This is a genomic window from Rhizobium sp. OAE497 (genome assembly GCF_040546565.1).
GTDB lineage: Bacteria > Pseudomonadota > Alphaproteobacteria > Rhizobiales > Rhizobiaceae > Rhizobium.
The window spans coordinates 1,609,678-1,667,348 of the sequence record NZ_JBEPOA010000001.1 but is presented as its reverse complement, the minus strand read 5'-3'; the positions used below and the strand labels follow the sequence as shown (position 1 = coordinate 1,667,348).

The 57,671-nt window shown below is 61.5% G+C and carries 47 protein-coding genes, 1 tRNA gene and 2 pseudogenes (1 of these 50 running past the window's edge); 19 read left to right on the top strand and 31 right to left on the bottom strand.

What is annotated here, in order from left to right; translation table 11 throughout:
- The 6 genes from phaC to sthA all read left to right on the top strand — a co-directional run.
- Positions 1 to 1,148, top strand: partial view of a class I poly(R)-hydroxyalkanoic acid synthase gene (gene phaC, locus ABIE40_RS08635; protein ID WP_354541070.1) — the 3' portion only. The gene continues 730 nt to the left of window position 1, outside the view; only the last 1,148 of its 1,878 coding nucleotides appear in the window; its start codon lies beyond the left edge, outside the window; its stop codon occupies positions 1,146 to 1,148.
- Between the two features lie 191 nt (positions 1,149 to 1,339).
- Positions 1,340 to 2,602: a tlde1 domain-containing protein gene (locus ABIE40_RS08630; protein ID WP_199629364.1), complete on the top strand. Its 1,263-nt coding sequence runs from the start codon at positions 1,340 to 1,342 to the stop codon at positions 2,600 to 2,602.
- A gap of 158 nt (positions 2,603 to 2,760) precedes the next feature.
- On the top strand, positions 2,761 to 3,597 hold the full coding sequence (map, locus tag ABIE40_RS08625) for a type I methionyl aminopeptidase (RefSeq protein ID WP_112711607.1): 837 nt from the start codon (positions 2,761 to 2,763) through the stop codon (positions 3,595 to 3,597).
- 7 nt (positions 3,598 to 3,604) lie between these two features.
- Positions 3,605 to 4,414 carry a RadC family protein gene (gene radC, locus ABIE40_RS08620; protein ID WP_199629365.1) on the top strand — a complete coding sequence of 270 codons (810 nt, stop codon included), beginning with the start codon at positions 3,605 to 3,607 and terminating at the stop codon, positions 4,412 to 4,414.
- A gap of 82 nt (positions 4,415 to 4,496) precedes the next feature.
- On the top strand, positions 4,497 to 5,087 hold the full coding sequence (locus tag ABIE40_RS08615) for a dual specificity protein phosphatase family protein (protein WP_112711604.1): 591 nt from the start codon (positions 4,497 to 4,499) through the stop codon (positions 5,085 to 5,087).
- Between the two features lie 101 nt (positions 5,088 to 5,188).
- The gene (sthA, locus tag ABIE40_RS08610; protein WP_199629366.1) at positions 5,189 to 6,595 is read left to right on the top strand and encodes a Si-specific NAD(P)(+) transhydrogenase; all 1,407 of its coding nucleotides are present in this window, start codon (positions 5,189 to 5,191) and stop codon (positions 6,593 to 6,595) included.
- 6 nt (positions 6,596 to 6,601) lie between these two features.
- On the opposite strand, the gene ABIE40_RS08605 is transcribed toward sthA, so the two are convergent.
- From ABIE40_RS08605 to ABIE40_RS08585, 5 genes are all read right to left on the bottom strand, one after another.
- Positions 6,602 to 7,129 carry a PAS domain-containing protein gene (locus ABIE40_RS08605; protein ID WP_354540988.1) on the bottom strand — a complete coding sequence of 176 codons (528 nt, stop codon included), beginning with the start codon at positions 7,127 to 7,129 and terminating at the stop codon, positions 6,602 to 6,604.
- Between the two features lie 178 nt (positions 7,130 to 7,307).
- A complete protein-coding gene (gene tig / locus ABIE40_RS08600; protein WP_112711602.1) occupies positions 7,308 to 8,783 on the bottom strand; it encodes a trigger factor in 1,476 nt (491 codons plus the stop codon).
- Positions 8,784 to 8,960: 177 nt separating this feature from the next.
- Positions 8,961 to 9,045: transfer RNA gene (locus ABIE40_RS08595), tRNA-Leu, on the bottom strand.
- Between the two features lie 153 nt (positions 9,046 to 9,198).
- Positions 9,199 to 9,789 (bottom strand): GDYXXLXY domain-containing protein, encoded by a 591-nt coding sequence (locus ABIE40_RS08590; RefSeq protein ID WP_199629367.1) that lies wholly within the window; start codon positions 9,787 to 9,789, stop codon positions 9,199 to 9,201.
- Positions 9,786 to 10,889, bottom strand: a complete 1,104-nt coding sequence (locus ABIE40_RS08585) for a DUF2157 domain-containing protein (protein WP_199629368.1) — start codon at positions 10,887 to 10,889, stop codon at positions 9,786 to 9,788. Before ABIE40_RS08585 ends, ABIE40_RS08590 begins: the two co-directional genes overlap by 4 nt.
- 854 nt (positions 10,890 to 11,743) lie before the next feature.
- Between ABIE40_RS08585 and ABIE40_RS08580 the strand changes: the two genes are divergently transcribed.
- On the top strand, positions 11,744 to 11,890 hold the full coding sequence (locus tag ABIE40_RS08580) for a DUF1127 domain-containing protein (protein ID WP_112711599.1): 147 nt from the start codon (positions 11,744 to 11,746) through the stop codon (positions 11,888 to 11,890).
- A 295-nt stretch (positions 11,891 to 12,185) separates the two neighbouring features.
- Positions 12,186 to 12,329: a DUF1127 domain-containing protein gene (locus ABIE40_RS08575; protein ID WP_112711598.1), complete on the top strand. Its 144-nt coding sequence runs from the start codon at positions 12,186 to 12,188 to the stop codon at positions 12,327 to 12,329.
- Positions 12,330 to 12,584: 255 nt separating this feature from the next.
- Here ABIE40_RS08575 and ABIE40_RS08570 read toward each other — a convergent pair whose 3' ends face one another.
- Complete coding sequence (locus ABIE40_RS08570; protein ID WP_199629369.1) at positions 12,585 to 13,355, bottom strand: response regulator transcription factor; 771 nt, start codon at positions 13,353 to 13,355, stop codon at positions 12,585 to 12,587.
- An 858-nt stretch (positions 13,356 to 14,213) separates the two neighbouring features.
- On the opposite strand from ABIE40_RS08570, the pseudogene ABIE40_RS08565 reads away from it, so the two are divergent.
- From ABIE40_RS08565 to ABIE40_RS08545, 5 genes and pseudogenes are all read left to right on the top strand, one after another.
- Positions 14,214 to 15,258, top strand: a pseudogene (locus ABIE40_RS08565) (fibrinogen-binding protein).
- A gap of 140 nt (positions 15,259 to 15,398) precedes the next feature.
- Positions 15,399 to 17,462, top strand: coding sequence for a hypothetical protein (locus tag ABIE40_RS08560; RefSeq protein WP_199629371.1), 2,064 nt, complete (start codon positions 15,399 to 15,401; stop codon positions 17,460 to 17,462).
- 24 nt (positions 17,463 to 17,486) lie between these two features.
- Complete coding sequence (locus tag ABIE40_RS08555) at positions 17,487 to 20,000, top strand: type I secretion system permease/ATPase (protein WP_502944778.1); 2,514 nt, start codon at positions 17,487 to 17,489, stop codon at positions 19,998 to 20,000.
- A 5-nt stretch (positions 20,001 to 20,005) separates the two neighbouring features.
- Positions 20,006 to 21,352 (top strand): HlyD family type I secretion periplasmic adaptor subunit, encoded by a 1,347-nt coding sequence (locus tag ABIE40_RS08550; protein WP_199629372.1) that lies wholly within the window; start codon positions 20,006 to 20,008, stop codon positions 21,350 to 21,352.
- Positions 21,353 to 21,434: 82 nt separating this feature from the next.
- A complete protein-coding gene (locus ABIE40_RS08545) occupies positions 21,435 to 21,926 on the top strand; it encodes a hypothetical protein (RefSeq protein WP_112711593.1) in 492 nt (163 codons plus the stop codon).
- Here the strand turns inward: ABIE40_RS08545 and ABIE40_RS08540 are convergent.
- The gene (locus ABIE40_RS08540) at positions 21,923 to 23,131 is read right to left on the bottom strand and encodes an MFS transporter (RefSeq protein WP_199629373.1); all 1,209 of its coding nucleotides are present in this window, start codon (positions 23,129 to 23,131) and stop codon (positions 21,923 to 21,925) included. The genes ABIE40_RS08545 and ABIE40_RS08540 overlap by 4 nt on opposite strands.
- A gap of 90 nt (positions 23,132 to 23,221) precedes the next feature.
- Between ABIE40_RS08540 and ABIE40_RS08535 the strand changes: the two genes are divergently transcribed.
- The 3 genes from ABIE40_RS08535 (at position 23,222) to trmFO (ending at position 26,962) form a co-directional block, all read left to right on the top strand.
- Positions 23,222 to 23,668 carry a winged helix-turn-helix transcriptional regulator gene (locus ABIE40_RS08535; protein WP_354541068.1) on the top strand — a complete coding sequence of 149 codons (447 nt, stop codon included), beginning with the start codon at positions 23,222 to 23,224 and terminating at the stop codon, positions 23,666 to 23,668.
- 132 nt (positions 23,669 to 23,800) lie between these two features.
- Positions 23,801 to 25,456 (top strand): GNAT family N-acetyltransferase, encoded by a 1,656-nt coding sequence (locus ABIE40_RS08530; RefSeq protein WP_199629375.1) that lies wholly within the window; start codon positions 23,801 to 23,803, stop codon positions 25,454 to 25,456.
- Positions 25,457 to 25,528: 72 nt separating this feature from the next.
- Positions 25,529 to 26,962, top strand: coding sequence for a methylenetetrahydrofolate--tRNA-(uracil(54)-C(5))-methyltransferase (FADH(2)-oxidizing) TrmFO (gene trmFO, locus ABIE40_RS08525; protein ID WP_199629376.1), 1,434 nt, complete (start codon positions 25,529 to 25,531; stop codon positions 26,960 to 26,962).
- 7 nt (positions 26,963 to 26,969) lie between these two features.
- Here the strand turns inward: trmFO and ABIE40_RS08520 are convergent, their stop codons facing one another.
- The 5 genes from ABIE40_RS08520 to yajC all read right to left on the bottom strand — a co-directional run bounded on the left by ABIE40_RS08520 (position 26,970) and on the right by yajC (position 31,680).
- Positions 26,970 to 27,440, bottom strand: coding sequence for a hypothetical protein (locus tag ABIE40_RS08520; protein ID WP_199629377.1), 471 nt, complete (start codon positions 27,438 to 27,440; stop codon positions 26,970 to 26,972).
- Positions 27,441 to 27,510: 70 nt separating this feature from the next.
- Positions 27,511 to 28,362, bottom strand: a complete 852-nt coding sequence (locus ABIE40_RS08515; protein ID WP_199629378.1) for a phytoene/squalene synthase family protein — start codon at positions 28,360 to 28,362, stop codon at positions 27,511 to 27,513.
- Positions 28,363 to 28,364: 2 nt separating this feature from the next.
- Positions 28,365 to 28,751, bottom strand: coding sequence for an Mth938-like domain-containing protein (locus ABIE40_RS08510; protein ID WP_112711586.1), 387 nt, complete (start codon positions 28,749 to 28,751; stop codon positions 28,365 to 28,367).
- A gap of 4 nt (positions 28,752 to 28,755) precedes the next feature.
- The gene (gene secD, locus ABIE40_RS08505; protein WP_199629379.1) at positions 28,756 to 31,299 is read right to left on the bottom strand and encodes a protein translocase subunit SecD; all 2,544 of its coding nucleotides are present in this window, start codon (positions 31,297 to 31,299) and stop codon (positions 28,756 to 28,758) included.
- Positions 31,300 to 31,332: 33 nt separating this feature from the next.
- Positions 31,333 to 31,680, bottom strand: coding sequence for a preprotein translocase subunit YajC (gene yajC / locus ABIE40_RS08500; protein WP_130278439.1), 348 nt, complete (start codon positions 31,678 to 31,680; stop codon positions 31,333 to 31,335).
- A gap of 209 nt (positions 31,681 to 31,889) precedes the next feature.
- Here yajC and ABIE40_RS08495 point away from each other — a divergent pair, with 209 nt between their 5' ends.
- Complete coding sequence (locus ABIE40_RS08495) at positions 31,890 to 32,762, top strand: ATP-binding protein (RefSeq protein ID WP_199629380.1); 873 nt, start codon at positions 31,890 to 31,892, stop codon at positions 32,760 to 32,762.
- A 76-nt stretch (positions 32,763 to 32,838) separates the two neighbouring features.
- Here ABIE40_RS08495 and ABIE40_RS08490 read toward each other — a convergent pair.
- From ABIE40_RS08490 to ABIE40_RS08430, 13 genes and pseudogenes are all read right to left on the bottom strand, one after another.
- A pseudogene (locus ABIE40_RS08490) lies at positions 32,839 to 34,443 on the bottom strand (LysM peptidoglycan-binding domain-containing protein); the annotation flags it as partial.
- Positions 34,444 to 34,609: 166 nt separating this feature from the next.
- Positions 34,610 to 35,263, bottom strand: coding sequence for a protein-L-isoaspartate(D-aspartate) O-methyltransferase (locus tag ABIE40_RS08485; RefSeq protein WP_199629382.1), 654 nt, complete (start codon positions 35,261 to 35,263; stop codon positions 34,610 to 34,612).
- A gap of 7 nt (positions 35,264 to 35,270) precedes the next feature.
- Positions 35,271 to 36,038 carry a 5'/3'-nucleotidase SurE gene (surE, locus tag ABIE40_RS08480; RefSeq protein WP_199629383.1) on the bottom strand — a complete coding sequence of 256 codons (768 nt, stop codon included), beginning with the start codon at positions 36,036 to 36,038 and terminating at the stop codon, positions 35,271 to 35,273.
- A 4-nt stretch (positions 36,039 to 36,042) separates the two neighbouring features.
- Entirely contained in the window at positions 36,043 to 37,326 is a 1,284-nt protein-coding gene (gene serS, locus ABIE40_RS08475) for a serine--tRNA ligase (RefSeq protein WP_112711579.1), read from the bottom strand.
- A 97-nt stretch (positions 37,327 to 37,423) separates the two neighbouring features.
- Positions 37,424 to 38,251 (bottom strand): twin-arginine translocase subunit TatC, encoded by an 828-nt coding sequence (gene tatC, locus ABIE40_RS08470; protein ID WP_112711578.1) that lies wholly within the window; start codon positions 38,249 to 38,251, stop codon positions 37,424 to 37,426.
- Positions 38,248 to 38,916, bottom strand: a complete 669-nt coding sequence (gene tatB / locus ABIE40_RS08465) for a Sec-independent protein translocase protein TatB (RefSeq protein WP_199629384.1) — start codon at positions 38,914 to 38,916, stop codon at positions 38,248 to 38,250. Before tatB ends, tatC begins: the two co-directional genes overlap by 4 nt.
- Before the next feature lie 49 nt (positions 38,917 to 38,965).
- Entirely contained in the window at positions 38,966 to 39,160 is a 195-nt protein-coding gene (locus ABIE40_RS08460) for a twin-arginine translocase TatA/TatE family subunit (RefSeq protein WP_112711576.1), read from the bottom strand.
- A gap of 187 nt (positions 39,161 to 39,347) precedes the next feature.
- Complete coding sequence (gene scpB, locus ABIE40_RS08455; RefSeq protein WP_199629385.1) at positions 39,348 to 40,064, bottom strand: SMC-Scp complex subunit ScpB; 717 nt, start codon at positions 40,062 to 40,064, stop codon at positions 39,348 to 39,350.
- Positions 40,061 to 40,873: a segregation and condensation protein A gene (locus tag ABIE40_RS08450; protein ID WP_502944803.1), complete on the bottom strand. Its 813-nt coding sequence runs from the start codon at positions 40,871 to 40,873 to the stop codon at positions 40,061 to 40,063. The genes scpB and ABIE40_RS08450 overlap by 4 nt, the downstream gene beginning before the upstream one ends.
- 65 nt (positions 40,874 to 40,938) lie before the next feature.
- Positions 40,939 to 41,952, bottom strand: coding sequence for a beta-N-acetylhexosaminidase (nagZ, locus tag ABIE40_RS08445; protein WP_199629387.1), 1,014 nt, complete (start codon positions 41,950 to 41,952; stop codon positions 40,939 to 40,941).
- Positions 41,953 to 42,076: 124 nt separating this feature from the next.
- Complete coding sequence (locus ABIE40_RS08440; protein WP_199629388.1) at positions 42,077 to 45,046, bottom strand: SPOR domain-containing protein; 2,970 nt, start codon at positions 45,044 to 45,046, stop codon at positions 42,077 to 42,079.
- A 61-nt stretch (positions 45,047 to 45,107) separates the two neighbouring features.
- Positions 45,108 to 46,865: an arginine--tRNA ligase gene (argS, locus tag ABIE40_RS08435; protein ID WP_112711571.1), complete on the bottom strand. Its 1,758-nt coding sequence runs from the start codon at positions 46,863 to 46,865 to the stop codon at positions 45,108 to 45,110.
- A gap of 66 nt (positions 46,866 to 46,931) precedes the next feature.
- On the bottom strand, positions 46,932 to 48,149 hold the full coding sequence (locus tag ABIE40_RS08430) for a deoxyguanosinetriphosphate triphosphohydrolase (RefSeq protein WP_199629389.1): 1,218 nt from the start codon (positions 48,147 to 48,149) through the stop codon (positions 46,932 to 46,934).
- A 223-nt stretch (positions 48,150 to 48,372) separates the two neighbouring features.
- On the opposite strand from ABIE40_RS08430, the gene erpA reads away from it, so the two are divergent.
- Both erpA and xth read left to right on the top strand, forming a co-directional pair.
- Entirely contained in the window at positions 48,373 to 48,705 is a 333-nt protein-coding gene (gene erpA / locus ABIE40_RS08425; protein ID WP_112711569.1) for an iron-sulfur cluster insertion protein ErpA, read from the top strand.
- 115 nt (positions 48,706 to 48,820) lie between these two features.
- Positions 48,821 to 49,612 (top strand): exodeoxyribonuclease III, encoded by a 792-nt coding sequence (gene xth / locus ABIE40_RS08420; RefSeq protein WP_199629390.1) that lies wholly within the window; start codon positions 48,821 to 48,823, stop codon positions 49,610 to 49,612.
- A gap of 7 nt (positions 49,613 to 49,619) precedes the next feature.
- Here the strand turns inward: xth and exoR are convergent, their stop codons facing one another.
- The 6 genes from exoR to ABIE40_RS08390 form a co-directional block, all read right to left on the bottom strand.
- The gene (gene exoR, locus ABIE40_RS08415) at positions 49,620 to 50,420 is read right to left on the bottom strand and encodes an exopolysaccharide production regulator ExoR (RefSeq protein ID WP_112711567.1); all 801 of its coding nucleotides are present in this window, start codon (positions 50,418 to 50,420) and stop codon (positions 49,620 to 49,622) included.
- A 5-nt stretch (positions 50,421 to 50,425) separates the two neighbouring features.
- Entirely contained in the window at positions 50,426 to 51,055 is a 630-nt protein-coding gene (locus ABIE40_RS08410) for a hypothetical protein (protein WP_199629391.1), read from the bottom strand.
- Positions 51,056 to 51,145: 90 nt separating this feature from the next.
- Entirely contained in the window at positions 51,146 to 52,336 is a 1,191-nt protein-coding gene (locus tag ABIE40_RS08405; protein ID WP_199629392.1) for an OmpP1/FadL family transporter, read from the bottom strand.
- Between the two features lie 403 nt (positions 52,337 to 52,739).
- Positions 52,740 to 55,580, bottom strand: a complete 2,841-nt coding sequence (locus ABIE40_RS08400; protein ID WP_199629393.1) for a valine--tRNA ligase — start codon at positions 55,578 to 55,580, stop codon at positions 52,740 to 52,742.
- 119 nt (positions 55,581 to 55,699) lie between these two features.
- A complete protein-coding gene (locus tag ABIE40_RS08395; protein ID WP_199629394.1) occupies positions 55,700 to 56,584 on the bottom strand; it encodes a PopZ family protein in 885 nt (294 codons plus the stop codon).
- 220 nt (positions 56,585 to 56,804) lie between these two features.
- On the bottom strand, positions 56,805 to 57,449 hold the full coding sequence (locus ABIE40_RS08390; RefSeq protein WP_199629454.1) for a protein-L-isoaspartate O-methyltransferase family protein: 645 nt from the start codon (positions 57,447 to 57,449) through the stop codon (positions 56,805 to 56,807).
- Between the last annotated feature and the right edge of the window lie 222 nt (positions 57,450 to 57,671).

The following is a 57,671-nucleotide window of genomic DNA, read 5'->3' as shown; positions in this document are numbered from 1 at the left end:
CGAAATTCGCCGTCGGCCGCGACATGGCGCTGACGCCGGGCAAAGTGATCGCCCAGAACGACATCTGCCAGATCATCCAGTATGAGGCGACGACAGAGACGGTGCTGAAGCGCCCTCTCCTGATCTGCCCGCCGTGGATCAACAAGTTCTACATCCTCGACCTCAACCCGCAGAAATCCTTCATCAAGTGGTGCGTCGACCATGGCCATACGGTTTTCGTGATCTCCTGGGTCAACCCCGATTCGCGCCATGCGCAGAAGGACTGGACCGCCTATGCCCGCGAAGGCGTGGATTTCGCGCTGGAGACCATCGAGAAGGCGACCGGCGAGACCGATGTGAACGCCATCGGCTATTGTGTCGGCGGCACCCTGCTTGCGGCGACGCTTGCCCTGCATGCCAAGGAAAAGAACAAGCGCATCCGCTCGGCGACACTGTTCACGACCCAGGTGGATTTCACCCATGCAGGAGACCTGAAGGTCTTCGTCGACGAAGAGCAGTTGCAGGCGCTTGAAGCGCATATGCAGGCGGTTGGTTATCTCGACGGCTCGAAGATGGCGACGGCCTTCAACATGCTGCGCGCTTCCGAGCTGATCTGGCCCTATTTCGTCAACAACTACCTGAAGGGCGAAATGCCGATGCCCTTCGACCTGTTGTTCTGGAATGCCGATTCGACCCGCATGGCCGCGGCCAATCACGCCTTCTATCTGCGCAACTGCTATCTCCGCAATGCGCTGACGGCAGACGAGATGGTGCTCGACGGCAAGACCCTGTCGCTGAAGGACGTGAAGATCCCGATCTACAATCTGGCGACCCGCGAGGACCATATCGCTCCGGCAAAGTCGGTTTTCCTCGGCAGCCAGTTCTTCGGGGGCAAGGTCGATTTCGTGCTTGCCGGCTCCGGCCATATCGCCGGCGTCGTCAATCCGCCCGACAAGAAGAAATACCAGTACTGGACCGGCGGCCCGGCCAAGGGCGATTACGATGTCTGGCTGACCAAGGCCGAGGAAGCACCGGGCTCCTGGTGGCCGCATTGGCATGCCTGGATCGAGGCCAAGGACGGCAAGCGTGTTCCCGCCCGCAAGCCCGGCGGCGCATCGCTCAATGCCATCGAGGAAGCACCGGGCAGCTACGTGATGGAACGGGCCTAGGCTTTTTTTGAAACGGCGCCGTCCATTTCCTTTGCCGCATAAAGGAATTGGAAACCATAATCGCCCATAGTTACTAACAGCGGATTAGTTGCGCTGTGCCTCATTTAGGCCCTGTTGCTTCATTATCGGCTCCGGCTAAAGCGTCCTGCGTAAGCTGCCGGTATTAGTGACGCGTTGGGAAACCGAGTAATATGGCGTTTGCTGTCGAGGCGCGTGAAAGCGCTAACCCTTTCGGCTGGGCAATTTTCGGCTCTGCCAAGCTTTTCCGGGCTCTTCCGGTTATTGCTGCCATCGGCCTGGGGGCCGCTGTATCGACCTGGACACTGGCATCGGTTGCCACGATGCATTCGTCGGCAATGCCTACCAACGAAGACAAGAGCCTGTTTGCCGATATCGCCATCGCGCCGAAGGCGCATGCGCATCACAATGCCGGCGCCGCGCAGGCCCTCGTTCACGTCAGCAAGTTTTCCCGGCTTCCCGGCCAAACGACCGTTTCCGACCGCATGACGGCGGATGTTCCCGCGAAATCCTCCAAGGACATGGTAGCGCTGATGCAGCGCCGCGGACTTTCGCTGCTTGCCATGCGCAACAATGGCAGCGAGATCGCTTTGGCGCTGAGGCAGCAGGCAGAGACACTCGCCAGCGCCGCGCCGATCCCGGCCGTGACGACGCCGTCCGCCCTGCCCGCTCCGGTTCAGGTTCAGGTCGCAGCCGTCAAGGCGCCTGAGCCCGCAACGACCATGGCCGCAGCCGAAGCAATGCCGCAGCCGCGCCCGACGCCCGCCGCTTCCCCGATCGAGACCGCGCTCGCCGATGGTGTCGCCGCCTCCGACGAACCTTTCGGCCTCGTTCTCTCCGACGGCGGCGAAGTACCGCTGCCGATGGCCCGCCCGAACCGTCCAAAGACGGCAGCCAATGCACCGGAGACGGCGCTTGCCTATGCCAAGGTCGACGACGAAGATATCGAAGACGACATGCCGAAGGTCGGCAAGCCGACGCTGACGCCGATCGCCCGCGCCGGTGTTGCCGTCTACGACATTTCGGCCGGTACCGTTTACATGCCGAACGGCGATCGCCTTGAGGCGCATTCGGGCCTCGGCAACATGCGCGACAACCCGCGCTTCGTCGATCAGAAGATGCGCGGCCCGACGCCGCCGCATACCTATAACCTTCAGATGCGCGAAGCGCTGTTCCATGGTGTCGAGGCGATCCGCCTGCATCCGGTCGGCGGCGCCGGCGCCATCCACAATCGCGTCGGCCTGCTTGCCCACACCTACATGCTCGGCAAGCGCGGCGACTCCAACGGTTGCGTTTCCTTCAAGGATTACAAGCGCTTCCTGGCTGCCTTCAAGCGCGGTGAGATCAAGCAGCTGGTCGTCGTTCCGAAATATAGCGGCACCTCTGCCGGTTCGCCGAAGTCGACGCTGGCGTCGCTCTTCTCGCGCCGCTCCTGATCGAAATTTCGATGCAAGACAGAAGAGGCGGCCGCGCCACCGGCCGCCTCTTCTGCGTTGAGATGACACAAATCGCCGACGCGCCCATTGATCGCGATGGACGAACCCGGCATAGCTGCATTATGTACGACAAGGACAATTTCCGCTAAGGCCCTGCAATGGTGAATTATATCGAAGCCGCCACGGCGCCGCCGAAAAATACCGGCGCAATCAGGCTCTATGGCCCCGACGCTTTCGAAGGCATGCGCAAGGCCTGTCAGCTGACGGCACGCTGCCTCGACGAGCTGGCATCCATCGTCAAGCCCGGCCTGCCGACGGATGCGATCGACCGTTTCGTGTTCGAATACGGCATGGACAACGGCGCCCATCCGGCGACGCTGAATTATCGCGGCTATACGAAATCGACCTGCACCTCGATCAACCATGTCGTCTGTCATGGTATTCCCGATGCCAAGCCGTTGCGTGAGGGCGATATCGTCAATATCGACGTCACCTTCGTCGTCGATGGCTGGCACGGCGATTCAAGCCGCATGTATCCGGTCGGGCAGATCAAGCGCGCCGCGGAGCGCCTTCTCGAAGTGACGCATGAATCGCTGATGCGCGGTATCGCTGCCGTACGCCCGGGTGCGCGCACCGGCGCGATCGGCGAGGCGATCCAGACCTATGCGGAAGCCGAGCGCTGCTCCGTCGTGCGCGACTTTTGCGGACATGGCGTCGGCCGCCTGTTCCACGATTCGCCGAATATCCTGCATTACGGCCGGGCCAACGAAGGCCCTGAGCTGCGCGAAGGCATGATCTTCACCATCGAGCCGATGATCAATCTCGGACGGCCGCATGTGAAGGTGCTGGCCGACGGCTGGACGGCGGTGACGCGCGACCGGTCGCTCTCGGCGCAGTACGAGCATACGGTCGGCGTAACGGCCACCGGCTGCGAGATCTTCACGCTGTCGCCCGGCGGTCTCGACCGCCCCGGCCTGGCGCCGCTCAACGGGTGAGACAAAGATGGCGAAAGGCCCCGTTCTGAATTCCGATGATGAACTGCCTTTCGACGATCTTCCCGTCGACGAACGCCTCTTCTTCGCAGAACAGCCTGCCAAGCCGGCGCCGGTCGCAAAGACCGCGCCGCCATCGATCGGTGGCGAGCAGCATTACCACGGTCATCGCGAGAGATTACGCAACCGCTTCCGCGAGAATGGCGACGGCGCGCTGGCCGATTATGAAATCCTCGAGCTGCTGCTCTTCCGGCTGATCCCGCGCCGCGACACCAAGCCGATCGCCAAAGCGCTTCTCGACCGGTTCGGAACACTCGCTGCCGTCTTCGGCGCGCCCACGGCGCTCCTGCAGGAGGTAAAGGGTGTCGGCGAAGCGGTGGCGCTCGATCTGAAGCTCGTCTCGGCGGTAGCGCAGCGCACGCTGAAGAGCGAGCTGCGCAACAAGCAGGTGCTCGGCTCCTGGTCTTCGGTGATCCAATATTGCCATGCGGCGATGGCCCATGAAGCACGCGAGCAGTTCCGCATTCTCTTTCTCGACAAGCGCAACGCGCTGATCGCCGACGAGGTGCAGGGGCGCGGCACGGTGGATCACACGCCGGTCTATCCGCGCGAGGTGGTGAAGCGGGCCCTGGAGCTCTCCGCCACAGCGCTGATCCTCGTCCACAACCACCCTTCCGGCGATCCGACGCCCTCGCGCGCCGATATCGACATGACGAAGATGATCATCGATACGGCGAAGCCGCTCGGCATCACCGTTCACGACCACATCATTATCGGCAAGGACGGGCATGCCAGCCTCAAGGGCTTGCGCCTGATCTGATCCCTTTCAGGTAAGTGTCAGTTTCGGCTCGCAGAGAGTGCGTGCTGCATATTCCGCAGCGCGATTCGAGCTAGAGATTTCGATGGCACTGGCATTTCCGCGTCTGACCGTTTCTCCGATTACCAAACGCATCCTCAACGTCTTCGGCCTGCTCGCCGTCCTGATCGGCGGCTACTATCTCTATCTGCTGGCGACCGACAATTTCCATGCCGTCGTTGCCGGTGAGGTCTACCGCTCCTCGCAGCCGTCAGCCTCAGCGATCGCTCGCTTCGAAGGCAAGTACGGAATCAAGACGATCCTCAATCTGCGCGGCGAGAACGAGAAGCACGGCTGGTATGACAGCGAGGTCGCCCAGTCGAACGCGCTCGGCATCAAGCATATCGATTTCCGGATGAACTCGTCGACGGAGCTGACGCCCGACCAGGCAATGCAGCTGATCGCCATCATGCGCGATGCGCCGAAGCCGCTGCTGATCCATTGCCAGGCTGGTGCCGACCGGACGGGCCTTGCCTCGGCGCTCTATCTCGCCGCCATCGCCCGCAAGAGCGAGAAGGTTGCCGAGGGTCAGCTGTCGCTGCGCTACGGCCACATCCCCTACTCTTTCTCGCATGCTTTTCCGATGGACATAACATTCGAGAAAATGGAACCCCTGCTTGGCTTCGGTGATTCCTGATACCTGCCCCTTAAAGCATCTGTAACATTGACCAGATACCGGTGAATGCGCGACATTTTGCGGCGCAATATCTGATTCCTCTTCCAAGCCGGGGCTGAGCCATGTTCCAGTACGATCTCGTTGTTGTGGGCAGCGGCCCCGCAGGCCGCCGTGGCGCCATTCAGGCTGCCAAACTCGGCAAGAAGGTTCTGGTCATCGAACAGGGCAAACGCGTCGGCGGCGTCTCAGTCCACACCGGTACCATCCCCTCGAAGACGCTGCGCGAGACGGCGCTCAATCTCTCCGGCTGGCGCGAACGCGGCTTCTACGGCCGCGCCTACCGCGTCAAGGACGAGATCAGCGCCGAGGACCTGCGCCGCCGCCTGCTGATCACCCTCGACCACGAAGTCGAAGTTCTCGAACACCAGTTCGCCCGCAACCGCGTGCAGCACATGCGCGGCAAGGCAAGCTTCGTCGATGCCTCGACGCTGCAGGTCGTCAAGGACGACGGCGAGACCATTCAGGTGGCAGCCAACAGCGTTCTGCTCGCCGTCGGCACCAAGCCATTCCGCCCTGATTATATGCCCTTCGACGGCAAGACCATCATCGACAGCGACGAGCTTCTCGACATCGAGGAACTGCCGCGCTCGATGGTCGTCATCGGCGCCGGCGTTATCGGCATCGAATATGCGACGATCTTCAGCGCGCTCGACACTGCAGTGACGGTAATCGATCCGAAGTCCACGATGCTCGATTTCATCGACAAGGAGATCGTCGAGGACTTCACCTACCAGCTGCGCGACCGCAACATGAAGCTGCTGCTCGGCCAGAAGGCCGACAAGGTGGAGAAGCTCGATAACGGTAAGGTGCAGCTGACGCTCGACAACGGCCGCCACCTGACGACCGACATGGTGCTTTTCGCTGCCGGCCGCATGGGCGCCACCGACACGCTGAACCTGCCGGCGATCGGCCTGGAAGCCGACAATCGCGGCCGCCTGAAGGTCAATCCGGAAACCTTCGAGACCTCCGTTCCCGGCATCTATGCGGCCGGTGACGTCGTCGGCTTCCCGAGCCTGGCCTCCACCTCGATGGAACAGGGCCGCATTGCAGCGCGCGTTGCTGTCGGCGCCGTCGCCAAGGAGCCGCCCAAATACTTCCCCTACGGCATCTATGCCGTTCCGGAAATCTCCACCTGCGGCCTGACCGAGGAGGAAATGAAGGAGCGCGGCATTCCCTATGAATGCGGTATTGCCCGTTTCCGCGAGACATCGCGCGGCCACATCATGGGTCTCGATACCGGCCTTCTGAAGCTGATCTTCTCGCTGAAGACGCGCCGTCTGCTCGGCGTTCACATCGTCGGCGAAGGCGCGACCGAGCTCGTGCATATCGGCCAGGCCGTCTTGAACCTGAAGGGCACCGTCGAATATTTCGTCGAGAACACCTTCAACTATCCGACGCTCGCCGAAGCCTACAAAATTGCTGGCCTCGACGCCTGGAATCGCATGGGCGACATCAAGTCGGAACTCTGAGCCGGCTCAGTTCGCCAGCATATTGTCGGGTTTCATCCAGTCGAGCTCGCCCAGAGCCGCCAAGAGATGCTGCGCGACGGCCTTATTGCCCTCGCGCACCGCGATGTCGTAGGCGGTCAGGCAATATTTCACCAAGGGCCTTGTCAGCATCGGCTCTTCCGACACCGGACAGACGATCCCGGCATAGAGATGCGGAACGCCGCTGCGGTCGCGGAAGCAGCGGCCGAACACCATGACATAGGAATAGGTGCCGTCGACCTGGCGTGTCCGGTAGCTCTGCTGCTCGGGCTCGCCGGTGGTGATCGTCTGGTGGATCGTGGCGGCGACGCCCGGGCGGTCTTCCGGGTGAATGCGCTCGATATAATTCTCGAGCGGCAGCCCACGCTCGGCGGTGTGATAGTCGAGCCCGAAGAGATCGGCCACCGCGCCATCTGCATAAAGCAGGTTGGAGGCTATATCCCAGGTGAAGAAACCGGATTCTGCAGCCAGGCCGCTATCGGCCTCGCCTTCGATGGCGCTGTTCTGGAAGGCCACGATTTTCCCCTCTGCATATCGACGCAATCCTGAAGTGTAGAGGATAGGCCTCACACCGCAAGACACTGATTAGCAAATATGAAACTTCTTCACAGCCTGTAAGTCAGTACGCTTGCCGACAAAGAAAAAGGCCCCGCCGCGAGGCGAGGCCTTTCGAAATCCTGATCGGATCAGCCGATTATTCGGCGTCGCCTTCGGAAGCCTTCTTCTTCGGAGCAGCCTTCTTCTTCGGAGCTGCTTCTTCGCCTTCGGAAGCTTCAGCCTTGGCAGCTGCCTTCTTCTTCGGGGCCTTCTTGGCGTCCTTGTCCGAGCCTTCGCCTTCTTCGTCGGCGAGCAGCTCTTCCTTGGTGACCTTCTTGTCGGTGACGTCGATCTCGGTCAGCAGATGGTCGATGACCTTCTCTTCGAAGATCGGAGCGCGGATCGAAGCGGCTGCACCCGGCTGGCTGCGGAAGAAGTCGAGAATCTGCTTCTCCTGGCCCGGGTACTGGCGCAGCTGCTCATAGATAGCGCGCTGCATTTCGTCTTCGGACACTTCGACGCCGGCCTTTTCGCCGATTTCGGAGAGAACGAGGCCGAGGCGGACGCGGCGTTCAGCGAGCGTCTTGTACTCTTCCTGTGCCTTGTCTTCGGTCGTGCCTTCGTCTTCGAAGGTGCGGCCCGACTGGGCCAGATCATTGTTCACCTGGCTCCAGATGCCGTTGTACTCGGCGTCAACCAGCGACTTCGGGGTCTCGAACTTGTACATCTCGTCGAGCTGGTCGAGGATCTGACGCTTCACCTTCTGGCGGGTCAGCGAGCCGTACTGCGATTCGATCTGGCCGCGGACGATTTCGCGCAGGCGGTCAGCCGATTCCAGGCCGAGCTTCTTTGCGAGTTCGTCGTTGATCTCGGTTTCGCCCGGAGCAGCAACGTCCTTGACGGTGACGTCGAAGGTGGCTTCAGCGCCAGCGAGGTTCTTGGCCGGGTAATCGGCCGGGAACGTCACAGTGATGGTCTTTTCGTCGCCAGCCTTGACGCCGACCAGCTGGTCTTCGAAGCCCGGGATGAAACGGCCGGAGCCGAGAACGAGTTCAGCGCCCTGATCGGTGCCGCCGTCGAAGGCAACGCCGTCGACCTTACCGACGTAATCCATCGTGACGCGGTCGCCGTCGGCAGCCTTGCCCTTCTTGGTTTCGTAGGAACGGGCGCTTTCAGCGACCTTGAGGACCTGCTCGTTGACTTCGTCATCGGAGATGTCGACGACTTCGCGGGTGATCTTGATGCCCTTGGTGGACTTCAGTTCGATCGGCGGCAGAACTTCGTAGGACAGCGTGAATTCGAAGTCCTTCTCAGCGGAAAGGATCTGTTCGGCCTCGTCCTTGTCCTCGGTCATGGCGACTTCCGGCTGGGTGGCGGACTTTTCGCCACGGCTGGAGAGGATCTGGGTCGGCTGTTCGCGAACGATCTCGTTGACGAGGTCGGCCATGATGGACTTGCCGTAGACCTTCTTCAGGTGAGCCGGCGGTACCTTGCCCGGACGGAAGCCGTTGATGCGGACCTTGTCCTTAACGTCGGCAAGACGCTCGTTCAGCTTGCTTTCCATGTCCTTGGCCGGGATAACGACCTTGATTTCGCGCTTCAGCCCTTCAGCGAGCGTTTCGATAACCTGCATGTCTTCCTACCTTCATTTCGTTGGCGGCCGTGCCCAGACGCCTTCGTTTCGATGAGCACGACGCCGGACAAACTTGGCCGCGCGTGGCTTGTTGTTCAAATTCCAATGCATCCCGCCGTTAAGGGGGACGGCGCCATCCTGCCGGGTAATCGGGATCTCCCGCCTGCAAGCCAGCTTTGGTGCGGGTAGAGAGACTTGAACTCCCACGCCTTGCGGCACCAGAACCTAAATCTGGCGTGTCTACCAATTTCACCATACCCGCGTTCGCAAAACCGCATGCATATGCCTGCGCATGAGGCCTTCCGGAGCGCGGCGTCTCTATATCACCCGATTTGGTAGAGGCAAAGGAAAAATGAAGACCGGATGACAGGGAGTTTCCACCCGGCGGGCGGCAATCCACAGGGCAATCGGCGCCTCAGTAAACCGGCTCTTCATAGGCGGGCTTTCCATCGACCAGCAGGCTGCGGATCTGTGCCGTTCCATCGGCCGAAACACGCACGGCGATGGAGACGTTTCCATCCTGGCGGGCCTCCTCCAGCGGCTTGCCCTCGCCTTCCGGAACATAATAGCGCTCGATGCCATATTCGACGCGGATCATGTCACCGCTCGACGCGCCGTAGCTATAGAACGGCTGGCTTTTGATGACGACGCTGCCGGTCTCGGGCATCAGCGCGGTGAAGGACGATTCGGCGATCGCCCAGAAGCCGTCCGGCTGCGGCCTGAGCCGCACCCACAGCACCTGCTCGCCCGCATCCTTGGGAAGGCCGCCCTTGACGGTGCTGACCGGCACCGAGGAGATGTCGTAATTCAGGATGACATAGTCGCCGCGCAGGAAATCGCGCGGATCGACCGGCGCGGTCTTCAAGACGACGTCGGCGCCGCTGCGCAGGATCGCAGCGCGGCTCTCTATTATATAGCCGAGGATCGCCGTCTGCAGCACGGCTGCGATGATGCCGGCAACCAGATAGCCGCGGCCCGAACGCGGGCTCGAGAGGACGGCGCTCATCGGGCGACCTCCTGGCGCTTGCCGCCGAAGCGTCTCTCCAGGCGGATCACCAGCCAGGCGACGACAGCGACGAAGAGACCCGACAGCAGGAAGAGACCTGACGTGCCCAAGATCGAGCCGACGGTCTCGGACGCCAGATAAAGGATCTCTCCGGCAAACATCAGATAGGCGAGATAGCGCACCGCGCCGTTGTCCCTGCCCTGCAGCGCGATCGCCAGCACGGAGACGCCGAGCGTCGCCAGGCTGAGCAGGATCAGCGCTCCGCCCTGCTCCAATTGTATATTGAGAAGCAGCAGGCCAACGGCGGCGACCAGGAAGGCGTAGAAGGCGGGAGCGGCTCCGGCCGTCAGGATGAACTCGGTGACGCGCAGCGGCGGCAGGCTGACGGCAAGGAAGACGGCCATGCCACAGACGACATAGACCATGGCGAGCCACAGATCCTCGTTCAGCGTATAGATCCAGGCAAGCCAGGCGACGGCGAGCAGATAGGCGAGATGACGCACCCTGCCCGCATCGGTGTAGCGCACCAGAGCCACCGTCACCGCGCTCATGACGATCGGCAGCCAGGCGCCGATGCCGATCCAGCGGCCGTCATTATTGTTGAGATAGACTGCAAACGATGCCCAGGAGAGGAAGCCGCCGATCGCGACGGCCGGCGCGGAACGAAAGAGCGCGGCCGAAATGACGGCGATCGCGAACCACAGATACATCACCACCTGCTCGTCGCCAGAGAGATGATACATCTGGCCGATCAGCGAGATGGCGCCGCCGAAGCCAAGAACGGCGATCACCAGAAGCGCGTTGCCGGCCGCCTGCGCGCCGCGGGCGAACAGCGCCGCGGCGCCGAGATAGGCCGCCCAGATGACGATCAGGATGGCGCCGACACGCACGAGCCTCGGAATGGCCTCCCAGTTGGAGGCGATCAGCAGCAGGACCGCGGCGCCGAGCAGGACGGCGGCGAGTACCATCAGCACCCGGCCAAGGCTGAAGCTTGCGGGACGGGCGTCGTATTCGCCGAGCATCTGCTCGGCAGCGACCTCCGTGATCAGCCCCTTGTCGACCCAGATAGAAAGGTCGCGCTCCAACCTGCCTCGATACATTCCAGCCTCCGCCCCGGTGATGGCATTGCCTAGCGTTATAGGCGGCCAAGCCGTTAGGCAATCCCGGGCTGCAATGCAGGAATCTCACTGTGCGAAGTTGGGGCACTTATTAACCGCCGATTAACGAGGCATTGCTAATATGTGGATATTGCAGCAAGGCATGCATGAGCCGCATAGCCACCATGAAAATATTGCACTGCAAAATAATCAAAAGTCATACTATTTAAATGATCAAGAAGCACGGGCATGGCAGCCCGGCCCGGTTTACCGGACGCCTGCGGACATGATGTTCGTAAAAAGAATTCGGAGCAGCGCACTCCTCCTCCCAGCGCCCTCCGATAGACTGACAACACTCCTCCTCCCAGGTGTCAGTCACCTACATGACGCCCGCCGGATCCTCCCCCGGTGGGCGTTTTGTTTAACGGCAGGTTAAACGATTAAACATCAGCAAATCCGGATAAAGCCGCAAAGCGTCCGCAGGCGCCCGCGCCCATGCAGAATGCATGCCGGAGCGCCAAGTCGAGCGCCGCGAGCAGACGGCCCTACCCTTCACCTGAATCGCGCCTGGAAAGCCTCTCTCCGCCATCCCTCGACTGGCTTTTCACCTTCTGGCCGCAAATGGCGACATCTTGGCGGGCAAAGTGACCAAGAGAAAATCATTCTGCCTATTCGTTGACCACAAAGCGGCGAAAACTTGTAATTCACCGCCCGAGATCTGCATTTCATGCATGGGTGGCTTGAATTCTTGTCTCTGTTAGTTCTTCGCGGCGCAACATATATTCAGCTCATCAAATAGAGGCCAGCGCGGAAAGGCTGCAGCTGGCAGATCGCAAGCCCTAGGAAAGGGGACCAACATGAACTTCAGCCGCTCTTTCAACAACTGGCGCAAGTACCGTCAGACGGTTTCTGAACTTGGCCGGATGACCAACCGCGAATTGCATGACCTCGGCATCGACCGTTCGGACATCCATCGCGTCGCTCGCGAGGCAGCTGCCCGCTAATCCAGGCGATCAGCGTCCTCCCAAGCTGATCTCCTCCCCAAAACGCCCGGTGCTCACGCAACGGGCGTTTTCTTTTGTCTGGAATTTACACTTTCGTAAGAGTTGCAGGCAAAAAGAGCTCACTTTTACCGCTCAAAAATTCACACCTGCGTATTTAGCGGGCAAATCATTGCACAAACGCATAGCAGATGCCTTTTCTTTGCACTGCACAATATGACAGCGATCCACTATATGAATGTGCAAGCGCAGAGACGGCGATGACGCCGACCGCGAGACACCTTCAAGGATGATAGAAATGAACCCGATCCGCATTGCAAAGAGCTGGATTAGCTACCGCCGCACTCTCAACGAACTCGGCAACCTGTCCAACCAGACCCTCTCCGATATCGGTATCAACCGTTACGAGATCCGCAACATTGCATCCCGTTCGTTCCGCTAATCAGCGGCGAATGCGATACACCCAAAACGGCGCCGTTAGGCGCCGTTTTCGTTTTTGGGCATCCGTCAGCGCCGCCAGGGCGCGTTCCATCGATAGGCGGCACGGCATGATGCCAGGCGATGCCCGTGACTGATTTCCGATTGTCCTGAGAGATATGGCGTTTGACTGCGCTCGCCATGCGCCGTTGGCTCTACGCCAGAAAGGCAGAAGCCGCGCTCCAGGCGCGGCCTGCTGTTTCAGGTGGTCGGGAAACGATCAGTTCCGCCATCTTCCGGAAGAATTCGCTTCGCTGCTGAAGAAGCGGGATGCGGCCTCGGTGCGATTGCGGACATTCATCTTCTTGTAGATGTTGCGAACGTGAACCTTCACCGTGTTCTCCGAGAGATGGAGCTCATCGGCGATGATCTTGTTCTGCGTGCCCTTGCAGATGAGATCGAGGATCTGGACTTCGCGGGTGGTCAGGGCGGACATGTCCCCCTGGCGCAGACGCAGCGCCCCTGCCCCGGCAGCTGCGACCGAACGGGTCTCGTAGAGCGACCGTTCAGGCTGCACCGCCTGGTTCGTCAGCCGGTTCAGCAATGCGGACGGGAAGTGTTCGCCGCCCTTCATCAAGAGATCGACCGCCGCCATGAACACGTCGAGCCGCAGATTGAGCGGCAGGACGCCGTCGATCACCCGTGCCTCGACCAGACGGTTGACATAGGGCTCCATCATATCGATGGCTTCGACCACGAGCGCAATCGACGTCGCGGGATGGTTTTCCCTGACGGCCGCCAGCGCCTCGCTGAGCTCGGCTCCGGTTATGTGGTAGAAGAGAACGAGCGTGGCATCATTCGCATCGTTTTCCAGCATGGCCTTGGAGTAGCCCTTGCTGATGACCTCACAGGTAGGAAACTTTTTCGCGAGAGCCTCGACGAGGCATTCGGAAAACAAGTCTGCATTGGCAATTACAAGTATCGTGTCCCCGGCCGGACCGAACTTTCGGCCCTGCTCGGCATCACCAGTCTTCGACGCAGTCATGAACATTTACGCCTCCCCATAGCGTTACACGTTACAAATGCTTTGAGTGATACTTCGGGCCGCCCGGACGGGCGCCCCTGATAATTCCCGTCTTCATTAGTTAGCCATTTCTTAATTATGGTAATACGAAGTTGCATTGAAGGAAATGGCCCAAACGGGTTAGTTTTTGTAAATATACAATGACATTTCCTATTGCAGCGGTTGTATTGCACCCTTCCTAGATAACTTATGGGGTATATTGCCGATTATTTTTTGGGTTCGATGGTATTTTCGCATCAATAATAGACAGGCGGTCTTTTTCACTCTTTCGGCCAGCGCCAATTAACCGGAATGTTACTTGTGCAAGTCTTTTGACGTAGACTTGAGCCAAAGCGAAGCAGCTTGATCGCCCGCAAATGGGGGCGACCTCCGGCGCGTTCCGGTTTAACCTTGGGGATGATCGGAGAGCGCGCTTGATCAGTCCGGGCGAAGAGCACAAGGCTCCGAAGCGCTAGCCCGAATTGGTATCTAGGAAGTTCAGTATTTCTCCCCCAAAGTTCTAGGGTCGCTGACTGGCGGCACCCGAAACGCGGAATATCCCCTCACGACTGCGATATCTCTGCTTTTCTATTGGGGCAACTCAAACAACTGAAAGCATGAAGTCTTCAATCACATGATTGCGGAACTAGATCTGTGCGTCCTTGTACTGAGTTACGCGCAATCCAATACGTCAGGTTTGGCCAACAAACCGAAAATTGAACCGCAGATGATCAGGTAATGCATACATCTGCATACCAGTAACAGTATCGGAGTAAGCGCGAGTAAATCCCATTTGAGATGAGAGGGATTTCGCACACTGCTCCGAATTCCTTTGGAGGAAGCGAAATGTCTAATTATCAGCCCGGTGGCGACACCGAAACCAACAACATCGGTGCGCTTGCCGACGGTTTCCTGGGCAATACCGCAATCAATGATCCGGACACCTCGAACGGCTCGACCGCCTATATCGGCGGCCTTGCCAATGGCGACAACCGCGACAACACCACGAATACCGACAACAGTGATAACAGCGACAATAGCAACAACAGCGATAACAGCGACAACAGTTCGGATATCACTGTCGACGCTACGCTCGATCTGCTGAACGGCAACAATCGCGACAACAGCTACGATTGGGACTACGACAGCAAGACGACCAACACCAATATCAATGATGCGGACACCAAGACGACCACCATCACCGATACGGATGTGAAGTCGGACTATGACTGGAGCTACGACAGCAAGTCGTACAGCGACAACGATATCAACACGAAGACCGACACCGACATCAAGACGGTCACCGATACCGACGTCAAGACGACCACGACGAGCGACAGCTTCAATACGGCTGACAGCTTCAACAAGACCGACAACGACACCACGAATACGGCGGACAGCTTCAACAAGTCGGACGACGACTTCGCGACGGTTCATGACGTCAAGGACTTCGACAACCTCGGCATCGCCGGCGGGTGACGTGAACTTCAACCTCGGTGACAACTTCTCCTTCACCCTGGATGTCGACAACATCCTGAACGGCAGCCTCGGTGGCGGCAATGCCTTCAATGCCATCCAGGCGAACCATCTTGCGGACCAGGATTCGGTCTGGAGCATGAAGATGGATGCCGCCCACGCCAGCAACTCCGTCTCCACCGCGGGCAACACCGCGACCGGTGCGGAAGGTATCGATCTCGGCCACCATGGCGGCTGGACCGGCGGTGCCGGTGACGACGTCAACGGCTCGAGCGTTGCGGATGCGTCCTCGATCCTTGCAAATTCGGGTATCCACATGGAACTCGTGCAAGGCGCGAACATGCTCAGCAATACGTTCGACGCGATCGGCCACGACTCCAATACCGTGGGCCAGGACTCGCACGACGGCGCATAACCTCCAGGACTGTCCAAGACATCCTGCACCGGCGGTCCCGCCGGTGCAGTTTGGCGGCTTGATGCAGCACACGAGAGTATCCGTGACGGGCGGGTATGCTGTTGAGAGGCCGGGCACCGTGGCAAACGGGAGGGGCCACCATGCATACAGAGAAGCTTTCAGAAATCATTGCGCACTTCATCGGCCTATTCGATACGGCGACCGAAGAAGCGAAAATGCGCAATGCCTATGCCGAGGGTTCTCGGCCGACCGAAGACAGCGCGCTGCCGCATGACGAAGAAGCGGCCGCGCAGAAATTTGCCTCGGATCTCGAACTGAAAGACTACGATCCGAGCGCGCCTTACCGGTCACTCGCCTATGACATCAATTTCGCGCATCCGCGCTTCCTCGGCCATGCCTTCGAGGAAAGTATCGCCAAGCTGAACGAGCTGGCGCATCGCGACCTGACGGGGCTGCATTTCACCCCGCAGATCACCGTTCCGGGCGAAGATCCGCTGCTGCCGATCTATGCCGGTCCGGGCTCGATGATCGCGCATGTCTCGCAGATCAACATCCTCTATGACGACGACTTCCTGAACCTGTCGGATCAGCAGGTCGATCCTCGCGACACCAGTTTCGTGACGATGAAGCTGATCGAGTATGAGGAAAAGGCCGAGGCGCTGTCGCCGTTGCAGGAGATCCACCGGACCGACAATGCCGAGGCACTGACCAAAATCGCCGACAGCATGCACGACTATATCCGCTCGATGCCGGAGGCGTCCGACCAGACGCCTGACGGTCAACCGCAGCCGACCTTCGTGAGCGACGGCGATGCCGACAGCCCGACCTATCTCTATAAGAGTGCCGGCGACGATCTGAGCAGTCCGTCCTATATCGTCAACGGCGTCGCCACCACGACGGCACCGGTGCTCGACGACATGATGCCGGACCGCGGCATCGCCAAGCCGCCGGCCGACCTTGAAGACAGCAAGAGCGACACGCCGCAGGAAGAGCATGGCGGCCCGGGCAATACGCTGGACATCGCCGCCGGCGCCAATGTGCTCGCCAATATCGTGCAGATTACCGATACCTCGGTGATCTCGTCCGTGACCGCCGTGATGGGCAACTACCATCAGATCGACGCGATCACCCAGAGCTATATCTATAGCGACCACGACGATTTCGGCGGCGTCTTCAACAAGTCACAGAGTGCTGCGACCGTCGCCAACAATATCGCCAGCTTCCAGCGCAGCGTCTATGACGACGGTGGCTCGCAGCATTCTGCCTCCACCGACGACGGACACGATCCGACCTTCCCGACCGCCTGGCGCGTCAGCGTCGTCAATGGCGACGTGTCCTTCGTCAACTGGATCGAGCAGTATCACTTCATCAACGACAACGACACGATGACGATCACCGCCACCGGCACGGATGCGACCGTGCTGACGGGTGGCAACTCGGCCGTCAATTTCGCGTCGATGTTCGGCATCGGCATGCAGTACGATCTGGTGATCGTCGGCGGCAACGTTCTCGACATGAACGTCATCTCGCAGATCTCGGTGCTCTACGACAATGATTGGGCCCGCGGCCAGGACGGTGCCCCCGGCGCCACGATCCAGGGCGGCAACAACCTGATCTGGAACCTTGCCGAAATCCACAATGTCGGCGCCAACGACCGCTTCCAGGCGATGCCCGACTACATGGCGGCCACCCAGAAGGCGATCGAGGAGCGCGATCCCTCGATGCCGGAAGGGCTTGCCCATGACGCCAACTTTGCCGGCTATGCGGGGCTGAACGTCCTCTACATCACCGGCAACCTCTATGACGTCAACGTCATCAAGCAGGTGAGCATTCTCGGCGATTCCGACGACGTCACCCATGTCATCTCGTCGATCGCCCAGAACAATCAGAACGCCACGATCCATGTCGATACCGGCAGCAATGCCGTCGTCAACATCGCCCAGATCATGGATTACGATACGATTGGCCATACGACCTACCTGAATGGCCAGCTCTATTCCGATGCGATTCTGATCCAGAGTGGCCTTGTCGAACACGACACGACGCAGCCGCAGCAGGCGCCGCTTGCCAATGAAGCCATCGCCTTCCTCGGCAACGACAGCGACCAGCACGCCAGCGGCTCCGACGACGTGACGATCAATGGCGGCCACGACTACGCATGGCACCTGACCCACCCGGATGTGATGCAAGGCGTCACCGCATAGTTTTGAGTAGAGGGAAGCGCTCCCATGAATCACATTCCAAAGAACACCTTCACCGGAAGCCGCACTTTGGGACTCGGCCGGCGCGGCAGCGCGTTCGACGAGGATATGACCGATGCCTGCATGTCGGCGATCGACGACGCTGTCGCCAATCTTCGCCTGCTGACCGAGAAGCGCGCCGCAGCGCGCGCCGCCGAAGCTGCTGCCTTCCGGGCCGCTGCCGCCGAGGATCTTGCACGGACGGCTGAGGTGCCGGAAGCCGTCGAGGCTGAGGAAGAGGTTGCTGCAGTCGAGATTGCCGCTGTGCCCGAAGCTGCGGCTCTGGTTGAACCGGAGATCCAGGCCGAAGAGCCGGCACCGGTTGAGCATGAAGAAACAGAGACGCAGGCGGAAGTGGAGGTCGCGGCTCCGACAGTAATCGAAGCAACGGCGGAAATCGCAACCGTTCAGCAGGCCGAGGTTCTGGAAGAGCCCAAGGCCGTAGAGGTAGAAACGCCTCCCGCACCGGTCGAAATCGCGACAGCGGTGGTCGAGCCTCCGGCCGTGCAGGCAGAACCCGTAAGCGCTCCGGCAGCGGCCGAAGCCGAAGAGACAGTCGCTCGCCGCACACCGCAAACGCCGGAGATGCCGGAAGCCATTCCGCAGGAGCCTTCGGAGCTGAAGCAGAGCCCGACGATCCCGTTCGGCAAGACGATCGAGGGCAATACCGGCCCGCTGCAGGAAAACGACCGGCGGCTGAAGACCGGCGGGGGCGGCAATGGCAAGGATCCGGATTCCGGTGGTGGCGGAGGCGGTGGCGGCGGCAACGGCGCGAACTTCCACAAGCGCAGCGAGCCGGTGAATTTCGCGGCCAGCCTCGCCAAGGGCATTGCTGCAGTCCGCCGCAACATGGTGATCGTCATGGCCTTCACCATCGCCATCAACATTCTGCTGCTGGCGATTCCGCTCTACCTCTTCCAGATCTCCGACCGCGTGCTGACCAGCCGCTCGATTGATACGCTGGTCATGCTGACGATCGCGGTGCTGGGTGCGGTGCTGATCCAGGCCTTCCTCGATTCGATCCGCCGCTTCATCCTGATGCGCACCGCCGTCGAGCTCGAAGTGCAGCTGGGGGCGCCGATCCTCAGCGCCGCCGCCCGCGCCTCGCTTCATGGCACCGGCAAGGACTACCAGATCCTCCAGGACCTGCAGCAGCTGCGCGGCTTCCTGACGTCAGGGACGCTGATCGCCTTCCTCGACGCGCCGCTGATGCCGCTGTTCATCGTCGTGGTCTATCTCGTGCATCCGCATCTCGGCCTGATCATCATGGCCTGCTGCGCGGTGCTGTTCTTCATCGCCTACCTGAACCAGAAATTCACGGCGCGGCAGTTCGCCGACGCAAACACCTATCTCAGCCGCGCCAACTTCCACCTCGATTCCATGGCGCGCAACTCGCAGATCATCAATGCGCTCGCCATGATCCCGGAAGCGGTGAAGATGTGGGGCCGGGAGACGGCCGGATCGTTGAAGAGCCATGTGGCCGCCCAGGACCGCAACATCATCTTCTCCGGCATCTCCAAGGCCTGCCGAATGATCACGCAGGTCGCACTGCTCGGCTGGGGCGCGCATTTGTCACTCTCCGGTGAATTGACCGGCGGCATGGTCATCGCCGCCTCCATCGTTTCGGGACGCGCGCTGGCGCCGATCGAGGGCGCGATTGAAGGCTGGCATCAGTTCAACCGCTCGGCTGCCGCCTATGGCCGCATCAAGCAGCTGCTGATCAACTCGCCGCTCAACTTCCCGCGGCTGCGCCTGCCCAATCCGGAAGGCCGTCTCGATGTCGAGCGCATCCTGTTCGTGCCGCCGCCGCAGAAGAAGGTCATCCTCAACGGCATTTCCTTCTCGTTGAGGAAGGGCGAATCCCTTGCCGTAATCGGCAATTCCGGTTCCGGCAAGACGACGCTCGGCAAGATGCTGGTCGGTTCGATCCTGCCGACATCGGGCAATGTGCGTCTCGACCTGATGGACCTGCGCAACTGGGATCAGCGGCAGTTCGGCGAAAGCATCGGCTATCTGCCGCAGGACGTGCAGCTCTTCCCCGGGACGATCAAGGCGAATATCTCCCGCATGCGCGACGATATCGACGATCACCAGATCTACGAGGCTGCTGTTCTGGCCGACGTGCACGAGCTGATCGCCAGCTTCCCGCAGGGCTACGAGACGATCGTCGCGGCCGATGGCGCACCGCTTTCCGGCGGCCAGAAGCAGCGAATCGCGCTTGCCCGCGCCTTCTTCGGCAATCCGAAGTTCGTCGTTCTCGACGAGCCGAATTCCAACCTCGACACGCAGGGCGAGGCTGCGCTTGCCCGCGCGCTGATCCATGCCAAGAAGCAGGGCATCACCACGGTGACCATCACCCAGCGCCCTGCCCTTCTCCAATGCGTCGACAAGATCCTACTGCTTAAGGACGGCTCGGTCGGCATGTTCGGCGAGCGCATGGAAGTTCTGCAGGCGCTGCAGGGCAACGGCAACAATCGTCCTCAGCCGCGTATCGAAGGGTAATCGAAATGGCTCAGACCAGTCTGCAGACGGTCAACAATCCGGTCGAATGGTATAGCGAGGTTCCGCGCTCGATCCGCTATCACACGATGATCGGCCTTGCCGTGCTGATCATATCCTTCGGCAGCTTCGGCTTTTGGGCCGGCACCGCGCCGCTTGCCTCGGCGATCATCGCCCAGGGGAGCTTCGTCGCAACCGGCAACAACAAGATCGTCCAGCATCTCGAAGGCGGCATCATCAAGGACATGCGGGTCAGCGAAGGCGACGTCGTCAAGGAAGGCGACGTGCTGCTGACGCTCGATCCGACTGCAGCGCTCTCCAACGACCGCATGCTGAAACTGCGGCGTCTGCGTCTGGAAGCCGTCGTTGCCCGCCTGCATGCCGAGGCCGCCGGCGACCGGGATTTCAAGATCCCCGACATCGTCATGGCCGAAGCCAGCGACCCCGACATCGGCTCGATCATCCAGAGCCAGAACATCGTCTTTCACAGCAAGCAGGTGAAGCTCGAGGAACAGCTGAACCTGATAGAGAAGAACATCGCTTCGCTCGAATACCGCTACAAGGGCTATAGCGGCCAGAAGGACTCCTTCGACCGGCAGCTGGCGCTTTTGACCGAGGAGCGCGATTCCAAGGCCCGCCTCGTCAAGGTCGGCTATATGCGCAGGACCGACCTCCTGGCGATCGAGCGCGCCATGGCGGATGCGATGGGCGATATCTCGCGCCTGCAGGGCGAGCTCAACGAGAGCGAGGCTGAGATCGCCAAGTTCCGCCAGGAAGCGATCATTGCCGTCAACTCCAACAAGCAGGCGGCGCTCGATGCGCTGGAAACCGCTGAATCGGATCTCGACAGCGTGCGCGAGCAGGTGCGCGAGGCACAGGGCGTGCTTGAGCGCACCGTCATCCGCTCGCCGGTCAACGGCACGGTCGTGCGCGCCTATTATCATACCGCCGGCGGCGTCATCACCACCGGCAAGCCGATCATGGAAATCCTGCCGGCCCATGTACCGCTGATCATCGAAGCGCAGGTGCTGCGCACCTCTATCGACCAGCTGCATGAAGGTCAGACGGCGGCGATCCGGCTTTCGGCGCTGAACCGGCGCACGACGCCGGTACTCAATGGCAAGGTCTTCTATGTCTCGGCGGACTCGATCGAAGAGAATGCCGGGTTGCAGACCAAGGACGTCTATATCGTCCGCGTCGAAATCCCGGATTCGGAGATCGCCAAAGTGCATAATTTCCACCCGGTTCCCGGCATGCCGGCCGACGTGTTGATCCAGACCTCGGAGCGCACCTTCTTCGAATATATCACCAAGCCGATCACCGACAGCATGTCGCGTGCCTTCAAGGAGCGCTGAGATTTATAATACAAAGAGACTAGGAGCTTCCGCCGCCGATCTGCAGTATTCTCGCTTGCAGGATCGGTTGGTGGAGGCTTCTATGGCGGCCATGTCTGACGTGCTCTTGCGGGTTGGGCGGCTGAACTATGTCTGGACCAATACCGAGAGCCTGCTGATCTATGTCATCGCCCATCTTCTCAGGGTGGAGAAGGATGCGGCGATCGTGGTTTTCCTGACGCTGAACACCACACGGGCGCGCATCGACCTTGTCGAGCGTCTCGCCAAGCTGCACTCGACCCCTGCTTCCGACCGCAAGACCATCCTTCACATGATGATGCGGCTGAAGAAGGAATCGAAGATGCGCAACAAATACAATCACTGCATCTATTCCTTCGACGACAAGGGGCAGATCTCCTCCACGCAGCTGATGCGGCTCGTCGAGGACGACAAGGAAATCCGCTACGGCAAGGTGGAGCAGCTCGACCAGCGGGAGCTCGATGCGCTTGAGCGCTCGATCGGCGAGATCGTGGCGATCAGCAATTCGCTCTGGGAGTTCATCCATGCCAGCGAGCATGCCTCGGCGCATATCTAGGCCCTCGGCATCGGCCGCGTGATCCACCAGAAAACCAGCGCTATCACGCTGAATGAACAGCCGAGCGCACAGACGCCCGGCCAACCGGCATGTGCGTAGATCATCGTCGAGGTGATGGCGCCCAGCGCGCTGTCCGCGGAATAGAAGACCATATAGCCGCCGACCAGGCGGCTTCGTGCTTCCGGGCGGGCGGCGAAGATCAGCGTCTGGTTGGTGACATGCACGGCCTGAACCGCGAAATCGAGCGCGACGACGCCAAGCAGGAAGACCGGCAGGGAAGCCGGCAGGCAGAGGATTGCCGCCCAGGAGATTGCCAGCAGTGCCAGCGAGGCGCCGGTGGCGGGTTGCGCTAGGCCTCGATCCGCAAGCCGACCGGCGCCGCTTGCCGCCAGGGCACCGGCAACGCCCGCCAAGCCAAACAGGCCGATAGCCGTATGCGACATGAGATAGGGCGAAGCGCTCAACGGCAGGACCATTGCCGTCCAGAGCGTGCTGAAGCTTGCGAAGATCAGGAAAGCCAGCACGGCCCTTGCGCGTAACAGAGGATCGCGCAGGAAGAGCTGCGGGACGGACCGGAGGATCGCGCCATAGCCTTCCTTCGAACCGGATGGCATTTCATGCGGCAAGGTCTTGGCTAGGAGCGCGCCAATGATCAGCATCAGCATTGCCGATGCCAGATAGACGGTCCGCCATCCACCGAGATCGGCGAGCAGCCCGGCCCAGAGGCGTGCGGCGAGGATGCCGATAACGACACCACTCGTCACCAGCCCCACGGCCCGGCCCCGCTCCTCGGGTCCTGTCAGCGACGCGGTCAGTGCGACCACCACCTGAACGACGACGGACAGCAGCCCGAGAGCAATCATCGCGACTAACAGCATGAATGTTGATGGCGCCAGGCCGACGGCAGCGGCGGCGGCCGAAAGCAGCATCGTCTGTGTAATCACCAGCCGGCGTCGGTTGGCGATATCGGCGAGCGGCACGATCAGCAGCAGACCCGCGGCATAGCCAATCTGCGTCAGCGTCACGACGATACCGATATCGGCAGTCTCGAGGCCGAAATCCGAGGCAATCGAGCCGAGCAGCGGTTGGGCATAATAGACATTGGCGACGCTTGCGCCGCAGGTCACCGCGAAGAGAAGCAGCGTCCAGGAGCCGAGTTTCGATTTTACCCCGGCAGACGATGGGGTGTCCTTGAGGAAGTCCATAAGCGTGATCCCGATTGAATCCAGTTCAATGATGAGACCACTTGAGGTGCGAACGTTCTAGTTCTATTTTAGAACCAGAATGGAGGACCGATAATGAAGCGGAAGAGCTTTCGCGAGGCCGAGTGCCCGGTTGCACGTAGCCTCGATGCGATTGGCGACTGGTGGTCGCTGCTGATCATTCGCGACGCTTTCGACGGCATCACCCGCTTCACCGCCTTCCAGCAGAATCTCGGGATTGCCAAGGGCATGCTGGCAACCCGGCTTCGCGACCTGGTGGAAGCCGGCGTTCTCGACCTCGTGCCTGCCTCCGATGGCAGCGCCTATCAGGAATATGTGCTGAGCGCAGCAGGGCGCGACCTCTTCCATGTCATCGTCGCCCTGCGCCAATGGGGCGAGGCGCATCGCTACAGACCGCAGGAGCGCCGCTCGGTTCTCGTCGATACCGAGAGCGGCGCGCCGGTTTCCCGGCTGGAACTCCGCGCCGCCGATGGCCGGCGGATTGCCTGGCCGGATACCCAGGTGATTGCGCCTAGCTGAGCAGCCATTCCCTAACCCGCAAGGCTAGCCCGATTTGATGCCGGTTTTTATCCGAACGGCATATTTGATGCCTGCCGTTTCCCCATAGAATGCAGGTTCCCGAACTGTGTAAGGGGTGTTGGGAGGGGGATGATGCGCATTGACGTGATCGACACGGAGGCCGGTTTCGACGGGCTCCGCGAACAGTGGGAGCGGGTCTATGGAAACGATCCCTACGCCCAGCACTTCCTCTCCTGGATCTGGCTGAAGCCCTATCTCGCGCGGCGAAACCGCTGGTTCGTGCTGGCGCTACGCGAAAAGCCGGAAGGTTCACCCTACGTCGCCTTCTTCCCGTTACGGGTGGTCACACAGCACGACGAGAAGACCGGCCAGTTCATCGACGAGATCATCATGGCCGGCAACTGCTCGGCCGATTATACCGGCTTCCTCGCCGAACCTGCCTATGAGCAGAACGCCATCGAAGGCTTCTCTCAATATCTCAAGCAGCAGAACTGGACGCATCTGAAGGTCGAGTTCTTCTACGGGCCGCAGGAGCGCCGCGACGCATTCCTGCGGGCGCTGGAGGGGCCTGACGTGATGTTTCGCGACAGCTCGCCGAAGAATGCCGAGAATATCGACAATTGCATCTGCCCGGTCGTCCATCTGCCCGACAGTTTCGACTCCTATCTCGACACCAGCATGAGCAGCCAGACGCGGCAGAAGCTGCGCCGCTTCATGCGCAAGGTCGAGGCCGACGAGAACTACCGGATCACCATGGCAACGCCGCAGACGATCGAGCGCGATCTCGACATTCTCTTCAGGTTCTGGCGGATCAAGTGGCTTGCCAAGAAGGGCGAGGAACGGACCGACCGGCTGATCGCCGGGACGCGGACCCTGCTGATGGACAGCTTTGCGACGGGCAATCTCGATGTTCCCGTCCTCTGGTATGGCGACCGGCCGCTCGGCGTGCTGGCCAACATGATCGACCGGCAGAAGAAGTCGGTCCTATTCTATATCACGGGCCGAGACGAGGAGTGGAAGACGCCCTCTCCCGGTCTCATCCTGCATGCCCACTGCATCCGCAAGGCGATCGCCGAGGGTTTCAAGACCTACGACTTCCTGCGCGGCACCGAGCCCTATAAGTACATGTTCGGGCCACAGGAGCGGCAGCTCTCCTGCACCATCTTCCGCAGCCGCACCGGCCGCAATCTCGGCGAGGTCATCAATCGGCGCAGCGTCGATTTCATCTATGAGCGGGCGCTCGACATGTACCGGCGCGGCGACAAGGCCTATGCGGAGGCCGCCTTCAAGCAGCTGCTCGCCACCGTGCCCGGCCATATCGGCGCCGAATTCGGGCTCGCGAGCCTGACCTTCGACCGCGGCATGCTACCGGAGGCCGAAGCCGCTTTCACAGCGCTGATCGGCCGCGTCAAGGATCCCGCCCCCGTCTATCTGAAGCTCGGCGAGACACAGCTGGCGCTCGGCACCTATGACCAGGCGGCCAAGACCTTCGGCAAGATCATCCAGATCGCGCCCTATGATGCACAGGCCTATTACAAGCAGGGCGTGGCGCTGGCCGGCGCCGGGCGGAAGGACGAGGCCGCCCGCTCCTTCTCGATGATCGAGCAATTCAACTACGACGACCCAAAGCAGCAGGCCTATGCCGAGAAGGCGCGCGATGCCCTGCGCCGGATCGTCACCGAGCAGGGGCCGGAGCCGAAGGTACGGGCGAAGAAAGCCAAGCAGGCGAAGCGGGTGCTGCCGCTACCGTCACGGCCGAAATTCGAGCGGGAGCCGGCCTTCTCCTGATCGTGGTGCGAAGCCCTGCCTTTTTGAACGCGGGAGTTTCCTGCGCTGACGAGGCGTGATAATCAGCCGCCCATGACCAAGACCTCTTCCCACTCCCCCATCCATGTCATCGGCGGCGGCCTCGCAGGCTCCGAAGCCGCCTGGCAGATCGCCAATGCCGGCGTCCCCGTCATCCTGCACGAGATGCGCGGCGTTCGCGGCACCGATGCGCACAAGACGGATAGCCTTGCCGAGCTCGTCTGCTCCAACTCCTTCCGCTCCGATGATGCGACCAGCAATGCGGTCGGCGTCATCCATGCGGAGATGCGCATGGCCGGATCGCTGATCATGGCCTGCGCCGACAAGCATCAGGTGCCCGCGGGCGGCGCGCTTGCCGTCGACCGCGACGGCTTCGCGGAAGCCGTGACCAGGGCGATCGAGGAGCATCCGCTCGTCACCGTCGTGCGCGAAGAAGTCGCCGGCCTGCCGCCGAAGGAATGGGATCAGGCGATCATCGCCACCGGCCCGCTGACGGCACCGTCGCTTGCCGAAGCCATCCAGGCCGAGACCGGCGCCGATGCGCTCGCCTTCTTCGATGCCATCGCGCCGATCGTCTATCGTGAGAGCATCGACATGGATATCTGCTGGTATCAGTCGCGCTACGACAAGGTCGGCCCCGGCGGCACCGGCAAGGACTACATCAACTGCCCGATGACCGAAGAGCAGTACAATGCCTTCGTCGATGCGCTGATCGCCGGCGACACCGTCGGCTTCAAGGAATGGGAAGGCACGCCCTATTTCGACGGCTGCCTGCCGATCGAGATCATGGCCGAGCGCGGCCGCGAAACGCTGCGCCACGGGCCGATGAAGCCGATGGGTCTCACCAACTCCCATAATCCAACGGTGAAGGCCTATGCCGTCGTGCAGCTGCGACAGGACAATGCGCTGGGCACGCTCTACAATATGGTCGGCTTCCAGACGAAGCTGAAATACGGCGCGCAGGCGGATATCTTCCGGATGATCCCCGGTCTCGAAAATGCGGAATTTGCCCGCCTCGGCGGCCTGCACCGCAACACCTACATCAACTCGCCGACGCTGCTCGATCATTCGCTGACGCTGAAGTCGCGCCCCGGTCTGCGCTTTGCCGGTCAGATCACCGGCTGCGAGGGCTATGTCGAAAGCGCCAGCGTCGGTCTTCTGGCCGGACGCTTCGCGGCTGCTGAGCGCAAGGGCGAAGCGGTATCGCTACCGCCTGTCACGACGGCGCTTGGCTCTCTGCTTGGCCATATCACCGGCGGCCATCTGGTGACTGACGAGGAACCGGGCAAGCGCTCCTTCCAGCCGATGAACATCAATTTCGGACTGTTCCCAGAGCTGCAGCCAGGTTCGATCGTCAAGCCGGAGGGCGTCAAGCGCTTCCGCGGCAAGGACAAGACGATCATGAAGCGTCAGCTGATCGCCAAGCGGGCGCTTGCCGATTGCGCCGCGTGGCTCGGCCAGAGCGTACCGCTCGCCGAAAGCGCCTGATCAGAGATCAATGATTGTTGGCTGCCGGCTTTTCGGCCGGCCGCAGCACCAGATCGGCATCGGCGACATAATTGCCGAGCAGCCAGAGCGAGACTTCGGACGCCTCCTTGGCCGAGACGAATTCGAAGGTGCCGTTCTGATGCGGATGGTCGAGAAAATCGATCACCAGTCCCTTGCCCGTTTCCGAGCTTGCGACCCGCACCCTGCCCGGCTGAAGCACGTGGCAGGAGAAGTGGCGGTGCATGCTGCGCATGAAACCAGCCTTGTTGTCATGCAGGCGCACGAAGACCACCTGGCCATCGGCCGTTGCCTGGAGCTGGCGGATCGCCTCATGCGGGAAGGCGCGATTGAACTCGAGGATCGCCAGACCCATGTCGCGCAAACCCTCTTCATCGCGGTTCTGCGATGCCATCCGCGTTGCCACGAAGGCGAGCAGGAACAGGGCTGCGAAAATGACGATCCAGACGATAATGCTCAACGCCGTTCTCCAAAAGGACTTGCGGTTGCCGCCTTATAATGCCTGAGCCTTGCGCGAGTTTGAACTCGGCTCAGATTTTCTTGCGCATCATCGCCATGGTCATGGCGAATTGACGGCGCCACTGGGCGGATTGAAGCGGCTGGTCGAAGAGCCCTGCCCCTGCCTTCTGCGCCTTCTTCAGCACCGGCTCGGCGATCGTCGCCGGCAGGAAGGCCGGGAAGACGCTTGCCGGAAGCATTGCCGCCCGTGCCTTAGCCAGATGATCGCGGCCGAGACCGGCGAAGGCCTCGATGGCCGCCGAAATCCTCACCTTGTCCTCGCCCGCCAGGAAGCTGTCGCGGTCGAGGCCGGTGGCGCTCAGGATTTCAAGCGGGATATAGACCTGCCCGCGGTGGCGGTGCAGCGGCATCAACAGCAGCATGCCGGCGATCGCCTGCGCGACACCTGCATGGCCCGCCGCATCGGCAGACTTCGCGGCATCCTCGGGCGACAGGACGAGGCTTGCGAGCTGGATCAGCGCCGAGGCGGTTTCGCCTGCATAGCCTTCCAGCGCACTGCGGCTTTCCATCGGATCGTCATAGAGATCGAAGATGCGCGCCTCGATCATGTTGACCAGCGTCTGGCGCGGCAGGCGGTGCGCCTCGATGGCGGTCAGCAATTCGGCTGCAACCGGATTGGCTTCGGTCGAGCCATGGGCGCTGCCTTCCAGGAGGTCGCGCCAATATTGCATGCGCACTTCGCCTGGCAGCGGCTCATGGACGAGATCGCGGACCTTGGCGAGTTCGGCATTGAAGGCATAGAGGGCAACGAGTGCGGCGCGCTTGTCGTCCGGCGACAGCAGGCTCGCGAGATAGCGGTCGCGATCATTGTCGCGCAGCATCGCCAGGCAGATCTCCTGGTTTCCAGGCTTCGTCTCGGACATGGTCAGACCGCGATCAATGCCGCTGCGACTGCGCGGGATTCGGCAAGCATGATGTTGTAGGTGCGAACCGCAGCGCCGGTGCTCATCGGATCCGACGAGATGCCTCGCGCCTTCAGCGCCTGCTTCAATTCCGGCGGCAGGCGCCGGAGCTCCGTACCGGTGCCGACCAGCAGCACTTCGATATCGCCGGCTTCATCGAGAACCTTCGTGAAATTCTCCACCGACAGCGGCTTGGTCATATCCATATCCCAGCCGTGGATGCCCGAGGGCAGGCACAGGATGGAGCCGCGATGCGACATGTCGGCGAAGCGGAAGCCGCCATTGCCATAGGTGTCGATGGGCGCGCGGCCCGGGAAATGGGCCTCGCGGATTTCGATGCCTTTTGCCATGATTTTAGACTGTGGCCTTTCCAGGTGTGCCGCCTGCCGTCTCGTTCTCATCCTCGTCGTCGTAGGATTTCGGGCGAAGCCTGAAGAGAATCAGGACCGGCGCAGCAATATAGATGGAGGAGAAGGTGCCGACGGCAACGCCAAAGAGCATCACCAGCGCGAAGGGCCGGATCACCTCGCCGCCGAACAGCGTCAGCGCCAGCAGCGCGAGCAGCGTCGTTGCGGCCGTCAGGATGGTGCGCGACAGCGTCTGGTTGATCGAGGCGTCGATCAGGATCGGCAACGGCATGCGCGTATAGCGTTTCAGGTTTTCGCGCATGCGGTCATACACGACGACGGTATCATTCAGCGAATAGCCGACGATGACGAGCAGCGCCGCGATACTCGTCAGGTTGAACTCGATGCCCGTGACCACGAAGAAGCCGAGCGTCAGGATGACATCGTGCAGCGTGGCGATGATCGCGCCGATCGCGAACTGCCACTCGAAGCGGATCCAGATATAGATCAGGATTGCCAACAGCGACGCGAGAACGCCGAGCGTCGCAGTGCGGGCAAGCTCGCCCGACACGGCCGGGCCGACCACTTCCAAACGGCGAAAATCGTATTCGTCCTGCAATTCGCTGCGCACCAGCGAGATCGCCGACTGTTCGGCGTTGTCGCCGCCGCCCTGCGACTGCAGGCGGATCATGGCACTGGCCGGATCGCGCAGCCGCTTGACCTCGACATCGCCGAGATTGAGCTCGCTGAGGCGCGAACGGATATCGTCTGCGTCGGCAGTACCGTCCTTCGAGCGGGCCTCGATCAGCGAGCCGCCGGTGAAATCGACGCCGAGATGCATGCCTGCGGTCGCGACACCCAGCATGCAGACGAGCGAAAGGGCTGCGAGCGCCGTGAAAGTGTAGCGGCGGATGCCGATGAACCGGACTGCGGTACCGTCGAAGACGTCGGTATGGACGCTCTTCGGCAGGTGCCTCAAGCGGCGGCGGCGCACCCATGCCTCGACCAGTGGACGGGTGAAAAGGAAGGCGGTGAAGGCCGTGGTGATGATCCCGGCCGCCAGCGTCACGGCAAAGCCGCGGATCGCGTCGCTGCCGAGGTAGAAGAGGATGGCGGCGGCCACCAGCATGGTGATGCTGGCATCGACCACGGTCATGAAGGCGCGCGAATAGCCGGCGGAAATCGCCTGATCCAGATGCAGGCCGGCCTTCAGCTCCTCGCGGATACGCTCATAGATCAGCACGCAGGCATCGACGGCGATGCCAATCATCAGGACCATGCCGGCAAGGCCGGGCAGCGTCAGCGGCGCCCCGAAGACGGTCAGCACGGCGACGATCATCAAAAGGTTGACCAGCAGGGCAACGCTGGCGATGACGCCGAGCATGCCGTAGAGGCCGATCATCAGCCCGGCCACCAGCACGGCGCCGATGATGCCGGCAATCAGGCCGGCATAGATCGCATCACCGCTGAGGCCCGGATCGATCGTCCGCTCCTCGACGATGGTCAGCGCCGCCGGCAGCGGGCCGGAGCGCAGCATGGCGGCGAGGTCTTCGCTTTCGTCGGGCGAATAGTTCAGCGGAATGCGGCTGCTGTCACCGACCGGCAGCTTGCTGAGCTCGGGTGCGGTCAGCACCTGATCGTCAAGCAGGATCGCCAGCGTGCGCCCGGCATTCTTCTCGACCAGATCGGTAAAGCGGCGCGAGCCGTCGAGATTGAAATTGAAGGTCAAGAAGGACGTATCCGGCGTCGGGCCTGGTTCGATGGCGAAATCGCCGAGATCGGACGCATGCAGCACTTCGGCCCGCTCAACGAGATAGGCGATCGGCGGGTCATCCTGCGAATAGACGATCTCGGATCCGGGCGGCACGCTGCCGGCCATCGCATCCTGTGCGCTGACGCTCGAATCGACGAGGCGGAACGTCAGCTTGCCCGGCTGGCTCAGCAGGTCCTTGAAACGCTGCGGATCGCCGAGACCCGGGATCTGGACGACCAGCCGGTCGCGGCCCGTGGGCGTTATGATGGGATCGATGCCGCCGGCTTCGATGGCGCGGTGGGCAACGATCGCGACCGAGCGCTCTAGCGCCGAGGCGAGCGTACGATCGATCGCCTTGTCGCTGATCTGCAGGTTGATCTGGCCGTCATTCGCCTTGGTGATCGCGATATCGGCATCGGGAACGCCGCCGGCCGGTACGGCGAGCGGTGCAAGCAGAGACAGCGCGCGATCGATCTGGGCGGCGTCGGTAATGCGGACCTCGACCGTCTGGGCGTTTCCGGCAAGTCCGGTATAGCGGATATTGGCATCGCGCAGCCGCGTGCGGACGCTGGCAACGGTGCTCTCAAGCCGGCTCTGGACGATATCGGCACGGTCGATCTTGACGACGAGATAGGCGCCGCCCCTGAGATCGAGGCCTGGCGTCAGTGCCTTGTGCGGCAGCCATTGCGGCAGGGAAGCAAGTGTATTGGGGGAGAAAAGATTTGGCGCGGCGGCCAGTGCCGCCGCGACGATGGCAAACCAGATCAGAAGAGTTTTCCAAAGGGAAAATTGACGCATTCTGCCTTTCCGATCTGGCTGCCGAAAGCAATGTTATGCAGCGTCGGCCTTGACCGGCTCGCCCTTGACGCGAACATCGGCAATACCGCTGCGGACGACGCGAACGCGTACGCCTTCAGCAATTTCCACTTCAACTTCCTTGTCGTCAACGACCTTCGTGACCTTGCCGACGAGACCACCGGCGGTAACGACCTGGTCGCCGCGGCGGATTGCGGAAAGCGTGTCGGCGCGCTTCTTGGCCTGGGCGCGCTGCGGACGGATCAGCAGGAAATACCAGACGACCATCAGCGGCACGAACAGGATGATCATTTCGAAGCCGGAGCCGAATGGCGACGCGGCAGTATCCGTTGCGGCCTGGGCAAATGCCGGGGTGATGAACATTGATAAACTCCTCAGCTGCGGGCGGCGAAATTCCGCCTCTCTTTTCAGTGGCCGGACTATAGTTGCGGTAAGAACGAATGCAACAAAAACAGCCGTGAGGCGTACCGAATCCGCTGCCTGATAACCTTTCGGCTGTGGAAAGGCCATGCTACCCCGCCACGAAAGACGGCAGGCGGCGTCCTGCCGCACGAAATTCAGGAGGACATCGCATGACTGACGAGATCAACAGCGTCATTCTGCAGGAGCTCAAGAGGCTGACGGCGGCCGTCGAACGGCTGGCCGGTCCGCCACCGGCGGTCAATGACTGGACGGCGGCAGACTGTTTCGTCTGGTCCCCTGCCCGCCAGCATCTGCAGCCGGTGGCGCGGCCGAACCGGGTGGCGCTGAAGCTGATCCGCGGCGTCGATCATGTCCGCGATATTCTCCACGAGAACACCGTGCGCTTCGCCGAAGGGTTTGCCGCCAACAACGTCCTGCTCTGGGGGGCGCGCGGCATGGGCAAGTCGTCGCTGGTCAAGGCCGTGCATGAGGATGTGCGGCGTGAGAGCGGCGTATCGCTGAAGCTCGTCGAGGTTCACCGCGAAGATATTGCCAGCCTGCCCGCCCTGCTCGACCTGATGAAGGATGTGCCGCACCGGATCATCGTGTTCTGCGACGACCTCTCCTTCGATCATGACGACACCGCCTACAAGTCGCTGAAGGCAGCGCTCGACGGCGGCGTCGAGGGACGCCCGGACAACGTGCTGTTCTACGCAACGTCGAACCGCCGCCACCTTCTGCCGCGCCATATGATGGAGAACGAGCAGTCGACGGCGATCAACCCGTCAGAGGCTGTCGAGGAGAAGGTGTCGCTGTCCGATCGCTTCGGCCTCTGGCTCGGCTTCCACAAGTGCAGCCAGGAAGATTACCTGACGATGATCGACGGCTATGCCGATCACTTCAAGCTGCCGCTCGAGCGCGAGAAGCTGCATGCCGAGGCGCTGGAATGGGCGACGACCCGCGGCGCGCGCTCCGGCCGCGTTGCCTGGCAATACGTGCAGGACCTCGCCGGACGCATGCGCATCGCGCTCGCCCGCGACTGAGATAAGACAAATCGCCAGAACGCAAAAAGCCCGGCTCGAAGCCGGGCTTTCGCATTTCCTCGTACGCGCTAACTATTCGAGGGAACGTGATCGGATTGACCGGCGAAGCATCCTTGCGGACTTCGAAATGGACCTGCGGCTGCTTGACGTTGCCGCTCATGCCGGAGACGGCGACGGTCTGGCCGCGCTGGATCTTCTGGCCACGGGTGACGCTCAGCGTATCGGCATTGCCGTAGACGGTGACGGTGCCGTCGTCGTGGCGGACGAGAACCGTGTTGCCCAGTTCCTTCAGGCCGTTGCCGGCATAGATGACGACGCCGTTTTCGGCGGCCTTGATCGGCGTGCCCTGCGGAACCGAGATGTCGATACCGTCGTTGCGGCTGCCGTTGACGTTGGCGCCGTAGGCGGCGATGACCGCACCGCGAACCGGCCAGCGATACTTGCCGATACCCGTTGCTTCCGGAGCCGCGGAGGCGACATCGGACTTCTTCTCGACTTCGTCGACGGTCTGCGTCGCAGCCGGTGCCTTGTAGGCGGCAGGCTGGTTCGATGCGGTTTCGGTTGCGGCCGGAGCAGCAGCCTTCGGCTCGGCGGCCTTAGCCGGGATCGAAGCCGTCTTCATCTGGTCGGTACCGGCAGAGCCGCCCGGAATGGTCAGCGTCTGACCGATGCGGATCGAGCTTGCCTGCAGGTTGTTTGCAGACTTGATGGCGTCGACGCTGGCACCGGTCGACTTGGCGATCTTGGCAAGCGAGTCACCCTGCTTGACCGTGTAGCTGCCGCTGCCGGCTGGAGCCTTGCCACCAGCTGCCGCGACCTTGCCCATGGAACCGTCGGCGGTGACCTGCGACTTGTCGCGGACCGTGTTCGCGCCCGGCAGAACGGCAACGTTCTGTTCCGGTGCCTTGTAGGGCTCGGGAGCCTTGCCCTGCTTGGAAAGGTCTGCCGTCTGCGCCGCCGACTTCGCAGCATTGCTGCCGCCGTTGAAGGTCGGGATCAGGATCGTCTGACCGGGCTGGATGGCCGAGGCAGACTTCATGTTGTTGACGCGGAGGATTTCCTTTTCCGGAACGCCGTAGCGGCGGGCGAGAACGGCGAGGCTTTCGCCCGGACGAACCGTGACCGACGGAGCGTTGGACGAGGACCAGCCGCTTGCCTTTGGCGTGGAGCCGGTCGTCAGATTGTCCGGAGCCGCGAGCTTCGGTGCAGCCTGCATCTTGCGCGGAGCGGAAGCCGAGGGTGATGCCGGGAACGGCTGAGCAAGCGCTTCCTGACGTTCGCGGGAAGCGGACGGTGCAGCGCCCGTCGGAGCCGAGAGCTCGGAACGCTGAACGGTGACCGGAGCCGATGCCATGCGGGCATTGGAGCGGATCGCACCGGTCGAAGCCGGGTAAGGCTGATTGTAGGATTGGTTGTTATAGGCCTGATTGTTGTTGCCGTAGGATGGCTGCATCGCGCCGCCGCCCTGCATATCAGCCTGCGGAACCGGATCGCCCTGCAGACCGCTCATGCTGCGGCGCGGGACCGAACCCGTCGTCATCTGATCCTGACCGGAACTGAAAAGACCGCCGCTGAAGCGCGACACATCGGAACTGCAGCCTGTCGCCGCACTCGCCAGCAAGGCGACGGCCAGAAGATTGAAGGCCGACCTTCCGAACTTTGGCGAAACACAAAAACTCATGACACGACCCACTCACAACGCAACCATTTGTGGGAGTATTAAAGCGCGTTAGTATTACCACGCGGTTAAAGCGCTGGAATTGGAGCGTTTTTTTAGAGGAATTGATAACCATAGTTTTGCGGGTGAGAAATCGCAGCCCGCAGGCACCGGCGCGTGGCGCCTGAGATCAGAGCTGCGAAGCGAGCCGCGGAACGATGGGCAGGTAGGGAACGGTGAAGAGCTCTTCGCGCTCGAAGCGGCTGCCGGTCTTCGTCAGACGCACCATCCGGCACTCGTCATCCGAGATCATCAGCGGCGCGATCATGGAGCCGCCGGAGACCAGCTGGTCGGTATAGAATCGCGGCATGGAGGCGAAAGCGGCGGTGACGAGAATACGGTCGAAGGTGCCCTCGCCCTGCAGGCCGTTGCTGCCATCGGCTTGGCGCACAATGATGTTGCGCAGGCTGAGCTGGTCCATGCGCTTCTGCGCGTTGACAACCAGCGTCTTGTAGCGGTCGATCGTCAGAACGCGCTCGGCCATGCGGCCCATGACGGCGGCCATGAAGCCGCTGCCCGTGCCAACTTCGAGCACGCGCTGGCCCGGCTTGACCTTCAGGTGATGCAGGATGCGGACGGCTGTATCGACACCTTCAACGAACGAACCGCATTCGATCGGGATCGTCCGCGTCGAATAGGCATCCTCGGCAAATTGAGGCGGTACGAAGAGCGAGCGCGGCGTCTGCTCGACTGCGGTCAGCAGCTCGATGTCGGAAATACCTTCGGCGCGCAGCCGCAATACGAGGGCCGCAAAACCTTCCTTCTCGACCAGCCGTGCTGACAATGCCTGATTACTCCGTACCTGAAAGCGCCCGCTCCACGCGGTCCTTCACGGAATAATCGGTCAAATCCAGTTTCAAAGGCGTTACCGAAATCTTATTATGCTTCAAAGCGTGGATATCGGTGCCTGCGGCAAAGGCGCCGGCGCGCTCGCCGAACTTCAGCCAGTAATAGGGAAAACCGCGGCCATCCGAGCGCGCATCGACCTGCAGGTTGAAGGCGAGCTTGCCCTGAGCGGTGACCTCGACGCCATCGACTTCATCCGGACGGCAGTTCGGGAAGTTGAGGTTCAGGAACGTGCCTTCGGGCAGATCGACCTTCATCAGCTTTTCGAGAAGTGCCGGCGCATGCGCCTCGCAGACTTCCCAAGGGACGATCCGCGCGCCATCGGCATAGACATAGGCCTGGCTCAACGCGAAGGAGCGCACGCCCTGCATCGTGCCTTCGATGGCGCCGGCGATGGTGCCGGAATAAGTCACATCGTCGGCGACATTCGAGCCGGAATTGACGCCTGACAGGATCAGATCAGGCTTGATGTCCATGACCTGCTTGACGCCCATGATGACGCAATCGGTCGGGGTGCCGCGCAGGGCGAAATGTTTGTCGGAGACCTTGCGCAGCCGCAGCGGCTCGGAGAGGCTCAGCGAATGCGCCAGGCCGCTCTGGTCCGTTTCGGGTGCAACGATCCAGACGTCGTCGGACAGAGTGCGCGCAATCCGCTCAAGCGCTGCGAGGCCTTCGGCATGAATGCCATCGTCATTGGTGAGCAGAATGCGCATCTCTTCAAGCCGCCCGTTCGATCTTCTTCAAACCGCCCATATAGGGCAGCAGCACGTCCGGAATAGTCACCGAGCCGTCTTCGTTCAGGTAGTTCTCCAGAACGGCGATCAGGCAACGGCCGACGGCGGTGCCAGAGCCGTTCAGCGTGTGAACGAACTTCGTGCCCTTCTCGCCCTTGGCGCGGTAGCGGGCATCCATACGGCGGCCCTGGAAATCGCCACAGACCGAGCAGGACGAGATTTCGCGGAAGGTGTTCTGGCCAGGGAGCCAGACTTCCAGATCGTAGGTCTTGCGGGCGCCGAAGCCCATATCGCCAGTGCAGAGCGTCATGGTGCGGAAATGCAGGCCGAGGCGCTTCAGCACCTCTTCCGCACAGGCCGTCATCCGCTCATGCTCGGCGACCGCGCTTTCGGCATCGGTGATCGAGACGAGCTCGCACTTCCAGAACTGGTGCTGGCGCAGCATGCCGCGGGTATCGCGACCAGCAGAACCGGCTTCCGAGCGGAAGGACGGGGTCAGCGCGGTGAAGCGTAGCGGCAGCTTTTCCTGCTCGAGGATTTCGGCCGAAACCAGATTGGTCAGCGTCACTTCGGCGGTCGGGATCAGCCAGCGGCCATCCGTGGTCTTGAAGAGGTCGTCGGCGAATTTCGGCAGCTGGCCGGTGCCGAACATCGCTTCGTCGCGCACCATCAGCGGCGACGAGACTTCGGTGTAGCCGTGCTCGCCGGTGTGCAAGTCGATCATGAACTGGCCGAGCGCACGTTCGAGACGGGCGAGCGGACCGGTCAGGACAGTGAAGCGCGAACCCGACAGCTTGGTGGCGCGATCGAAATCCATGTAGCCGAGGGATTCGCCGATTTCGAAATGCTCTTTCGGCGCATGGTTCCAGCGCGGCTTTTCGCCGATCGTGCGGGTGACGACATTGCCGCTCTCGTCGGCGCCGACAGGAACGTCGTCGAACGGCACGTTCGGCACGCGCGACAGCACGTCGTTGAGTTCGGCGCTAAGCTGGCGCTCCTCCTCTTCGGCGGCGGGCAGCGTCACCTTGATGTCGGCGACTTCGGCCTTCAGCTTCTCAGCGAGCTCGCTGTTCTTCTGCGCCATCGCCGCGCCAATTTCCTTGGAGGCAGCGTTCCGGCGCGACAGCAGGTCCTGCGCCTTCTGCACGGCGGAGCGGCGCTTTTCATCGAGGGCGACGAGGGACTGGGCCAAAGCCTCCGCACCACGCTTTGCAAGCGCGGCGTCGAGCGCCTCGGGGTTCTCACGGATCCATTTGATATCAAGCATTGTCGTTCCGGGTCGTTGCAAAACAGGAACCGGCCGAAGCCTGACCTGGCTGCGGCCGGAAGATACGGAAGCGTATGGGAAGAGATTGCGAAGCCGCTCAGACGCTGTCCGTGTTGGCAACGTCCGCGGATCGTTCCGCCTCTTCGACCGCCTGCCGCGCACGCTGGCGCTCGACGAGTCGAGCCGCGTGGATGGCAATCTCGTAGAGAAGGATCGTCGGCAGTGCAAGACCGATCTGGGACATCGGATCGGGCGGCGTCAGCACCGCGGCGACGATGAAGGCCATGACAATGGCGAACTTGCGCTTCTCGGCAAGCCATGCGGACGTCAGCAGGCCGACACGGGCGAGCAGCGTGGTGATGACGGGAAGCTGGAAGACCAGGCCAAAGGACAGCACCAGCGTCATGATCAGGCTCAGATATTCCGAGACCTTCGGCAGCAGCGAGATGGCGACATCGCCATGACCCGGCGTCTGCTGCATGGCCAGGAAGAACCACATGACCATCGGCGTGAAGAAGAAATAGACGAGAGCCGCGCCAAGCAGGAACAGGATCGGCGATGCGATCAGGAACGGCAGGAAGGCAGCGCGCTCGTTCTTGTAGAGGCCGGGGGCCACGAACTTGTAGATCTGTGCCGCGATGATCGGGAAAGCGATCACCACGCCGCCGAACATCGCCACCTTCACCTGCGTGAAGAAGAACTCCTGCGGGGCGGTGTAGATCAGCTGCGCCTTGTCGACATCCATGCCCGCCCAGGTGACGGCGAGCTTGTAGGGGTAGACGAGGTAGTTGAAGAGATGCTTGGCGAAAAAGAAGCAGACGATGAAGGCGATGAAGAACGCGCCGATCGACCACATCAGCCGCCTGCGCAGCTCCATCAGGTGCTCGATCAACGGCTGCGGCTTGTCTTCAATATCACCGCTCATGCCTCATCCTTTTTCTTTGCTGCTGCCTTCTTCGGGGCAGCTGCGACCTTCTTTGCAGGCGCAGCCGTCTTGGCTGCTGCCGTCTTAGCCGGTGCCTTAGCCGGGGCAGCCTTGGCTGCAGGCGCAGCCGCTACGGCCTTTGCTGCGGGCGCACGCTTTGCCTTGGCCGCGGGAGCGGCAGCCACAGGCTCGGCCTTTGCCTCAGCGGCGGCGCGCGGCTTGCGCACGGCCTTCGGCTTTTCAGCAACGACAGGCGCAGCAACCGGTTCGGCTGCGGGTGCCGGCGTAACCACCGGAGGCGTCTCCGGCAGGCTCATCGAGGGAGCCGGCACGCTTACCGGCACCTCGGTCTTGTTGTCGACCTTGGTTGCATTCTGAAGGTCGGCCTTGATGTCGTTGCCCATCTGGCGCAGCGGGTTCATCGCGTCGCGCAGCGTATTGGCGGGGTTGAGACGCTGGGCGTCGGCGAGCGTCTGGCGCACCTCGTCGAGATCGGCCTCACGCAGCGCCTCGTCGAATTGCGCACGGAATTCACCGGCAACCTTCTTGGCGCGCTGCGTCATCTTACCGAACGCACGCAACATCGGCGGCAGATCCTTCGGACCTACCACCACAATCAACACGACCGCGATGACAAGCAGCTCGGTCCAGCCAATATCGAACATTCAAGGCTCCTGGAGGGGAAGCGGGGCAAGCCACCCGTCCCCGGACTAATTACTTCGTTTCGTCGGCCTTGTGATCGACGGTCTTCGACGCCGTTTCCGGCGCGTCTTCGTCGTTCATGCCCTTCTTGAAGCTCTTGATGCCCTTGGCAACGTCGCCCATCAGCTCCGGAATCTTTCCGCGGCCGAACAACAACAGCACGATGACCAGGACGATCAGCCAGTGCCACATGCTAAAAGAACCCATTACGCATACTCCCTGTTGCGATGTCTCTTCGATGTAAGAGTTTCCGACATCGTTTCCAACATCAAAATTCCCCTTATATTGACGCTTAATGTCACGGCTTTGACCTTTGTGACAAGCCACTGCGCCATCGAATTGTGGTGATGAGTATTGTTTTCGCCCTCAGTGGCAAAACAAAGACAAGCCGGTGCTAATCTTCCGATGCGCCACCCGGCGCAAGAAGCCCCAATTCCTCAAGATCCATATGGGTGATCGGATCTTCGTCCTCGGTCAGCTCATCGTTCATCGAGGGCGACGGGATATTGAAATTGGCCGGGATGCGGCCGGAGAGCAGCCCTGCTCCCTTGAGCTCTTCAATACCAGGCAGATCGCGCAGTTCCTCAAGGCCGAAATGGTCGAGGAAATCACGGGTGGTGCCGAGTGTTACGGGGCGGCCGGGCGTGCGGCGGCGGCCGCGGAAACGCACCCATCCGGCCTCCATGAGAACGTCGAGCGTGCCGCGCGAGGTCTGCACGCCTCTGATGTCTTCGATCTCGGCGCGCGTCACCGGCTGGTGATAAGCGATGATCGCCAGCACTTCGAGAGCAGCGCGCGAAAGCTTCTTCGTTTCGTTCTCATCACGGCGGATCACAAATGAGAGATCGGCGGCCGTGCGGAAGGCCCAGGCGTCGTCCACCTGCACCAGATTGACGCCGCGGGGCGCATATTGCTCCTTCAACCGGAGCATGATGGCGCGGACATTGAAATGCTTGGCGATGCGATCGGCAATGAAGGCTTCGGAGACCGGCTGCGCCGAGGCGAAGACCAGTGCCTCGGCGATGCGTTCGGCCTCAAGCTCGGCCTGAAAGTCCTGACTCTCGGCGCCCTCGCCTTGCTCCGCGCCGATATCGTCCTCAGGATCGATCACAGCGGCGTCTCCTGCTCGATGACCTGCAGCGTGGCATGCTTCGGCCCGCGGCGCATGTAGAGCGGCTCGAAGGCGCCGTCCTGGCGGATTTCGAGCTTGCCCTCGCGCACCAGCTCAAGCGAGGCGGCAAAGGCGCTGGCGATCGCCGTGACGCACTCTTCCGGCGAAGTCATGTAGCGCAGCAGATAGTGCTCCAACGCCGTCCAGTCGGAGACATCGCCGATCATCCGGGTCAGCAGCTCGCGCGCCTCGGTGAGCGACCAGACGGTGCGCCGGGCGATCGTCACCTGGGTCACGGCCTGGCGCTGGCGCAGCGTCGCATAGGCGGTCAGCAGATCGTAGAGGCTGGCTTCATAGGCGGACTGGTGGCGATCGGGGATATGTTCCGGTGCGCCACGCGCGAAGATATCCCGGCCGAGACGGTTGCGGTTGACGAGCCCGCTCGCGGCCTCGCGCATCGCTTCCAGGCGCTTCAGGCGGAAGGCGAGCGTTGCCGCCATCTCCTCGCCGGAGGGGCCGTCATCCTTGATCTGCTGCGGGATCAGCAGGCGCGATTTCAGGTAGGCAAGCCAGGCCGCCATGACGAGGTAGTCGGCGGCAAGCTCGATGCGGATACGGCGGGCGCTCTCGACGAACTGCAGGTATTGCTCGGCAAGCGCCAGGACCGAAATACGCGACAGGTCGACCTTCTGATTGCGGGCGAGATAGAGCAACAGGTCAAGCGGGCCTTCGAAGCCGGCGACATCGATGACCAGCGCCGGTTCATGCGAACCGCGCTCGGTGCCGCTGTCCTGCCAAAGCTTGTCCATCGGCGTTGCCGACTGCGACCGCTCCGGAGTCTTGACTATGTTCAACTCTGCCTCTCTTCCGTTTCTCAGACGGCTGCAAACATCGCGTCGAATTCGCTGCGGATCGCGGCCTCGTCCGACTGATCGGCCTTTGGCATGCCGGCCAGAACCGCGTTGGCGCGCTCGAGGGACGCGCCCGCGAGCGCCGGCACATTGGCGACCACCTGCTGCATCTCGTCCATGTGGCCATTGCAATGCAGCACGATATCGCATCCGCCTGCAATGATATTCGCGGCGCGCTCGCCGATCGTCCCGGCCAGCGCGTTCATCGATGTATCATCGGAAAGCAACAGGCCGTTGAAGCCGATATGCTGGCGGATGACGCCGTCGATCACCTTGCGGGACGTCGTGGCCGGATTGCTGTCGTCGATCGCCGTGAAGACGACATGGCAGGTCATGGCGGCCAGTTCGTCCTTCATGGCGATGAAGGGCGGGAAGTCATGCGCTTCGAGCTCGGCGCGCGAAACGGTGACGACAGGCAGCTCGTGATGGGAATCGGCAAAGCCGCGGCCGTGCCCCGGCATATGCTTCATCACCGGCAGAACGCCGCCGGCCTTCAAGCCCTCGCTCGCCGCACGGCCCATCTCGGTCACCGTCTTCGGATCGCCGCCATAGGCGCGGTTGCCGATGACATTGCTGCTGCCTTCGACCGGCACGTCGAGAACCGGGAGGCAATCGACATTGATGCCGAATTTCAGGAGGTCGAAGGCGTGCAGGCGCGACATCAGCCAGGCGGCGCGAAGCCCCTGCTCGCGGTCCTGGCGATAGATATCGCCGAGCGCCTGACCGGATGGATAGTGCTGCAGGATCGGTGGGCGGATGCGCTGGACGCGTCCGCCTTCCTGATCGATCAGGACCGGCGCATGCCAGCCGACGCTCTCGCGCATTTCGGCGACGAGATCGGCGATCTGCTGCGGCTCGGAAATGTTGCGTCCGAAAAGAATGAAGCCCCAGGGGCGTTCCGCCTTGTAGAAGGCCTTTTCTTCCGGGGTCAGGGACAGGCCGCTACAGCCCAGGATCATCGCTTTTGATTCGGTCATACCCGAATCATAGAGGTGTGCGCCCGAATTGCGATAGGCCGGTCAAGCGGCATTCACAGGAAAGGCAGTGCAAAAACGAAAACGGCGGGCCTGAGCCCGCCGTTTCGATGCAGTGTGAAGCCGATTACTTCGAGATCAGGCAGCTACCACCAGCGGCGCGATACTTCTCGCAGATCGCAGCGGCTTCATCCTTCGAGGATGCCGGGATGCGGACGCGGTAGAAGGTGCCCTTGCCGGCGATGTCGGCCTTGCGGATCTCGTAGCTGCGGCCGGAAAGAACGCTGGCAAACTTCTTGGAGAGGCTTGCGTAGGACTTGTTGGCTTCAGCTTCCGATGGCAGCGATGCGATCTGGACGCCATAGGCACCCGACGGTGCAGCGGCCTGCGGCTGGGTGGCAGCCGGGGCGACGGAGGCGACCTCGGTCGGCTTCGGCTGTTCTGGTGCAGCGGCTGCGGCAGCAGGCTTTGCGGCCGGGCGGGCAGCCGGGACCGGCGCCGTGTCGGCCGGCTTTGCGGCGGCCTGCGGCTGAACCGGCGTCGACTGGACCTGACGGACCGGAGGCTCGACATTGGCCGGGTTGCTTGCGGCAACCTTGGCAAGGACCGATTCCGAAGCGGCAGGCTGAGCCGGCGTATTCTCGACCGGGGTCGAGCGGATATCGGCAGAGGCCACTTCCGTGCTTGCCGGGAAGTTCGCAGCAGAGCCGTTCGGCTTGATGGTCGTGGTCTTGACCTGATTGACGGCGGGCGCGTCAACGGGTGCCTCATCTTCACGGGCAACCAGCGTGCCATCAGGCTTGACGATCATCGTGCGGACCTTGCGCGGCGAAACGGCCGGAACGCGGTCTGCATCGTTGTTGGCAGCGGCTTCCTGCTGCTCCTGGCCTGGCAGCAGGCGCGGATCCTCGGTATCGCTGACCGGCGTGCTGACGGCCTGGTCGGTGATGTCGCCGTCGTTATCCTCAGGTGCGACCTCAGGCGTCAGCGTGCGCTGAACGACGTCGACAGGCTGTTCGTCGGACGACACCAGTGCAGTCTGCTTCGGCGTCTCGGTGGCGCCGGCAACGCGGTCGTAGACGGCCTTGTCCTGGTTCGGAACGGTCTTGCCGCCCGGATTATCCGGAACGACCTTCACCGGCTCCTTGTCGGCAGCGATGATGCGCGGCTCGCCGGAACCGCCGGCAATGCCGGTAGCGGCAACGACGGTGTAGAGGCCATAGGCGCCGCCTGCGAAGACGACGACCATGGCAGCGGCAGCCAGCATCCGCTTCATCGAGCGGGCGCGATGCATGTCTTCGGCAGCACCGGCAGACTGGATGTGAACCTCGGCAAGCTGCTCGGTCCGCTGGACCGGTTCGCGCATGCTGCGGCGCAGATCTTCTTCCAGAGCGCGCTCGAGATCATCGAGACCGGCAACAGCGGGTGCTGCAGGCTTCTGAGCCGCGGGAGCGGAGGCCTGCGATGCCCAGGCGGGCGCAGCAGCCGGAACGGCTTCCTTGGACTTGATCGGGTCGAACAGGCTGGCGATCTCGGCATCGACGTCGAAATCGAAATCGTTGACCGGAGCGGCAGGCTTGTGCTGCTCGACAGGCGGCAGCGCCGGAACGTGCATTTCGCCAACTGCTTCCGGATGACCGTCGGCGTCGGTGATCATCGACGGATCGAAGGGAAGTTCTTCGACGGGCTCGACAACAGTTGCACGGACAGGAGCCGCAGGCTGCGGCGCAGGCGTGAAGACGGCTGCCGGCGAATAGGAAACCGGTGCAGGCGTATAGGCCGGCTGAACCGGACGCGGCGCTTCTGCAACGACAGGCGCAGGCGCGATCGGGCGCGGAGCGACAACCGGTGCCGGAGCGACGGCAACAGGTGCGGGCTGAGCGCGAACAGGAGCCGGAGCCACTGCGACCGGCTCTTCCTTGACGGGCTCTGCGAAATCGAGATCGGCGAGTTCCAGTTCGATGCCTTCGAGATCGAGTTCGAAGTCATGACCTGCGAAGGGATCTTCCTCTTCGGCCGGAGCAGGCTTTGCCGCCACGACAGGTGCCACCGGCTTTACCGGTTCCGGCTGGTGAAACTGCACTGGCTCTTCGCGAACCGGCTCCGGAGCGCGCTGCGGCACCGGGTAACGGGAAACATCAGCCAGAAGGTTGTCGATATCGAAGGCGGTTGCTTCATCCTGGGGCAGCGCCTCGGTCAGCGCTGCGTCGGAAGCAACGATGCCATCCTTGGCGGCAGCGGCGAGATCGAAGGCCTCGTGCGATACCGGCTCAGCGTAGACAGCTTCGGCAACCGGCGCCTGCTCGACGACTTCGGGCTCTTCGTGGCGATCGATTTCGGCCGGGAAGCCGGAAGCGACGGGAGCGAATTCCTCGGCAACGTCGAGTGCAGCAAGTTCCTGCAGGGTTTCTGCGGATGCCACTTCGGCAACCGGCTGCGGCGCAGGCGCAGCGGCAACGACAGGCACGGGCTCGACCGCAACCGGACGGGCCGGCTCTTCGCGGCGGGCCGTATGGAAATTGGCGAGCGGCAGCTTGATGCTGGCGGCAGACCACTGCGGCGCCTTGGCAACCGGAGCAACCGGCTGGGCAACCGATGCGGCACCGATCGACATTTCGAGTTCTTCGATCAGATCGCGGGCGCCGCCGTTGGAGACTGGTTCGGAGGGCTGGACCGCCCATTCGGCGGCAGCAACCTGACCACCGGTCCAGGCCTGCGTTTCCTCGGGCTCATAGGCCGCTGCGACCGGCTCAGCCTCGTAGGCTTCCGGCTCGACGTAGACAGGAGCCTCTACGGGCTCCTGCGGAGCGGCAGCGTGCTCGTAGGCAACGGGCTCATAGCTTGCGGCTTCCTCAACGGGCTGCTCGGCCGGATGGTCGAGTGCACCCAGCGGGCGCGGCGCGTCGTAGCGCTCGAATTCCCGCAGCAATTCGTCTTCGAGATCGAAGGCCGGCTCCTGCCGGACTGGCTCTGAGACAGTATTGGCCGCTACCCGCGGCTCGAAGCCAACGATGCGCGCGAGTTCCGCGAGCGGATCGTTTTCATCGAACAGCTCCGTCTTCTGTCGCGCGTCATACGCAAGTTGTTTGTCTGCCATACCCATCCCACTCAAAAGCCAACGCGGTCAATGCCAGCGCAATGTGGGGATTTGGTGACGTTTATCGCATTTCATCCGGTGCGGCGGTACCAGTAATGGCAAGACCCGACTTCAAAACCGAAGCGACAGCGTACACCAGCCCTAGTCTGGCAATACTCGATTCTCGGCTCTTATCGTTAACAAATCGTAATTCAGTCTGGTCTTTACCTTTGTTCCAGTGTGCATGGAACGAACTGGCGAGGTCGTAGAGGTAGAAAGCGACCCTGTGAGGCTCCTGCGCCTGGGCTGCAGATTCGACGACGCGCGGGAACTCCGCGGCCTTCGCAATCAGCTGCAATTCCGCGGGATCCGAGATTCCGGACACCGCTTTTGCGAGGTCTGCAGGGCTGACATTGAGGTCCGGAAAAGCCTCCTTCGCCTGCCGGAAAACCGACATGCAACGGGCATGCGCATATTGCACGTAAAAGACCGGATTATCTTTCGATTGTTCCGTTACTTTGGCGAAATCGAAGTCCAGCGGCTCGGAGCTCTTCCGGTAGAGCATCATGAAACGCACCGAATCGCGGCCGACTTCCTCTACCACGTCGCGCAGCGTCACGAAGTCGCCGGAGCGCTTCGACATCTTCACCGGCTCACCGTTGCGGAACAGCTTTACCAGCTGGCAGAGCAGGACCGTCAGCTTCGAGTTGCCCTCAGAGACCGCACGGGCGACCGCTTCCAGGCGCTTGACGTAGCCGCCATGGTCGGCGCCGAGCACGTAGATCATCTCGTTGAAGCCGCGATCGAACTTGTTCTTGAAGTAAGCAACGTCGGCAGCGAAGTAAGTATAGGACCCGTCGGACTTGATCAGCGGGCGATCGACATCGTCTCCGACTTCGGTCGAGCGGAACAGCGTCTGCTCGCGATCTTCCCAATCCTCCGGCAGCTGGCCCTTCGGCGGCGGCAGCGCGCCCTTGTAGACATAGCCCTTGAAGGTCAGGTCGTTGATGGCGGTGCGGATACCGGCGGCGCCGCCGTCATGCAGCGTGCGCTCGGAGAAGAAGACATCGTGATGGACGTTCAGGACCTCGAGATCTTCGCGGATCATCGCCATCATCGCGGTGATCGCCTTGTCCTTGACGATCGGCATCCACTGCTCTTCCGGCATGTTGTGCAGCCGCACGCCGTATTCACCGGCCAGTGACTGACCGACAGGAACGAGGTAATCGCCCGGATAAAGGCCGGCTGGGATCTCGCCAATATTCTCGCCGAGGGCTTCGCGGTAGCGCAGGAAGACCGAGCGCGCCAGCACATCGATCTGCGAGCCGGCATCGTTGATGTAATATTCCTTGGTGACGGCATAGCCGGCAAAGGCCAGGAGGTTCGACAGCGCGTCGCCGACAACGGCGCCGCGGCAATGGCCGACATGCATCGGGCCGGTCGGGTTTGCCGAGACATATTCGACATTCACCTTACGGCCGCCGCCAAGCGTCGAGCGGCCGTAATCGGTGCCGGCTTCGATCATCGAGCCGAGCAGCCGCTGCCAGTATCCGACGGACAGCTTGATATTGATGAAGCCCGGACCGGCCACCGAAACCTCGGCGACATCAGGATCTTCCTTCAGCTTGCCAAGGATGATTTCGGCGAAGGCGCGCGGGTTGGTGCCGAGCGGCTTGGCCAGCACCATCGCGGCGTTGGTCGCGACGTCGCCATGCGTCACATCGCGCGGCGGCTCGACGGCGATGCGGCCGAAATCGAGCTCGGATCGCTTTTCCTTGACCAGATCGATCTGTTCAAGGGCGGTTTTAATCCTGGCTTCGAAATCGGTAAAAAGGTTCATCGCACTCTTCCATGCATAGGCTGTGCCACAAGGCATCGACCGGCGCTCTCGCCGGGCGCGTGCTGCCTATCGCAAATCGGGAGTGTGGTCAAACAATCGCCTGTGGGCGCTGATGGCATAGGTGTCCGTCATCCCCGCCAGATAGTCGCCGACATGGCGGGCTTTCGGGGCATCGGCAAGGCCGGCGATGTGATCCACCCAGTAGTGGCTCTGCATCTCCTTGGGGTTCGCCATATAGGCGCCGAAGAGGTCGGTGACGATCTGTGCGGCACCGGCGCGGATGCGCATGATCTCCGGGTGGCGGTAGATGCGCTTGAAGAGCATCTGCTTGATCAGCCTGTCGGTTTCGGCCATCGCCGGCGAAAAGGTGGCTATGACGCGATCGGCATGGCGGATATCGTCAGCGCTCTTCGGATTGACCTGTGCAAGGCGTTCCTGCGAGACCGAAATCACATCCTCGACCATGCGGGTGATCTGCCGGCGCATGATTTCATGGGTGAAGCGGCTGGCTTCGAGGTTCGGATAGCGATCGCGAACTTCCGCCATCAGCCCGGCGAGGAACGGAATTTCCTCCAGCATGTCGAAGGTCAGGTAGCCGGAGCGCAGGCCATCATCGATGTCGTGGGTGTTGTAGGCGATATCGTCGGCGATCGCCGCCACCTGGGCCTCCAGGCTGGCATAGGTCGCGAGCTGCAGGTCGTGGAGCTCGCAATAGTCGAGGATGGGCTGGGGAACCGGGCCGCGCGTGCCCTGCCCGTCCGGCGTCAGCAGCGGGCCATTGTGCTTGACGAGGCCTTCGAGGCTCTCCCAGGTCAGGTTGATGCCGTCGAATTCGGCATAGCGGCGCTCCAGTTTGGTGACGATGCGCAGCGACTGGGCGTTGTGATCGAAGCCGCCATAGGGCAGCAGAACCTCGTGCAGCGCATCCTCGCCGGTATGGCCGAAAGGTGTGTGGCCGAAATCGTGGACGAGCGCCACGCCCTCTGCGAGATCCTCGTCGAGCTTCAGGGCACGCGCCAGAGCACGGGCGATCTGCGCCACCTCGATCGTGTGGGTCAGGCGCGTGCGGTAGTGATCGCCATCCTGGGCGATAAAGACCTGCGTCTTGTGCTTCAGGCGGCGGAAGGCGGTGGTGTGGACGATGCGGTCGCGGTCGCGCTGGAAGTCGGATCGCGTCGGGCTGGAGCTCTCCTGATAGAGCCGCCCGCGGGTCGTCCAGGGATCAGCCGCATAGACTGCCCGTTCGCTGTTGCCGAAACCCAATGCACGCCTGTCAATCGTCATTCTTCACCGTCATTCGAACCGCGCGGCCGGATCGCCCCATTGACGCCGCTTCACGCTCTTCATACCTATAGTCAGTATATCAGGCAAAGCGGCGCTTTCTTAACCGCTTTCCGCAATAATGCGCTCCGTGAGCGCCCGTGATAAATTCTTTTGATATCAGCCGCTTGAACGCTCAGCGGCTTTTATCAATTCTCTCCGGATCTTGACCCCGGCAGGAGGAAACATGACAGAGACTTCAGTAACCCTCTCAGATGCGGCCGCAAAGCGAATCGCCGCGATCGTCGGTGCCGAGGCCGGAAAGAGCGCGCTGCGCGTTTCCGTCGAAGGCGGCGGCTGTTCGGGTTTTTCCTACAAGTTCGACCTTGCCGACGGCGTTCAGGACGATGACGTGATCGTCGAGAAGAACGACGCCAAGGTGCTGATCGACAGCCTCTCGCTGGTCTATATGGCCGGTTCCGAGATCGACTTCGTCGACAACCTGCTCGGCCAATCCTTCCAGATCAAGAATCCGAACGCTGTTGCCAGCTGTGGCTGCGGAACGAGCTTCTCGGTCTAAGCTTTCCACCGATCTCAGACCCGACCGGCCGAAGAAATCTCTTCCGGCCGGTTTATCGTCTTGTCCGGTTGCTACCCATCACGATACAAGATCGGCACGAAGCAAGAGGTGATGGATGAAGATCGCGACCTGGAACATCAACGGCGTCAAGGCGCGTATCGACAACCTGACGCAGTGGCTCAAGGATTCCAATCCCGACATCGTCTGCCTGCAGGAAATCAAGACCGTCGACGAAGGCTTTCCGCGCCTCGAGATCGAGGCCATGGGCTATCATGTCGAGACGCACGGCCAGAAGGGTTTCAACGGCGTCGCGATCCTCTCCAAGAGCAAGCCGGACGAAGTGAGCCGCGGGCTGCCCGGCGATCCGCTGGACGAGCAGGCGCGCTTCATCGAGGCGGTGTTCTCGCTGCCCGGCAACAAGGCGCTGCGCGTCTGCTGCCTCTATCTGCCGAACGGCAATCCCGTCGAAACCGAGAAATACACCTACAAGCTCGCCTGGATGGAGCGCCTGCAGCAGTTTGCGGCGCAGCGGCTGAGCTATGAGGAGCCGCTCATTCTGGCTGGCGACTATAACGTCATTCCCGAGCCGCATGATTGCTTCGACCCGAAGGTCTGGGCGAATGACGCGCTCTTCCTGCCGCAGACCCGTGAAGCCTTCCGCAGGCTCGAAAGCCTCGGCTTCACCGATGCTGTGCGCGCCACGACGGATGCGGTTCAGCTCTATTCATTCTGGGATTATCAGGCCGGCGCCTGGCCGAAGAACAACGGCATCCGCATCGACCATCTGATGCTGTCGCCTGAAGCGGCAGACCGGATGACCTCGACGGCCATCGAGAAACACGTCCGCGCCTGGGAAAAACCGTCCGACCACGTTCCCGTCGTCGCCTATTTCGACTTCGCGGCTTAAGCGGAGATCAGTCGCCGCTGGTGGCGATATTGTGGGAGAGCGAGACCGCTGCACGGCGGTCTCCTTCGGTCGCGACCGAGAACGCCTGCTCCTGCAGCGATTCCATCCAGCCACAGTCCTTCGGCTTGCAGCGGTCGAGCGCCGCCGTCATCATCGCCAGACCACGGGCCGACTGGCCTTCCTGGAAGAGGATGTTGCCGAAGACCGACATGGCGCCCGGATGGCCGCTCTTGCGGGCCTGGTTCAGCCACTTCTTTGCCTGCAGCGGATTGGGGCTGCCGCCCTCGCCCGAAAGCATCATCTGCGCCAGCTGGAACTGCGCTTCCGGCACGCCGAAGGTCGACGCCACCTGGAAATAGAGCTGGCGGGCCTGGTTTAGATCGACCTTTACCGGACTACCGGCAATGCCGTGTTTGTAATAGCTCGCGAGCGACAGCAGCGCATTGATGAAGAAGCCGGTATCTTCGGAACCCGGCTCCACGCCCTGCTGGGCAATCTCGCTATAGATCTTGAAGGCTTCGAAATCGTCCTGGGTCACGCCGTCGCCGTCGGCATACATGTTGGCCAGCGCCCAGCGCGAGCCGGTATGGCCCTTTTCGGCGGCGTATTTGTAAGCTTCGACAGCCTCTTCCTTCTGGCCGCTCTTGTAAGCCTTGAAACCGAACTTGAAGAGATCGAAGGGACCGGATTCCTTGGTGACGCCGGCATTGATATCAAAAGCGCCGGCTGGGGAGGCAACCGCTGCTGAAAGCGCGATCGACAGCCCCATGAGAGCAAATCTGAAAAGTCTGAACTCGGATGTCAGCATTTCACTCAGTTTCTTTCGCTTCCATCGCAGACCAGCCCGGCAGCAAAAACTCCGCTGCCACGCGTCCCGGCGTATCTCCTCCAGGCGAGCGATCCCGCGGCGAGCTCTCTGGCTCCTTTGCCCGCGTCGCATCCAGCCTTCCGCCCTTCTTCGAGGGCCTGAATTTCCTGCGCATCGCGATAGACCACCCGGGTTCCGGCCTGGCCCGCCTGCAATGCCTGCGGCGTCATTTTCGCGGAAGAAACGTCTGTCTTTCCGCCTTCCCAATATCCGTAAACACCAAATGTGACCAAACCGGTATCGGCGTGATCGCGGTGCTCGTCAGCGCCCGTCATGGACGCGGAAACATCGGAGAATGGACAGATGGAAGACACGACTTGAGAGCGAAATTTTCCGGCGGAATCGCCTTGCGGGAAAAGCTGAATCGCAAATGGAGCGGAATGAAATCCGGTCTCCGATCGGCTCTCGCCTGTCCCTGAAAAAACTCGACCCATCTTACTTTTCAAACGCACCCTACGCCTGCCATTCCCTTGCCCGCAAATACCGCTGCGCTCTGTTTGTGGCGGGAAATGGACAAATTCGCCCTGGAGATAGCTTACGCCAACTGTCGTAAAAAACTGTTGCGGATTCGTCACAAAACGGGATGTCCAAAAGGCATGATTAATATGGCATCAAGCAAAGAAAAGCCCGGCACTGGGCCGGGCTTTGTATTAAAGTGATCAGCGTCAGAACTTAATCTTGATGCTGGTCGAAAGTGCCGTGACCAGATCGTTGCCGAACGAATACGTCACATCGTCGCCGTAAGTCACGCCATCGCGGGTAAAGGTCCCGGATTCGCCGCTGGTCATCAGGCCAATGGCACCAGCAAAACGCCATTCGATGTTTTCGGTCGGGGTGTAGGCAGCGCCGAGGCCGAGCATCCAGGTATCGGTCTGCGAACCGTAGCCGTCGCTGGTGCCTCGGTCCCAGGTCAGGCTGACAGCGCCCGCCCACTTATCGTTGAATTTGTGGCCGATACCACCACCGATCGTCCAGCCATCACGGTAGGCTAGGTCCAGAGACGTCAGGCCTCCAGCGGGACACAAACCGGAAGTCGGGCAGAATTCAATGGACTGGAGAAGACTCCAGTTCGTCCACTTTACATTGCCGAACGCCAGCCAGTCGGGTGCGATACCGGTCTGAACCTTGAGTTCAAGCGAATCTGGGGCTTGGGCCGCACCCGTCACAGGGATGATGCCGAGACCAGCAGCTGTTAAATCCACTGTGCCATCTAGGTGGTCATAATCCACCCTGCTGTTATAGACCAGGCTCGCTCTCATCGCGTACTCGGGGATTTCGTACGCCACACCGGCGCGCCAGCCCCACGACTGATCGCTCATTTCAAGACTACCGACGACATTCGGCGGCGCAACCAAGCGCGACTTGAAGCCTTCAATCTCTTGATAGAAGGCGCCGCCAATCAAGCGAAACTGCCCTGGACCCGCATCAAACTTGTAGGAACACGTCGCGCCGTAGTTATGGCTGGTGACCTTCGTCTTGATATTGCTGTTAGCACCAGCCCAATTAGCGCCAGGATTGCTATACGCGCCGAATGGTTCGGAATAGTCGATCAAGCAATCGACCGGTCCAATTCCACCTTTCATGCCGACGTAAGGTATTGCATAGTTTTCCGTCTCATCAGCGGTCCTGGGACGGGAGTTCAGGCTGCCGTCTGAAGGATCAATATCGTTGACATTCTTCAGCTTGCGCTGCGGCATGACGTAAGTGACACCACTGCTGAACGAAAATGGCCCCGTATCAAAGAGCTGGTCGATATTGTAGCCGCCGCGTTCCAGGCCGCCGGCAAATGACGGCGATGCGAAGGACGAAAGGATAACGAGCGACGCTACGCCCTTGGAAAACATACGAGATGCCATTGTGTCTCCCCCACTCAAGCAATGCAGATGGCTGCACCTTGCAAAGGAATGGCGCGGATGACAATGCGCGCCTTCATGCCGCCACAATGCATGCAAGAAGTTAAATTGACGTAAGAAATTGACGAGCACGTCAAAAATTTGGGTATGGTAAAATTTTATCCTAACAAACTAATCATTTCGGATTATTTTTAAACGATCGTTCCAAGCCACCTAGCCCCTGTATCAATCTGACAACAGTCGGTCTTTTCGGCCTCTTCCACTGAAAATTTCGCAGATTCGTCAAACTCCACAGGGTGGAAACGCTAATTAAGGCATGCGTTTTCGACTCATGATGCCGGAAATAGAAAACGGCGCCCGGAGAGTTCCGGACGCCGTTTTGGAATAGTTTGCTACCAAGAGTGGATTAGGCCTCGATCACCCTTGCAAGCGCTACTTTCAGGCTGGCCATCTGGCTCTCGAATTCCGCGAGACGCTCGCGCTCGGCCTCCACCACTTCAGGATTGGCGTTGGCGACGAACTTCTCGTTGGAGAGCTTGCCCTTGACGCGGGACATCTCGCCCTCGGTCTTGGCAATCGCCTTTTCGAGGCGGGCCTTTTCCGCGGAGAGATCGATCAGCGAGCCGAGCGGCAGGCAGGCCGTTGCCTCGCCGATGACGATCTGGGCTGCGCCCTTCGGGGCGGCGTCGGCGAGCGCGACGCTCTCGACACGCGCCAGACGCTTGATCGCTGCGTCGTGACGCGACAGACGCTCCTTGGTCTCGGCATTGGCGCTAACAAAGACCAGCGGTGCGGTTGCCGACGGTGGAACGTTCATCTCCGCGCGCACCGAGCGGATACCGGAGACGAGATCGATCAGCCAGTTGATCTCATCGGCTGCGGCATCATCCGAGAAGGAGGGCGACGGCCAGTCGGCATGGCAGACGAGCGTATCGCGCTCCGCGCCTTCGCCGGCCGTATGGGCCCAGAGTTCTTCGGTCATGAAGGGCATGAAGGGATGCAGCAGCTTGTAGATCTCTTCGAGAATATAGGCGCTGCAGGCCTGAGCTTCCTTCTTGGCGGCCTCGTCTTCGCCGCTGAAGACCGGCTTCAGCAGTTCGAGATACCAGTCGCAGACCTGGTTCCAGACGAAGCGGTATAGCGCGCCCGCGGCATCATTGAAGCGGTAGGCTTCGATGGCTTCCGTTACGTCACGTTCCGCACGGGCAAGTTCCGTCAGGATCCAGCGGTTGATCGTCAGCTTGACGCCTTCAGGCGCAAAGTTCGGATCGCTCTTTGCACCGTTCATCTCGGCAAAGCGCGTGGCGTTCCAGAGCTTGGTACCAAAGTTGCGATAGCCGGCGATGCGCGCGGGATCGAGTTTCACGTCGCGGCCCTGCGCCGCCATGATGGCGAGCGTGAAGCGCAGCGCGTCGGCGCCGTATTCGTCAATCAGCTCCAGCGGATCGATGACGTTGCCCTTCGACTTCGACATCTTCTGGCCGTTCTTGTCGCGAACCAGAGCGTGGATATAGACCGTGTGGAACGGCTCGACCGGGTTGCCATCGGCGTCCTTCATGAAATGCAGACCCATCTGCATCATGCGGACGACCCAGAAGGGAATGATGTCGAAGCCGGTGACCAGTACGTTGGTCGGATAGTAGCGGGCGAGTTCCGGGGTCTTTTCCGGCCAGCCGAGCGTCGAGAACGGCCAGAGCGCCGACGAGAACCAGGTGTCGAGCACGTCTTCGTCGCGCGTCAGGATTTCACCCGGCTGGAAGTTCTCGATCTTGTCCTGCACCCAGGCCTTCCACGGGCCTTCATGGGCAAGGTAATGCTGGATCGCCGCCTCGAGCGCCTCTTCCTCGGTCTTCTCGACGAAGACCTGACCATCCGGGCCATACCAAGCCGGAATCTGGTGACCCCACCAGAGCTGGCGCGAGATGCACCAGGGCTGAATGTTTTCCATCCACTGGAAATAGGTGTTTTCCCAGTTCTTCGGCACGAACTTGGTGCGGCCCTCGCGAACCGAGGCGATCGCCGGCTTGGCGAGCGTCTTGTTATCGACCCACCACTGTTCCGTCAGGCGCGGCTCGATCGGCACGCCGCCACGGTCGCCATGGGGCACCATGTGCGTGTGCGGCTCGATCTTGTCGAGCAGGCCGGCTTCCTCGAAGATTTCGACGATGATCTTGCGGGCAGTGAAACGGTCCTGGCCTTCGAGACGGTCCCATGCGCCATGAAGTGCCGCCGGATGATCAAGGCCTTCGAGGAAGTCCTCGTTTTCCTTGATGGTGACCGATCCGTCGATGTTGAGTACGTTGATGGCGCGCAGGCCGGTGCGCTTGGCGACGTCGAAGTCGTTGAAGTCATGCGCCGGCGTCAGCTTGACCGCACCGGTGCCCGCCGTCGGATCGGCGTAGCTGTCAGCAACGATCGGGATCTTGCGGCCGACGATCGGCAGGATGACATGCTTGCCGACGATCGACTTGTAGCGGTCATCGTCAGGATTGACGGCAACGCCGGTGTCGCCGAGCATGGTTTCCGGGCGGGTCGTGGCTACGACGAGATAGTCGCGCGTTTCGAATTCTGTCGGCTTGCCTTCTTCATCGAAAGCAACCGGATGTTGGTAGGTGACGCCCTCTTCCAGCGGATAGCGCAGGTGCCAGAGATTGCCCTTCACTTCGATCTGCTCGACTTCCATGTCGGAAATCGCCGTCAGCAGCTTCGGATCCCAGTTGACCAGGCGCTTGTCCTTGTAGATCAGGCCCTGCTTGTAAAGCGTTACAAAGACTTCGAGAACGGCTGCCGAAAGGCCCTCGTCCATGGTGAAGCGCTCGCGCGACCAGTCGCAGGAAGCGCCAAGGCGCTTCAGCTGGTTGAAGATCAGGCCGCCCGATTCAGCCTTCCACTCCCAGACCTTGTCGATGAAGGCGTCGCGGCCCATTTCGCGGCGGCCGGGAAGCTGCTGTTCCATCAGCTTGCGCTCGACGACCATCTGCGTCGCGATGCCGGCATGGTCCATGCCTGGCTGCCAGAGCACGTCCTTGCCGCGCATGCGCTCGAAGCGGATCATGACATCCTGCAGCGTGTTGTTGAGCGCGTGGCCCATGTGCAGGGAGCCCGTCACGTTCGGCGGCGGGATCACGATCGTGAACGTTTCGGCGCCAGGCTTCTTGTTGGCACCGGCACGGAAGGCATCGGCTTCGTCCCATTTCGCAGCGATTTTCGGTTCGACTGCGGCGGAATCATAGGTCTTGTCGAGCATTTTATGACCAAACTTCGGGGTTTTAGGATGCGGGTTTGTAAATAGGATGGCTGCAGGCAAGTCAATAAAAAAGCCGCCCCGGAGACCGGAGCGGCGCATTCGGCAAAAGGCGTTTCCGGTTAGCGGCGCGGACCGCGCGCCACGCGCTCGATTTCCTCGCGCACGAGGCGCTCGACCAGCGTCGGCAGATTGTCGTCCAGCCACTCGCGCAGCATCGGTCGCAGCATGTCCTCGGCGATCTCGTCCAGCGAGCGGCGCTCAGCACCGTCGATCGCCAGCGCCAGCTCTTCGAAGGAGCGCGCAACCTGAAGGCTGGCATCCTGAGAGATCAGCGCCTGGGCTTCTTCGAGAACCTGCGGCAGGAAGGACGGAACCGGTGCTTGCGCAACGGGTGCCGGAGCAACCGGGGCTTCAGGCGCCATCGTCGCCTGCGGCTCGGCAACCGGCTCGATCTCGGATTCCACGGCCTGCGGCAGCGGCTGAGGTTCGGGCTCGACAGGCGGAACTTCGGCAACAACCGGAGCAGGCTTCGGCGCCGGCAGCGGCGCGACAACCGGTGCAGCGGCAACCGGCTCGACCGGACGGCGGATTTCCTCGGCAACAGGTGCGGCAACGGGTTCCGGCTGACGGAAGACCGGCGGCAGTTCGCGGGGCGGCTGGGCCGGCAGGCGCTCGGAAGCGGCGCGGACGCGGGCGGCGACATCGGCGAGCGACATGGCGCGCGCCGGCTGCTCGGCCTCGCGGGTGCCAGCCGAATTGGCGGCAACGAAGCGCGGATCCTGCGTCAGCACCGGCTCGGGGAATTCGACATTGGCGTAGGTGTCATCGACCGTCAGGTGGATGTTGGAATCGTGGCCTTCATCCTCGGCATCGTCACCGTAAACCGGAGGCAGAGACGGGGAAATGGCCTTGCCGGCGCCCGGCTCATTGCTCTCGATGATCTGGCGGATCGACGCCAGGATCTCTTCCATGGACGGTTCACGCGCTACGCTTGGCTGAGCCATATCTATCCCCGTTAAGCTTAAAGCAACGATCGGATTGCATGGAGTGGGCATCCGAATCACCCAGACAGTAGAATACCCCAGACGCGAAAAAAATCATCGCGAATCAAATGAATGCGTCCATGCACAGTTTTGTTGGATGAACTGGCGGGCAGCAAATGCGGCTTGAAAACAGAAACGGGCGCCCGTGGCGCCCGCATCGAAAAAGCCCTTTAGGAAAGGCTCAGAATACGAATTCGCGAAGCTTGGCAAAGCCCGGAAGCGGCTTGACTGAAGCGTTGAAGAAGACGTTTTCGGAAACGGCACCGCGCTCCGAAACGAAGACCTTGGCGCGGGCCGCATTGCCGTAACCTTCGACGGTGACGAGACGGCCGCCTTCGGCGAGCTGGCCGAGAAGCGAAGCCGGAACTTCCTCGACGGAACCGTTGACGAAGATCAGATCGTAGGGGGCGCCGGCCGTGTGGCCCTTGGCGAGATCGCCTGCAACGACCGAGACATTCGCATAGCCGGAGAGATTGGCCTTGGCCTGCTCGGCAAGCGTTGCGTCGGATTCGAGCGCGACGACGGAGCCTGCGGTCAGCGACAGCAGCGCCGAGGTGTAACCCGTGCCGCAGCCGACTTCGAGAACCGTGTCTTCCTTGGTGATCGCAGCAAGCTGCAGCAGCTTGGCGAGCGGCGAAGCTTCCATCAGGAAGCGGCCGGGACAGATTTCGACATCGTTATCGATATAGGCCAGAACCTTGGCCTTCTCGGGAACGAACGCTTCGCGCGGAACCGTGAGGAACGCGCTCAACACGGAATGGGACGTCACGTCCGTCGTACGGATCTGGTTGTCGACCATCTTTACGCGTGCTGCTTCGAAATCCATCGTATCCTCTCGCCCGGCTACCGCGGCCATGTGTTCCGTCTCTTAATCCCGGGTTCGGATGCTTTCAAGGCTCCGTTCGCGCCTGCGGCAAGAATCCTTGCGGCATATCGACCGCCTTTGCGGTGCAGGAGCGCTTTCTGAACTCCGAAGTGGAACAAAGCTTTCCCCTGTGGTATTATTGCAACCGGAGGAAATGAGGAGGAGCAGGCCATGTCTGCCTTT

What these genes read in the sequence shown, in the direction of transcription:
- ABIE40_RS08630 (WP_199629364.1), top strand. Translation starts at nt 1,340, where the DNA reads ATGGCGTTTGCTGTCGAGGCGCGTGAAAGCGCTAACCCTTTCGGCTGG.
- map (WP_112711607.1), top strand. Translation starts at nt 2,761, where the DNA reads ATGGTGAATTATATCGAAGCCGCCACGGCGCCGCCGAAAAATACCGGC.
- radC (WP_199629365.1), top strand. Translation starts at nt 3,605, where the DNA reads ATGGCGAAAGGCCCCGTTCTGAATTCCGATGATGAACTGCCTTTCGAC.
- ABIE40_RS08615 (WP_112711604.1), top strand. Translation starts at nt 4,497, where the DNA reads ATGGCACTGGCATTTCCGCGTCTGACCGTTTCTCCGATTACCAAACGC.
- sthA (WP_199629366.1), top strand. Translation starts at nt 5,189, where the DNA reads ATGTTCCAGTACGATCTCGTTGTTGTGGGCAGCGGCCCCGCAGGCCGC.
- tig (WP_112711602.1), bottom strand. Translation starts at nt 8,783, where the DNA reads ATGCAGGTTATCGAAACGCTCGCTGAAGGGCTGAAGCGCGAAATCAAG.
- ABIE40_RS08590 (WP_199629367.1), bottom strand. Translation starts at nt 9,789, where the DNA reads ATGAGCGCCGTCCTCTCGAGCCCGCGTTCGGGCCGCGGCTATCTGGTT.
- ABIE40_RS08585 (WP_199629368.1), bottom strand. Translation starts at nt 10,889, where the DNA reads ATGTATCGAGGCAGGTTGGAGCGCGACCTTTCTATCTGGGTCGACAAG.
- ABIE40_RS08580 (WP_112711599.1), top strand. Translation starts at nt 11,744, where the DNA reads ATGAACTTCAGCCGCTCTTTCAACAACTGGCGCAAGTACCGTCAGACG.
- ABIE40_RS08575 (WP_112711598.1), top strand. Translation starts at nt 12,186, where the DNA reads ATGAACCCGATCCGCATTGCAAAGAGCTGGATTAGCTACCGCCGCACT.
- ABIE40_RS08570 (WP_199629369.1), bottom strand. Translation starts at nt 13,355, where the DNA reads ATGTTCATGACTGCGTCGAAGACTGGTGATGCCGAGCAGGGCCGAAAG.
- ABIE40_RS08560 (WP_199629371.1), top strand. Translation starts at nt 15,399, where the DNA reads ATGCATACAGAGAAGCTTTCAGAAATCATTGCGCACTTCATCGGCCTA.
- ABIE40_RS08555 (WP_502944778.1), top strand. Translation starts at nt 17,487, where the DNA reads ATGAATCACATTCCAAAGAACACCTTCACCGGAAGCCGCACTTTGGGA.
- ABIE40_RS08550 (WP_199629372.1), top strand. Translation starts at nt 20,006, where the DNA reads ATGGCTCAGACCAGTCTGCAGACGGTCAACAATCCGGTCGAATGGTAT.
- ABIE40_RS08545 (WP_112711593.1), top strand. Translation starts at nt 21,435, where the DNA reads ATGGCGGCCATGTCTGACGTGCTCTTGCGGGTTGGGCGGCTGAACTAT.
- ABIE40_RS08540 (WP_199629373.1), bottom strand. Translation starts at nt 23,131, where the DNA reads ATGGACTTCCTCAAGGACACCCCATCGTCTGCCGGGGTAAAATCGAAA.
- ABIE40_RS08530 (WP_199629375.1), top strand. Translation starts at nt 23,801, where the DNA reads ATGCGCATTGACGTGATCGACACGGAGGCCGGTTTCGACGGGCTCCGC.
- trmFO (WP_199629376.1), top strand. Translation starts at nt 25,529, where the DNA reads ATGACCAAGACCTCTTCCCACTCCCCCATCCATGTCATCGGCGGCGGC.
- ABIE40_RS08515 (WP_199629378.1), bottom strand. Translation starts at nt 28,362, where the DNA reads ATGTCCGAGACGAAGCCTGGAAACCAGGAGATCTGCCTGGCGATGCTG.
- ABIE40_RS08510 (WP_112711586.1), bottom strand. Translation starts at nt 28,751, where the DNA reads ATGGCAAAAGGCATCGAAATCCGCGAGGCCCATTTCCCGGGCCGCGCG.
- secD (WP_199629379.1), bottom strand. Translation starts at nt 31,299, where the DNA reads ATGCGTCAATTTTCCCTTTGGAAAACTCTTCTGATCTGGTTTGCCATC.
- yajC (WP_130278439.1), bottom strand. Translation starts at nt 31,680, where the DNA reads ATGTTCATCACCCCGGCATTTGCCCAGGCCGCAACGGATACTGCCGCG.
- ABIE40_RS08495 (WP_199629380.1), top strand. Translation starts at nt 31,890, where the DNA reads ATGACTGACGAGATCAACAGCGTCATTCTGCAGGAGCTCAAGAGGCTG.
- surE (WP_199629383.1), bottom strand. Translation starts at nt 36,038, where the DNA reads ATGCGCATTCTGCTCACCAATGACGATGGCATTCATGCCGAAGGCCTC.
- serS (WP_112711579.1), bottom strand. Translation starts at nt 37,326, where the DNA reads ATGCTTGATATCAAATGGATCCGTGAGAACCCCGAGGCGCTCGACGCC.
- tatC (WP_112711578.1), bottom strand. Translation starts at nt 38,251, where the DNA reads ATGAGCGGTGATATTGAAGACAAGCCGCAGCCGTTGATCGAGCACCTG.
- tatB (WP_199629384.1), bottom strand. Translation starts at nt 38,916, where the DNA reads ATGTTCGATATTGGCTGGACCGAGCTGCTTGTCATCGCGGTCGTGTTG.
- ABIE40_RS08460 (WP_112711576.1), bottom strand. Translation starts at nt 39,160, where the DNA reads ATGGGTTCTTTTAGCATGTGGCACTGGCTGATCGTCCTGGTCATCGTG.
- ABIE40_RS08450 (WP_502944803.1), bottom strand. Translation starts at nt 40,873, where the DNA reads ATGGACAAGCTTTGGCAGGACAGCGGCACCGAGCGCGGTTCGCATGAA.
- nagZ (WP_199629387.1), bottom strand. Translation starts at nt 41,952, where the DNA reads ATGACCGAATCAAAAGCGATGATCCTGGGCTGTAGCGGCCTGTCCCTG.
- ABIE40_RS08440 (WP_199629388.1), bottom strand. Translation starts at nt 45,046, where the DNA reads ATGGCAGACAAACAACTTGCGTATGACGCGCGACAGAAGACGGAGCTG.
- argS (WP_112711571.1), bottom strand. Translation starts at nt 46,865, where the DNA reads ATGAACCTTTTTACCGATTTCGAAGCCAGGATTAAAACCGCCCTTGAA.
- ABIE40_RS08430 (WP_199629389.1), bottom strand. Translation starts at nt 48,149, where the DNA reads ATGACGATTGACAGGCGTGCATTGGGTTTCGGCAACAGCGAACGGGCA.
- erpA (WP_112711569.1), top strand. Translation starts at nt 48,373, where the DNA reads ATGACAGAGACTTCAGTAACCCTCTCAGATGCGGCCGCAAAGCGAATC.
- xth (WP_199629390.1), top strand. Translation starts at nt 48,821, where the DNA reads ATGAAGATCGCGACCTGGAACATCAACGGCGTCAAGGCGCGTATCGAC.
- exoR (WP_112711567.1), bottom strand. Translation starts at nt 50,420, where the DNA reads ATGCTGACATCCGAGTTCAGACTTTTCAGATTTGCTCTCATGGGGCTG.
- ABIE40_RS08405 (WP_199629392.1), bottom strand. Translation starts at nt 52,336, where the DNA reads ATGGCATCTCGTATGTTTTCCAAGGGCGTAGCGTCGCTCGTTATCCTT.
- ABIE40_RS08400 (WP_199629393.1), bottom strand. Translation starts at nt 55,580, where the DNA reads ATGCTCGACAAGACCTATGATTCCGCCGCAGTCGAACCGAAAATCGCT.
- ABIE40_RS08395 (WP_199629394.1), bottom strand. Translation starts at nt 56,584, where the DNA reads ATGGCTCAGCCAAGCGTAGCGCGTGAACCGTCCATGGAAGAGATCCTG.
- ABIE40_RS08390 (WP_199629454.1), bottom strand. Translation starts at nt 57,449, where the DNA reads ATGGATTTCGAAGCAGCACGCGTAAAGATGGTCGACAACCAGATCCGT.